Origin of the sequence: Enhygromyxa salina (genome assembly GCF_000737335.2) — a bacterium.
GTDB lineage: Bacteria > Myxococcota_A > Polyangia > Nannocystales > Nannocystaceae > Plesiocystis > Plesiocystis salina_C.
This window is the reverse complement of record NZ_JMCC02000052.1, coordinates 1-57671: the sequence shown is the minus strand read 5'-3', so window position 1 is coordinate 57671 and position 57671 is coordinate 1. Positions and strand designations below refer to the sequence as shown.

At 68.8% G+C, this 57671-nt stretch carries 46 protein-coding genes (1 of these 46 running past the window's edge); 29 read left to right on the top strand and 17 right to left on the bottom strand.

What is annotated here, in order from left to right; translation table 11 throughout:
- A protein-coding gene (locus DB30_RS20495; protein ID WP_052551559.1) for a hypothetical protein crosses the window boundary here: on the bottom strand, positions 1 to 188 show its beginning. It extends 670 nt beyond the left edge of the window; the window shows 188 of its 858 coding nt (coding positions 1–188); it begins with the start codon at positions 186 to 188; its stop codon lies off the left edge, out of view.
- Between the two features lie 105 nt (positions 189 to 293).
- On the opposite strand from DB30_RS20495, the gene DB30_RS20490 reads away from it, so the two are divergent.
- Positions 294 to 1196, top strand: coding sequence for a sulfite exporter TauE/SafE family protein (locus DB30_RS20490; RefSeq protein ID WP_052551556.1), 903 nt, complete (start codon positions 294 to 296; stop codon positions 1194 to 1196).
- Between the two features lie 42 nt (positions 1197 to 1238).
- On the opposite strand, the gene DB30_RS20485 is transcribed toward DB30_RS20490, so the two are convergent.
- Genes DB30_RS20485 through DB30_RS20465 form a run of 5 tightly spaced genes read right to left on the bottom strand, consistent with a single transcriptional unit; the run spans position 1239 to position 7069 of the window.
- The gene (locus DB30_RS20485) at positions 1239 to 2015 is read right to left on the bottom strand and encodes a phytanoyl-CoA dioxygenase family protein (RefSeq protein ID WP_052551554.1); all 777 of its coding nucleotides are present in this window, start codon (positions 2013 to 2015) and stop codon (positions 1239 to 1241) included.
- A gap of 29 nt (positions 2016 to 2044) precedes the next feature.
- The gene (locus tag DB30_RS20480; RefSeq protein ID WP_052551552.1) at positions 2045 to 3805 is read right to left on the bottom strand and encodes a B12-binding domain-containing radical SAM protein; all 1761 of its coding nucleotides are present in this window, start codon (positions 3803 to 3805) and stop codon (positions 2045 to 2047) included.
- Positions 3802 to 4578 carry a phytanoyl-CoA dioxygenase family protein gene (locus DB30_RS20475; protein WP_052551551.1) on the bottom strand — a complete coding sequence of 259 codons (777 nt, stop codon included), beginning with the start codon at positions 4576 to 4578 and terminating at the stop codon, positions 3802 to 3804. The genes DB30_RS20480 and DB30_RS20475 overlap by 4 nt, the downstream gene beginning before the upstream one ends.
- Positions 4578 to 5384 (bottom strand): phytanoyl-CoA dioxygenase family protein, encoded by an 807-nt coding sequence (locus DB30_RS20470; RefSeq protein ID WP_052551549.1) that lies wholly within the window; start codon positions 5382 to 5384, stop codon positions 4578 to 4580. The genes DB30_RS20475 and DB30_RS20470 overlap by 1 nt, the downstream gene beginning before the upstream one ends.
- Before the next feature lie 8 nt (positions 5385 to 5392).
- Positions 5393 to 7069: a B12-binding domain-containing radical SAM protein gene (locus DB30_RS20465; RefSeq protein WP_146659827.1), complete on the bottom strand. Its 1677-nt coding sequence runs from the start codon at positions 7067 to 7069 to the stop codon at positions 5393 to 5395.
- 82 nt (positions 7070 to 7151) lie between these two features.
- Between DB30_RS20465 and DB30_RS20460 the strand changes: the two genes are divergently transcribed.
- Positions 7152 to 7859 (top strand): ferritin-like domain-containing protein, encoded by a 708-nt coding sequence (locus tag DB30_RS20460; RefSeq protein WP_052551545.1) that lies wholly within the window; start codon positions 7152 to 7154, stop codon positions 7857 to 7859.
- Positions 7860 to 7867: 8 nt separating this feature from the next.
- On the opposite strand, the gene DB30_RS20455 is transcribed toward DB30_RS20460, so the two are convergent.
- From DB30_RS20455 to DB30_RS20440, 4 genes are all read right to left on the bottom strand, one after another.
- Positions 7868 to 8998: an alpha/beta hydrolase gene (locus DB30_RS20455; RefSeq protein ID WP_052551543.1), complete on the bottom strand. Its 1131-nt coding sequence runs from the start codon at positions 8996 to 8998 to the stop codon at positions 7868 to 7870.
- Complete coding sequence (locus DB30_RS20450; RefSeq protein WP_165703858.1) at positions 8995 to 16389, bottom strand: thioester reductase domain-containing protein; 7395 nt, start codon at positions 16387 to 16389, stop codon at positions 8995 to 8997. The genes DB30_RS20455 and DB30_RS20450 overlap by 4 nt, the downstream gene beginning before the upstream one ends.
- Before the next feature lie 223 nt (positions 16390 to 16612).
- Entirely contained in the window at positions 16613 to 17452 is an 840-nt protein-coding gene (locus tag DB30_RS20445) for a hypothetical protein (protein ID WP_146659825.1), read from the bottom strand.
- A complete protein-coding gene (locus DB30_RS20440; protein ID WP_205633031.1) occupies positions 17449 to 19071 on the bottom strand; it encodes an NAD(P)/FAD-dependent oxidoreductase in 1623 nt (540 codons plus the stop codon). Before DB30_RS20440 ends, DB30_RS20445 begins: the two co-directional genes overlap by 4 nt.
- 374 nt (positions 19072 to 19445) lie before the next feature.
- Here DB30_RS20440 and DB30_RS20435 point away from each other — a divergent pair, with 374 nt between their 5' ends.
- Positions 19446 to 20492 carry a hypothetical protein gene (locus DB30_RS20435; RefSeq protein WP_052551535.1) on the top strand — a complete coding sequence of 349 codons (1047 nt, stop codon included), beginning with the start codon at positions 19446 to 19448 and terminating at the stop codon, positions 20490 to 20492.
- Between the two features lie 72 nt (positions 20493 to 20564).
- Here the strand turns inward: DB30_RS20435 and DB30_RS20430 are convergent, their stop codons facing one another.
- Complete coding sequence (locus tag DB30_RS20430) at positions 20565 to 21266, bottom strand: hypothetical protein (RefSeq protein WP_165703857.1); 702 nt, start codon at positions 21264 to 21266, stop codon at positions 20565 to 20567.
- Between the two features lie 119 nt (positions 21267 to 21385).
- Here DB30_RS20430 and DB30_RS20425 point away from each other — a divergent pair, with 119 nt between their 5' ends.
- Positions 21386 to 22078 (top strand): MotA/TolQ/ExbB proton channel family protein, encoded by a 693-nt coding sequence (locus tag DB30_RS20425; protein ID WP_052551531.1) that lies wholly within the window; start codon positions 21386 to 21388, stop codon positions 22076 to 22078.
- Positions 22075 to 22497: an ExbD/TolR family protein gene (locus tag DB30_RS20420; RefSeq protein WP_052551529.1), complete on the top strand. Its 423-nt coding sequence runs from the start codon at positions 22075 to 22077 to the stop codon at positions 22495 to 22497. Before DB30_RS20425 ends, DB30_RS20420 begins: the two co-directional genes overlap by 4 nt.
- Here the strand turns inward: DB30_RS20420 and DB30_RS20415 are convergent.
- Both DB30_RS20415 and DB30_RS20410 read right to left on the bottom strand, forming a co-directional pair.
- Positions 22494 to 22766, bottom strand: coding sequence for a hypothetical protein (locus DB30_RS20415; protein WP_052551527.1), 273 nt, complete (start codon positions 22764 to 22766; stop codon positions 22494 to 22496). The genes DB30_RS20420 and DB30_RS20415 overlap by 4 nt on opposite strands.
- A gap of 26 nt (positions 22767 to 22792) precedes the next feature.
- Positions 22793 to 23179 carry a response regulator transcription factor gene (locus tag DB30_RS20410; RefSeq protein ID WP_165703856.1) on the bottom strand — a complete coding sequence of 129 codons (387 nt, stop codon included), beginning with the start codon at positions 23177 to 23179 and terminating at the stop codon, positions 22793 to 22795.
- Between the two features lie 438 nt (positions 23180 to 23617).
- Here DB30_RS20410 and DB30_RS20405 point away from each other — a divergent pair, with 438 nt between their 5' ends.
- The 9 genes from DB30_RS20405 to DB30_RS20365 all read left to right on the top strand — a co-directional run bounded on the left by DB30_RS20405 (position 23618) and on the right by DB30_RS20365 (position 35946).
- Complete coding sequence (locus tag DB30_RS20405) at positions 23618 to 24262, top strand: RNA polymerase sigma factor (protein ID WP_052551523.1); 645 nt, start codon at positions 23618 to 23620, stop codon at positions 24260 to 24262.
- A gap of 1 nt (position 24263) precedes the next feature.
- Positions 24264 to 25604 (top strand): FecR domain-containing protein, encoded by a 1341-nt coding sequence (locus tag DB30_RS20400; protein WP_052551521.1) that lies wholly within the window; start codon positions 24264 to 24266, stop codon positions 25602 to 25604.
- 51 nt (positions 25605 to 25655) lie between these two features.
- Positions 25656 to 26747: a hypothetical protein gene (locus tag DB30_RS20395; RefSeq protein ID WP_052551519.1), complete on the top strand. Its 1092-nt coding sequence runs from the start codon at positions 25656 to 25658 to the stop codon at positions 26745 to 26747.
- A 185-nt stretch (positions 26748 to 26932) separates the two neighbouring features.
- Complete coding sequence (locus tag DB30_RS20390) at positions 26933 to 28660, top strand: FG-GAP repeat domain-containing protein (protein WP_052551517.1); 1728 nt, start codon at positions 26933 to 26935, stop codon at positions 28658 to 28660.
- 74 nt (positions 28661 to 28734) lie between these two features.
- Entirely contained in the window at positions 28735 to 30486 is a 1752-nt protein-coding gene (locus tag DB30_RS20385; RefSeq protein WP_052551515.1) for an FG-GAP repeat domain-containing protein, read from the top strand.
- Between the two features lie 168 nt (positions 30487 to 30654).
- The gene (locus DB30_RS20380) at positions 30655 to 31689 is read left to right on the top strand and encodes a 3-oxoacyl-ACP synthase III family protein (protein WP_052551513.1); all 1035 of its coding nucleotides are present in this window, start codon (positions 30655 to 30657) and stop codon (positions 31687 to 31689) included.
- A gap of 94 nt (positions 31690 to 31783) precedes the next feature.
- Positions 31784 to 32575, top strand: coding sequence for a hypothetical protein (locus DB30_RS20375; RefSeq protein WP_052551511.1), 792 nt, complete (start codon positions 31784 to 31786; stop codon positions 32573 to 32575).
- A 122-nt stretch (positions 32576 to 32697) separates the two neighbouring features.
- A complete protein-coding gene (locus DB30_RS20370) occupies positions 32698 to 34143 on the top strand; it encodes a S8 family peptidase (protein ID WP_052551508.1) in 1446 nt (481 codons plus the stop codon).
- A 333-nt stretch (positions 34144 to 34476) separates the two neighbouring features.
- Positions 34477 to 35946 (top strand): HNH endonuclease signature motif containing protein, encoded by a 1470-nt coding sequence (locus tag DB30_RS20365; protein ID WP_146659812.1) that lies wholly within the window; start codon positions 34477 to 34479, stop codon positions 35944 to 35946.
- Positions 35947 to 36053: 107 nt separating this feature from the next.
- Here DB30_RS20365 and DB30_RS20360 read toward each other — a convergent pair whose 3' ends face one another.
- The 4 genes from DB30_RS20360 to DB30_RS20345 all read right to left on the bottom strand — a co-directional run bounded on the left by DB30_RS20360 (position 36054) and on the right by DB30_RS20345 (position 42183).
- Positions 36054 to 36437 (bottom strand): hypothetical protein, encoded by a 384-nt coding sequence (locus DB30_RS20360; protein ID WP_052551504.1) that lies wholly within the window; start codon positions 36435 to 36437, stop codon positions 36054 to 36056.
- Between the two features lie 551 nt (positions 36438 to 36988).
- Positions 36989 to 37756, bottom strand: coding sequence for a hypothetical protein (locus tag DB30_RS20355; RefSeq protein WP_052551502.1), 768 nt, complete (start codon positions 37754 to 37756; stop codon positions 36989 to 36991).
- Between the two features lie 25 nt (positions 37757 to 37781).
- A complete protein-coding gene (locus DB30_RS20350; protein WP_052551500.1) occupies positions 37782 to 38678 on the bottom strand; it encodes a DNA-3-methyladenine glycosylase family protein in 897 nt (298 codons plus the stop codon).
- Between the two features lies 1 nt (position 38679).
- Positions 38680 to 42183 carry a carbamoyltransferase C-terminal domain-containing protein gene (locus tag DB30_RS20345; RefSeq protein WP_052551497.1) on the bottom strand — a complete coding sequence of 1168 codons (3504 nt, stop codon included), beginning with the start codon at positions 42181 to 42183 and terminating at the stop codon, positions 38680 to 38682.
- Positions 42184 to 42281: 98 nt separating this feature from the next.
- Here DB30_RS20345 and DB30_RS20340 point away from each other — a divergent pair, with 98 nt between their 5' ends.
- The 15 genes from DB30_RS20340 to DB30_RS20270 all read left to right on the top strand — a co-directional run bounded on the left by DB30_RS20340 (position 42282) and on the right by DB30_RS20270 (position 57097).
- The gene (locus tag DB30_RS20340) at positions 42282 to 43178 is read left to right on the top strand and encodes a radical SAM protein (RefSeq protein ID WP_052551495.1); all 897 of its coding nucleotides are present in this window, start codon (positions 42282 to 42284) and stop codon (positions 43176 to 43178) included.
- Between the two features lie 36 nt (positions 43179 to 43214).
- Positions 43215 to 44951: a radical SAM protein gene (locus DB30_RS20335; RefSeq protein ID WP_146659810.1), complete on the top strand. Its 1737-nt coding sequence runs from the start codon at positions 43215 to 43217 to the stop codon at positions 44949 to 44951.
- Positions 44952 to 44957: 6 nt separating this feature from the next.
- A complete protein-coding gene (locus DB30_RS20330) occupies positions 44958 to 45563 on the top strand; it encodes a hypothetical protein (protein ID WP_052551490.1) in 606 nt (201 codons plus the stop codon).
- Positions 45560 to 46435 carry an HTTM domain-containing protein gene (locus tag DB30_RS20325; RefSeq protein WP_052551488.1) on the top strand — a complete coding sequence of 292 codons (876 nt, stop codon included), beginning with the start codon at positions 45560 to 45562 and terminating at the stop codon, positions 46433 to 46435. Before DB30_RS20330 ends, DB30_RS20325 begins: the two co-directional genes overlap by 4 nt.
- Positions 46436 to 46526: 91 nt before the next feature.
- Positions 46527 to 46922 (top strand): hypothetical protein, encoded by a 396-nt coding sequence (locus tag DB30_RS20320; RefSeq protein ID WP_146659808.1) that lies wholly within the window; start codon positions 46527 to 46529, stop codon positions 46920 to 46922.
- Between the two features lie 52 nt (positions 46923 to 46974).
- Positions 46975 to 47739 (top strand): DUF4178 domain-containing protein, encoded by a 765-nt coding sequence (locus DB30_RS20315; RefSeq protein WP_052551484.1) that lies wholly within the window; start codon positions 46975 to 46977, stop codon positions 47737 to 47739.
- 1 nt (position 47740) lies between these two features.
- Entirely contained in the window at positions 47741 to 49078 is a 1338-nt protein-coding gene (locus DB30_RS20310; protein WP_052551482.1) for a DUF4178 domain-containing protein, read from the top strand.
- A gap of 19 nt (positions 49079 to 49097) precedes the next feature.
- A complete protein-coding gene (locus DB30_RS20305) occupies positions 49098 to 49292 on the top strand; it encodes a hypothetical protein (protein WP_052551480.1) in 195 nt (64 codons plus the stop codon).
- Between the two features lie 2 nt (positions 49293 to 49294).
- Entirely contained in the window at positions 49295 to 49528 is a 234-nt protein-coding gene (locus DB30_RS20300; RefSeq protein WP_240480285.1) for a DUF350 domain-containing protein, read from the top strand.
- Positions 49525 to 51147 (top strand): polyamine aminopropyltransferase, encoded by a 1623-nt coding sequence (locus DB30_RS20295; RefSeq protein WP_052551477.1) that lies wholly within the window; start codon positions 49525 to 49527, stop codon positions 51145 to 51147. Before DB30_RS20300 ends, DB30_RS20295 begins: the two co-directional genes overlap by 4 nt.
- A 4-nt stretch (positions 51148 to 51151) precedes the next feature.
- A complete protein-coding gene (locus DB30_RS20290) occupies positions 51152 to 52777 on the top strand; it encodes an NAD(P)-binding protein (protein ID WP_052551474.1) in 1626 nt (541 codons plus the stop codon).
- A gap of 3 nt (positions 52778 to 52780) precedes the next feature.
- Positions 52781 to 53857: a hypothetical protein gene (locus DB30_RS20285; RefSeq protein ID WP_052551471.1), complete on the top strand. Its 1077-nt coding sequence runs from the start codon at positions 52781 to 52783 to the stop codon at positions 53855 to 53857.
- A 112-nt stretch (positions 53858 to 53969) separates the two neighbouring features.
- Positions 53970 to 54461, top strand: a complete 492-nt coding sequence (locus DB30_RS20280) for a hypothetical protein (protein ID WP_052551467.1) — start codon at positions 53970 to 53972, stop codon at positions 54459 to 54461.
- Between the two features lie 71 nt (positions 54462 to 54532).
- A complete protein-coding gene (locus tag DB30_RS20275) occupies positions 54533 to 55651 on the top strand; it encodes a hypothetical protein (protein WP_052551464.1) in 1119 nt (372 codons plus the stop codon).
- Positions 55652 to 57097: a hypothetical protein gene (locus DB30_RS20270; protein ID WP_052551460.1), complete on the top strand. Its 1446-nt coding sequence runs from the start codon at positions 55652 to 55654 to the stop codon at positions 57095 to 57097.
- Positions 57098 to 57671: the final 574 nt, after the last annotated feature.

Below are 57671 nucleotides of genomic sequence, written 5' to 3'. Positions count from 1 at the left end.
CCCTGGACCTGCCGGACCGCGAGTGGGGCGGTCCCGTCGCGCACGCAAGTGATGCGATTCACGCCAACGCTGGCGATCGTGCGGGCGAGCTCATCGACGAGACCCGCGCTCGCCGGTGACCAGTGCAGCACGACAACGCCGGGGCCTCGCGTTGATCCAGCGTCATTGGTTGGGTCTGGATCGCTCACTGCGGCAGCGACGATGCCGATCGCTGGAGCGAGGTGTCAAGCGCGTGTATGATCGGCGCTACCACGCTCTGGCTCCCTACACTCGCTGCTGAGTTCGGCCCTCGAGTGGCGGCGATCCAACTCGACGCCGCGCTGCTGTGGCTGGTCGCCGCTGCCCTGGTATCGGGCGTCATGGCCTATCTAGGGGCGATGGTCGGGCTCGTGCTCGGTCAGTTTCGGCTGCCCTTGTTGGTGATCGCGCTGAGCTCCGCTCCGGCCGCGGCGGCGTCGAACCTGGCGATCTCGTCGCTGGGCGCGGGCACTGGCGCGTTCGCCCACGCGCGTGAAGGGCGGGTCGAGCTGCGCTTGTTGCTGAGCATTGGCCTGCCCTCGGCGATCGCGGCCTACATTTCGTCGCGCAGCGTCGTCAAGGTCGAGGGCTGGTGGATCGAGGCGGTGATCGGCGCGACCTTGCTGATCTCCGCGGTGCCGCTGGGTCGCAAGGCGATCGCTATCCGCAAGTCGAGCGCCGCGGCCAAGCCGGAGCCGGCCGCCAGCGACTCACCGCCCACCGCAACTGGGCCCGCCACCTCTGGGCCCGCCGCCACCGGGTCAAACAGCGCTGGGCCCGAGAGCTCCGGCAGCCGCCCGCAACTGCGCGGCAAGCTGCTCGCGCTCGAGGTCGTGATCGGGGTCGTCCTCGGTGCCCTCTCGGGCGTGGTCGGCCTGCTGCTCGGGACCTTGCGACTGCCCGCGATGCTGCGCTTGGGCGTGAGCGCCCCCAAGGCCGCTGGCACCAACATGGCGATCGGCTTCTTCACCGGCGTCGCCGGAGCGCTCGGGGCGATCGGCAGCGGCCGCGTGTCACTGCTGGCCTTCGCTACCGTCGGCGGCGCGACATTCTTGGGCGCGTACTTGGGCGCGAAGCAGACCAAGTCGCTGCCAACGGCCCGGCACTTCGCGCTGATCGCCAGCGTGCTGGTGGCGGTTGGGATCTGGCTGATCTCGAAAGCGGTCCTGAACCAGTAGCGCGACTCGAGCTTGGACCCGCCCCCCCCGGGCGAGGTGTTTTCAGCCGCGCAGCAACGACTGCAGCAGCGGCCCACCGCCGCTGAACCCAGACAGCGAGTCGTCGCTTGCCTCGGTCTTGGGCGCCCGCGCGGAGGTCATGTAGACGCCAACGAACATGCGGAGACCTGGCGTGAGTCGGGGCATCGCGGCGTGCCAGGTGCACTGCTCGAGGATGACCGTCGAGCCAGCCGCGAAGTGTAATTTTTCGTGGCCAGGCCAGTCCGGGGACATCTCGTCGTGCGGCGCCTCGGTGGGATCGGTGATCCGTCGCGGGTAGGCCCGCAGCTCGCCACCGCTGGCGTCGATGTCGTCGAGGTAGAGCACGGCGATGACCCGCTCCGACTCCCCAAACCGCGGCCACGTGTCGCGGGCCCGATAGTCTTCCACGTCGATCCCACCAATATGGTTGTGCCACGAAAAGAACGGGCGCGCGGCGTCACACAGGACCGCGCCGGTCAGCTCGAGGTGCATGTCGCGACCGAGCAAGCGGCGAACCACCTCGACGACAACGGGCGACAACAGCTCGCTGGCGAGCTCGGGAAACAGCGCGAGCAGACGCGTGACGACAAAGCCGGTCGGCGCGAGCTGGACGTCGGCGCCCAGCTGCTCGCCCTTGGCAGAGTAAGGGGTGGGCGCGCCGCAGCGCTGGTACAGCCCCGTCAGAGCCGCGCGCAGCGACGCCACCGTGGCCGGGCTGTGGCTGGCGGGGACGATCGTGAACCCGCGCTCGCGCAGCGCGTGCACGTGGGCGTCGAGCTCGGCGACGTGCGTGCTCACTCGCGCAGGTTATCAGACGCTCCGCGGCGTCAGTCCAGCGCGCCGCGCAGCTGCTCGATACCCACGTCCCCAAGCGCCGCCGCCATGCTCCGCAAGGTCTCGAGCAGCTCGGTCGGCGCCTCGCGGCCGCGATACGACAGCCCGACCTTCGCGGCCTCGATGAAGTGCCGCGAGCCATCGAGCGGGGCGATCCGCACTTCCCACGGATCTGCGCCAGCCACCAGCGGGTGATCGATCTCGACCCGCAGCACGCCCTGCTCGAACGACACCAGGCCCGCCCGCGCGCCCGTGAGCTCCGCGTTGGGTGCGGCGAGGCCGAGCAGCGCCGCGAGACCCGCTGGCGCGGGGCGCTTGGGCATGGGGATCTCGACCGGCCGCGCGCGACGGCGTGGTGTCCCCTCGCCGACCAGCTCGGCGTGGGTCGCGTCGACGCGCTTGGCCGCGATCTGAACCAGCTGCGTCTGCAGTTGCCCAAGCTCGAAGAAGGTCTCGGACCGCTCGTTCGCGTCGACCAGCGGCGGCGTCAGGGTCTGGACCTCGTCGTAGTCGTCGAAGGTCTCACGCGCCGGGCTGGGCCAGCGCGCGACCGCGGCGTCACCAAGCACGGTGCCGGGCAAGGGGTGGTAGGTGGACCACATGAACGAGCCGGGGCGCAGGCGATGCAGCAGATCCGTGGTCGAGCGGGTGTGCGTGCGGGTCTCGCCGGGCAGCATGGTCATGAGCGAGGCGCTGGTCTCGAGCCCGAGCTCGCGGCAGTCGTCGAACACCTGCTGCAGCTTGGCGTCGGGCGTGCGCCGGTTGAGCACGTCGCGGCGGAAGCTCTCGTCGCCGGCCTCGATCCCGCAGTGAAACAGCACGCAGCCGGCCTTGGCCAGCAGCGCAAGCCGCTCACGGCTGGCCGCGCTGGGGTGCATCTCTACCTTGAACGGGAGGCCGACGCGGCGCGGGTACTCCTCGGCGAGCTCGCGCAGCCAGGCGAGGTCGAGCGGAAAGTGCTCGTCCCAGAACTCGAAGCCCTCGGGGGCGTAGCGATCTCGCAGGTCCGCGAGCTCCTCGCACAGATGCGCGACCGGCCGGGCGTTGCGCTTGTCCCGACTCGCAAAGTCCTGCAGCTTGCCCCACCGCGGCGCCGAACAGTACGCGCAGGTGAACGGGCAGCCCCGGCCCGCGCGGGTCGGCAAGAAGCCGTCGGCCAGCGGGCCAAAGGTGTTGATGCCGTCATCGATGATCTGGCTGACCTCGCCAAACACGTCGTAGTCCCAGCGCGGCAAGCTGGCGATGTCGGGCACGGGATCGGCGGGCGGCACCGGATCCGTCCAGCCGCCCGGACGCCGCACCCACAGCCCGGGCCCGGTCGGCAGCGCGCGATCACCCGCCGCCAAGCGCCCGAGCAGGGTCCGCAGCGGTCGCTCGCCCTCGCCAATGCACACGGCGTCGACGGCCGCACAGCCAGCGACGTCCTGCGGCGCGAGGCTGGCGTGATAGCCCCCCACGACCACGAATGGACGCGGCGCGGACTCGCCATCGCCATCGCCATCGCCACTGCGATTGCGATCCAGGGCCAACAGCAGCGCGCTCGCGCCGGGCCAGTCGCGGGTCATGCTCGACACCCCGATCACGTCCGGCTTCAGCGCTTCGATGTGGGCAGCGACGTGGTCAATGCGAAACTTGCGATAGATCTCGAGCGCGATGGCTTCGTGCCCGGCTTCGCGCACGACGGCTGCCAGCGCCGCGACCGACGAGCTGAACGCCCGGCGGGGATCGGTGAAGAACAACAAGAGCACCTTCATGGCGCCCCCCCGTGTGCTCGAAGCCCCCCATAGGCGGCCCGGAGCGTGGCGTTGTTGGCGAGCGCGGCCTCGGTCCCGGGGTCGCGGCGCTTGGTCGGTGGCAGACCGGCGCGGCGGACGAAGAAGCCAAAGAAGCAGCGCTGCCCAGCATGGGTCATGGGCGTGACGGCGTGCCAGGTGCCTTGCTCGAACACGACAACCGAGCCGATCGGCGCGCGCACTTGGGCGGCGCCGGGCCACGGCTCGCGCCCGGGCGGGTGCGCGGGCGCGGTGCTGGTCTGGACCCCGCGCGGCCACACCTGCATCACCCCGTGGGCGTCGTCGAGCGGACTGGCGTAGAGCGTGAACCCAAGCCGCTCGATCCGCTCGAAGCTGGGGTAGCCCGCGCCCCGCAGGTCTTCGGCGTCGATGCCCCCGACGTGGTGATGCCAAAAGAAGAACCCGCGGGTCTCGTCGCTGACCACCCCGGCGCCAAACTCCAGCTCGAAGTCCGGCCCAAGCAGCTCGGTGAACAGCGCCAACAACTGCGGCTCGACCAGGACCTGCGCGAGCTCGGGGATTCGCTCGAGGATCCCCGCGCACGTCATGCCAACCGGGCTCACGTGGACGCCAGGCTCGAGCACCACGTCGGCCTGCGAGACCAAGGCCGGCTCGCCCAGCCGCCGCCACTGCGCGCGCAAGGCCGCGGCGTAGCGCTGGGTCGCGTCCGCGGGGATCAGGCTGTCGAGCAGCGTGTACCCGTTGGCCCGCAGCTGCGCCGCGTGGTCCAGCATCAGGCCGGGCCCCCAGGCGACGACGAGGGCGCCAACGAGGGCAACAGCGACCGCAAGAGTGGATCGCGGGTGTCGACGGCCAACAGCGATTCGTCGACCCGCTCGGCCTTGGGCGCGCTCGCGGACGCGAACCACAGCCCAAAGAAGAAGCGCAGCTCGCGATCGATCGTGCGCGGCAGCGCGGCGTGCCAGGTCGTTTGATCCAGCATCACCACGGTTCCCGGCGGCCCCACGACCTGCACGCGGCCATCCCAGTTGGGTTGCTCCACCGGGCCTGGCGGACCCGAGGCGCCGCTGACCCGATGCGGGTGGATCAGCAGCTGCCCAGTGCCGGGGCCCATCTCGTCGAGGTAGACGATCATCGCCACGCGCTCGGGCGCCTCGATCGGCGGGCGCAGACCGAGGCGACGAAATTTTTCGTCCTCGATCCCCCCAACGTGATTGTGCCACTTGAAGAACGGCCGGGTGTGGTTGGTGACCACCGCGCCCGCGAACTCGAGCTGCATGTCGCGGCCAAGCGCGCCGCGCAGGATCTCCACGACATCGTCCTCGAGCATGTCGCGGTGCAGCGCGGGGTACAGCTTGAGCAGCTTGTGGATGACCAAGCCCGTGCCCGAGACCTCGAGGTCGTCGCTGAGCCAGCGCGGCTGGTCCGACCACAGCGGCGGATCGTGGAGCTGGTGGTAGACCTGCGCGAGCGCCCCGCGGATCCGCGCGACCTTGTCCGCGCCGTAGCGACCGGGCAGCACCGCGAACCCGCGCTCGACCAGTTGCCGCGAGCTCGCCGTGACTTGCAGCTGATCCACGGGCTACCTCAGGACGCCGCCACCAGGCTGAGCGCCTCGGCGTGGACCAGATCAATGACCCGCCGCAAGCCCGGCGAGCTGGCCCGATCGACCGGGCCACGGTGCGAGTAGGCCAAGCCGTCGCGCTCGGCGAAGTAGCGGGCGCCCTGCTCGAGGCGCACGACCTCGAGCACGACCGCGCCCTGCGGCCCGTGCAGATCGAAGAACACGCCGCCCCGCTCGCCGCGAACGGCCTCGAGCCCCCAGCCGGCGGCCAGCTGGGCGATCGCGTCGCGCAGCTGGCTCAGCGCAGGATCTGGCAGCTTGGCGCTCGTGAGCTCGATGCTCCGGCCCGCTCCGTCAGCCCGGCGGGCATGATCGCCGCCATGTGCCTGGGCGTCGCCGGTCTGGGTGGTGATCGCGAAGCCCACCCAGTCGTCATTGAGGATCGGGCGATCGGCCTGGGACGCGAGATCGTAGAGCCACTCCCACTCCCGCGCGAGATCGTCGGCGGTCCAGCCCTCGCACGAGAGGATCTGAAAGGTCTCCGGGTCATACTCGATCGACAGATCCGCGGCGCGCTCGAGCAGCGCGTCGGGCAGGACCAGGCACTTGAACGCCTTGACCGTGTCGCCGAGCTCGAGCGAGCGCTCGACCGTGCGACGGAACGAGTCGGGCCGGTCGCCGGGCAGCCCAAAGATCAGCTCGATGTCGAAGTTCAGCCGGCCACGAATGCGCCCGAGCACCTTCTCGAAGCGCGCGACGTCGAACGGCCGACCCAGGCGCTCGAGCACATCTACGTCGAAGCTCTGGATCCCGATGCTGGCTTGGACCTGCTTGATCCGATCGAAGAATTCGAGGTGGTGATCCTCGAGGAAGGTTGGGTACAGGTGACCGTGAACGATCGAGTCCGCGAGGACCCCGACCTCGTCCTCGGCCGCGACCAGGGCCCGAAACGCGCGCGGGCTCAGGTTGAACGCGGCGTCGAGAAAGAACACGTTGGGCACGTTGGCCCGGCGCAGACCCTCGAGGTGAGCCTGCAGGTACTTAGCGTCATGGACCCGATCGGACTTTTGCTCGCCCCATTGGCAAAACGCGCAGTGAATCGGGCAGCCCCGAAAGGTCTCGACGTAGCCGGTCTTGCGCAGCGGCGCCAAGTCCAGCTGATACGGCGAGGGGTACTCGTTGATCGCCGGACGATCGCTGGCTTCGCTGCTGCGCCACAGCCCGCGCGTGGGGAACTGCAGCCCCCCAACCCGCTTGCGCCAGTCGGGCTCCTGGTGGTGACGGACCAGCTGACGAATGACCTCTTCACCCTCGCCGGGGATCACCGCGTCAACGCGATCGCGCAGCGGGTGGTACTGGGGCAGATCCAGCACGGATCGCCGCGCCGAAGGCCCACCCGCGACGATCACCAGATCTGGCTGGTGCTCGCGCAGCCGCCGGGTCAGCTCGGCGAAGATGTTCAGCGACCACACGTAGGTCGAGAGCCCGACCAGCGTGGGCTGGAACGCGCGCACGGCCTCGAAGAAGTGATCCGCGTCGCCGCTCAGCAGATCGAGCAGCAGGATCTCTGTGTCGGCCAGATCCGGGGCGCTGACGATCGCCGCGCGCAGCTTCTCGATGCCGTATGAGAACGAGAAGAAGGTCCCGTTGGGATCGCGCCACTGCGCATCCACCGCAACCAGTACGATTCGCCGCTGCACGCAGGCAAAACTCTAACAAGTTATGGCCCGCGTGTCGTCGGACCCCGCAGCAGGCCGGGCACCCGGTCGATAGACTCTCGCCATGATCGAGGAACGACGTCGGCGCCACGCCGCGCGCATGTGGTCACAGCGCGCCCACGCCGAGCTGGAGGCCGCCGCCCGTTTCGCCCGCTTCGCGCAGCTGCTCGCCGAGTTCGGCGCGCTCGCGCAGGTCATCGAGCTCGCCACCACCGCGGCCGACGACGAGCGCCGCCACCAGGTCCGCTGCGACGAGCTGGTCGCGTACTTCGGCGGTCCCCCCTCGGGCGCCAATGAGCTGCCGGCCAAGCCGCTGCGTACCGACCTGGCCGCGCCGCGCCAGCAGCTGCTCTACGAGATCGTGAGCATGTCGTGTGTGACCGAGTCACTGAGCACCGCCCTGCTCTTGCAGATCCAGGATCGCGCCGAGGATCCGCAGGTCCGCGCCGTCGTCCACGAGATCGTCCGCGACGAGGTCCAGCACGCGCGGCTGGGCTGGATCCACCTGGCGCACGAGGCCAAGCAGAGCAGCGTGGCGTGGCTGGGCCCGCGGCTGCCAGCGATCCTGCGCGGGACCTTGGACACCAACGAGCTGTTCGCGGATGGCCCCGGCGCGGGCGATCAGCTCGACGGGCTCGGCGGCCTCCCCCGCGCGATCCGACGACAGGTGTTCGTGGAGTGCATGACCGAGGTCGTGTTTCCAGGGCTGCGTCACAGCGGCGTCGACACCCGCGCTGCCCAAGCCTGGATGGACCAACCTGCGCCCCAGTAGATCCAGGGTCACGGCGGCAGGTGTTCGTCGAGCCACGAGATCATGCGCGGGTACACATCCAGCGCGGAGGCCCGGCCAATGAAGGTGTCTTGGTGGCCGTAGCCGGGGATCTCGATCAGCGTCGCGTCGATGTGCGGGTGACGATCCGCGAGGTAGCCGTGGCACAGCGCCAGCGAGCCCGTCCACACCCGGTTGAGCACGCCGTCGACCAACAGCAAGGGCGTGTTCCAGTCGTCTAGCGCATCGAGAGCGCTGCGGGGCAGGCGATCGTAGCGGGCGTCGGCGAGGTCGTGGCGGACCACGGCGCGCTCGCTGGCCATCTTGCGCAGGTGCGCATAGAAGCTCAGCGGCGCCGGCCCAAACAGCTCTCGCAGGCGCGCGTGCGTAGCAGGGTGCAGGTTGCGGTGCTCGAACAGCGCCGACTCCCCGGCCCGGCTGCCGGTCCCAAACCCAGGCCCGATCCCCAGGCTGGAGCCCCACGCGAACGAGATCATCTGGCAGGTCGGATCCTTGCAGGTCGAGCCAGCCGCCGCGACCGCAAACAGCGCGGCGCGGCGCGACAACAGCCCGACCTGGGCCAGATCCATGGGGATGTAGCCCTCGGGCAGCATCCGCTCGAGCACGCTTGGGAGCAGCGAGAGCTTGAGCCGCGACGGCTCGGGCAAGTTGGGGGTCAAGAAGGTCGAGTTGGCGACGACGCCCGCGAGCGGCCCGGCGAGCTTGGCCGCGATCGTCATGCTCAGCGCCAGCGCCCCGACGCAGTGCGCGATCACGGCGACCGGGCGACCGCCGTTGTGGCGGCGCACCGCCGCGAGCGCAGCCGGAAGATCGTAGAGCGCGACGTCGTCGACGTTGAACCCGCGCGCGTCGGTGTTGTAGGGCAGGCGAAAGCTGCCGCGCCAGTCGACCGACCACACGTCGCCCCAGCCCGCGTCGAGCAGCGACTCGACCAGGTTGTCGTGCTCGGGCATCACGAACATGTCGGTCGAGGTCGTGAGCCCGTGGATCAGCAGCACGCTGCGATCGCTTGGACCCCGGCGAAACCGGGTCAGGCCCAGCGTGAGCCCGTCGTCGGTCACCAACGGGAGCTCGCGCAGCTCCGCGTCGACGTCGGCGATCAAGGGACGAAGCGCGATCATTTGCCCGACACCACCGAGATCCCGAGCCGCAGCGCGAGATCGTAGAAGGTCCGCCCGATGTTGCCGCCGAGCCACGCGAGGTACAACAAGCGCGCGCGGCGACGCTCGGCCTCGGGCACGTCCGGGTGAAAGTCGACGCTGTAGACTTGGTCCTCGACCCAGGTCTTGCCCTCGACCTCGGCTTGGCCAGAGATCAGGCTGCCGCTCGCGTCGCCCAGCTCGAGCTCGAAGGTCCGGCTCTGCCGCCACAGATCAAACCGGGGCCGCGCGACCTTGTGCCCCTCGAGCCACAGCTCGCGGCCGTCTTCGTCGACCAACTCGACGCGGATCCGCATCAGCGTAGCCTCGCTCGAGCTCGCGCGGCCAAGCCCGGAGTTGGGCCGGACCCACCAGTGCCCCTCGCGGACGTGCAGCGGCGCGGGGTGCAGGGCCGGGCACAGGACCCGTCCCGAGACGTCGATGCGGCGATCATCGAGCAGCTGCCGCAAGCTGGTGACCGACGCGAGGAAGTCGAGCTCGAGGGTTGTGCGGGCGCCGTCGGGGCCGGTGCCGCCGCCGACCAAGTGCTCGCGAAACCACATGTACCTGGCCGGGACGCCGGCCTCGTCGAGCCGATCCTCGAGCAGCCCCGCCGCCCGCAGCTTGCGATCCCAGCGGATCATTTGGGCGGCGTCCAGCGGTGGACACGGCAGCTCGAGCTGCGTCGCTAGCTGCGTCGCGCGACGGGCATCCGTGCGCGGGGCGAGATTCACGAGCCGACAAAATTCTCGCCCGGTCTCGCTGCCAAGGATCGCGCGCAGGGCCGAGAGCGGGTGGTTGGGGTCGTCGCCAAGATCGGCCCGAACGGCGTCGAGCCAGCCCTCGAAGTCACGAATGCGCATGCCGCTGCCGCTGAGCTCGTACCACTCGTGCATCTGCGCGATCGAGACCGGCGCGGGGTTGACCAAGTGCAGGATCCGGCCGCGCGTGTCGCCCAAGCCCGAACCAGGCCCATACCCAGAACCAGAACCAGTTCCAGCAACCGAGACCCCGACGATCATCGAGACGATCCAGTCGACCGGGGCGATGTCGACGTCGCGGATGTCCGGCAGGCAGCGCAGGCGATCCGACGCGCGCAGCAGCAGCATGAACAGATCATCGGGGTTGTGGCAGCCAGTCGTGGAGTGCGGCCCGATCGTTCCCGGCCGATACACGACCACCGGCAGCCCCCGCGCGCCGGCCTCGAGCACCAAGCGCTCGGCCACCCACTTGCTCTGCTGGTAGCCGATCGGCAGCGCCGCCCCCGGGCCCGGCAGCGTGTCTTCGTCCAGCATGTCCCGCGCGAGACAGCCAGCGCCGACCAGCACCCCGATCGTCGAGACATAGTGGAACGCGGTTGGCCGCTGGGCGCAGGCCAGCTCGATCAGCGAGCGCGTGCCTTCGATGTTGGGCCCGCGCTGCAGCTCGTAGGGCTGGGCGAAATTGACGGCCGCTCCGCAGTGGTAGATCGCGTCGAGCTCTTCGGCCTCGCGCCGCCAGCTGTCGCCACCCAGGCCAAGCCGCGCCGCCGTCAGATCGCCCGGTTGAACCTCCACGCGGCGGCGCAGCGCCATGCTCCACGGGAGCTCGACCCGCTCGATCGCGGCGCGCAGGCGCTCCCACGCATGCTCGGCGTCGCGGGCTCGGATCAGACACACGACCGTCGCGTCGGTCTGGCGCAGCAGCTCGAACAACAGGTGCGCGCCGACGAAGCCGGTCACGCCCGTGAGCAACACCCGGCGCAGCGCGGTCGTCGAGCCCGACCTCGCGGCGTACCCGGCTGCAAACCCGGCTCCGATCCCGGCCCGGTCCGCGGTCCCTGTCCAGGTCGCCCCCGCGGTGCCAGCCCCGGCCGGGAAGATCGTGGGATCGAGCTGGGCGTCGGTGGCCATGCGCTCGGGCAGCGGGACCTCGCGGGCTGGCTGCCCGGCGTCGAGGGTGCCCGCGGCGACCGAGGCGAGCGCCCGGGCGCTGGGCGCGATCACCAGGTCATCGAGGGTCAGCCCCAGCCCCAGCTCGCGGCGCAGATCCGCGAGCAGCTCGACCGCGGTCAGCGAGCTCGCCCCCGCGGCCAGAAAGTCAGCGTCGACGTCGAACTGGCCAAGGTGCAGCAGCGCGGCCATGCGCGCCGCGATCTCGCGGGCCAGCGCGCTCCCGGCCTCCGATTGCGACGACGCGCTCCCCACCCCAGGCTGCAGCCAGCGGATCCCGAACGCCCGCAGCACGTCCTCGCCGCTGACCAGCTCGCTGGCGATCCACCCGAGCCGCTTGGCCTCCAACCGACGATCGATGTCGAGTCGACGCGAGGTCGAGTCCCCGGCCGCGTGCTCGACCCGCTCGAGCAGCGCCGACAGGCCGATCGTGCGCAGCCCCGCGGTTGCGATGCGCAGCTCGAGCCCCCCGCCGATGCCCTCGACGAGCTCGCCAGCGCCCGCGTCGCCGACCCGCCGCACGAACCGACGCGCGGGGGTGTTGCGCGGCGAAGGCTCGGCCAGGAACCGCACCGTCGCGGCCCCGAGCTCGTCGGCCTGCTCGGCCAGCCACTTCAGCAGCTCGAGCTCGACCCCGCGCCCGAGCACCCGACAGCTGAGCAGCAAGGTCTCGACGACGAGCTCGACGTGGCGCAGGCGCGCGACCACCAGGCCCACGATGCCGTAGTCACCAAAGCGATCGTGGACCTCGATCACGGTCGCGCGGACGTCCGGCTGCCCGATCTCGCTAGCCAGCTCGTCCGCGGTTCGGGGCCGCTTGCGCAGGTTGAACTGATTCGTGCGCGCGCTCAGCTGGGCGGCGCGCTCGAGGTGACGCTCGACCGGCCGCGCGACCACGGACAGCTCGAGGCTGCGCACGAATTCGAGGTGACCTTGACCCGCCCGCCGCGAGGACCGACGCGCGCGCTCTTCGGCGTAGCGACGGGGTCGCTCGAGATCCGCTTGGGTGCGCGCGTCGACATCGAGCGCCCACAGCCGCTCGACGAAGCCCGCCCCGGACCCAGCTGCGTCTTTACTGGCGACCGCGAGCTGGCGCTTGGGCAGCACGAACGCCAGCGCTTCGGGGCAGGCGTCGCGCATCGCCGCGACCTCGACCTCGTTGTCGTCGAGGAAGCAGAAGCTGTCGACGCCCAGTGACAAGCGCTCGGCCAGGTTGATCAGGCGCGCGGCCTTGCTGTCCCAGCCGCCCTCGATCGCAATGAAGTCTTCGGCGTTGGGCAGCTCCGGCCGCTCGAGCGCGGCGCGGACCAGATCGGGATCGTTGTTGCTGACGATCGCCAACAACACGCCAGCGGCCCGACACTCGCGCAGGCGCTGATGCAGCGACGCGAACGGTGCGGGGTCGAGGCCCGCCGGTCCGTCCTCGCCAACGACCCCAGACCACAAGGTGTTGTCGGCGTCGACCGCCACCAGCTTGAGCAGCTGACGATCGTGGCGCCACAGCTCGCGGACGATGGCGGTTGCGAACGCGGCGTAGGCCGGGCTCGTGAACGGCACATGGGCCAGGGCGTCGGCCTGGGTGTCGAACAGCGCGTCGACCCGCAGCGCCGCGAGCATGGCCTGGGGCCCGAGCACCCGCACGCCCGAGATCGCGGCGAGGCCCTCGCCGAGCTCGCGCTCGAGCTCGAGCAGATCTTCGGACGCGTCGGACGGCGGCAGCCCGATGATCATCAAGCCCGCGCTGGCGGCCTCGCGGACCGCGTCGAGCAGGTCCGCGCACCAGTCGCGATAGTCATCGAGCCCGGGCGGGACGTCGCGGGCTCGGAACACGTCGACGAGCCGGACCAACAGCACCCGCGCGACGACGTCCTCGGACCGCAGCGCGCTGGCCGGATCGAGCAGCGGCTGGATGACCTGGGCGTAGGGCTCGGGCTCGACCTCGAAGGGGATCTCGAACAGCCGGCCCCAGCCCACGATGATCGGGATCATTGGCTCGGCGGTGAAGGTGGCCGCCAGCGCGATCCGACGGCGGGTTGGCGCGGCCGGACAGCAGGTTGGCCACGCGTGGTGCGACAGTGGAGTGTCGACGTCGCGCGCGAGCGTCGAGAGCAGCTCGACGTAGGCTTCTACGAACTGCCGTGACCCCTCGCGATCGAGCACGTCGGCGCGATGGTGCAGCTCGATCGCGCCGCCTTGCGGCCCGCGGACCAGCGACAGCGACAGATCGATGTCCATCGAGACCGGGCCGATCGGCAGCCGCCGCAAGCTGGCCCCGCGCGCGTGCTCGTTGGCTGGCAGCACGTTGAACAGCACCTGCAACAGCGGCACGCCCGGGACACAGCCAAGCGCGCGCTCGAGCGAGGCCGAGAGCGAGACCGGCAAGCCCGGCGAGTCCATCGCGCGACGCAGCTGGCCTTGGGAGCGACGCGCCAACACCCGCGGGGTGTCGCTGGCGTTGACCCGACACGCGATCGGGACCGGGACCCCGAAGTAGCCGACCGCGTCGGGGCTCCCAAGCGCGATGCGTTGGTCGACCGGGACCCCGACCACGAAGCGCTCGACCCCGCAGACCCGATGCAAGAGCAGCTGCAAGACCGCGAACCCCAGCGCGGCGGGCAGCACCCCCAGCGAGCGCGCCAGCGCGTCGACGCCCGCGTGGATCGCCGGGTCGAGCTCGACGAACACCGACTTGGCGGCGTAGCCCGCGTCGGGCGAGCGGCCCGTGAAATTCACGAACGACAGCGGCTCGATGCCCGCGAACGACTCGGCCTCGAGGGCGTCGCCTGGGTCCCCGAGCTCGAGGGTTGCGAGCCGCGTGAGCGCGCCGTCGTCGGGGGGCCCAGGCACGCGCGCGTCACCGTGAAGGTCAGCCTCGAGCTCGTTGACGAGCACGCGAAACGACGCGTGATCCGAGACCAAGTGATGGGCGACCACGCACAGCACCGGCTCGGCGCCAGGGTGCTCGAGCAGCACGAAGCGCCACAGCGGCGCCTGGTCGAGCGGGATCGGCCGACGCACTTGCTCGGCGTAGACGGCCTCGAATTCGTCGAGCCCCGCCAGCGGCTCGCGCTCGAGGGTGATCTCCACGTTGGCCGCGATCCGCTGACACATCACGTTGGGCTGGTCGAGCGAGTCGAGCACGAACGAGGTCCGCAGCGCGGCGTGGCGAGCCGCGAACGCCTGCAGCCCGACCTCGAGCGCCGCGACGACGTCGGCCTCCGACTTCGATCGGCCGGCGCCCCAGGTCTCTGCCCAGCTGTCCATGCCGTCGGTCCCGCCCACCCGCAGCGAGAACGCGGCCGCGAGATACAGCGTGTCGGCTGGGAGCCCGCCAGCTCCGCTTGCGACCCGCAGCAACCGGTGCATGTCCGGCGTCAGCGGCAGCTCGCGCGCGCGCAGCTGCGTGGTGTCGTAGCCCTCTTCGCGCAGCCACACCGCGAGCCCAGCGACCGAGGGTGCGTCGAACACCGCGCCAAGCGTGACCTCGCGACCGAGCATGACCTCGAGCTTCGCGGTCATCGACGCGATCGCTACCGAGTCGGCGCCGAGCTTGAAGAAGTCGTCGGTGCGGGTGAGCCCGGGGTGCCCCAGCACCTCGGCGCAGATGTCGAGCACCCGGGCCTCGACGATGTCGCGCGGCGGATCGCTCTGGTCAGCCTTGCCGGGCCCGCTGGTCTGGGACGCCTGCGCCGCCAGATCCTGGCCATCGCTGTGCGCGAGCGGCTCGAGCCGGCCAGCGAGCCACGCCTCGCGGGCGGCGCTGCGCCGAAGCTTGCCCGAGGAGGTCTTCGGCAGGGTGTGGGGGGTGACCAGCAGGACGTCGAGCGGCCGCACGCCAAACCCATCCGCCAGCACCTCGCGCGCGGTCGAGAGGATCGCTTGGTAGCGATCGCTCGGGGTCCCGTCGCGCACCTCTACGATAATCACGACCTCCTCGAGGCCGTCGTGCTCGGTCGCGAACGCGACCACGCAGCCGGGCCGCACCTGCGCGTGGGCGTCGCCGATCGCCCGCTCGAGGTCGTGGGGATGCAGGTTGCGCCCGCGCACGATCAACAGATCCTTGCGACGCCCACACACGAACAGCTCGCCGTCGCGCATGAAGCCAAGGTCACCCGTCCGCAACCATGGCCCCGATGGATCCCCGACCAGCTCGAGCCCAAAGATCGCGCGCGAGAGCACCGGGCGGCCCCAGTAGCCGCCAGCGACATGCGAGCCACGCACACAGATCTCGCCGACCACGGCGTCGTCGAGCACACACAGCAGCTCGGGGTCGACGATCGCAACCTCGGAACCAGGCAGCGGTCGGCCCGAGCTGACCAGCTCGACCCAGTCCGCCGGGTTTGGGCCCCCAGCTGGGCCTGGGGTTGGGCCTGGGGTTGGACCCGGATCGGCGTTGGAAGTCTCCGCGCGCCCTCGCTCGAGCGCGGCCCGGTTGGCGTGCAAGACGTTGGGCCCGGTGCCCACGCTGACCGCCGTCACCGCGAGCGTCGACTCGGCCAGGCCGTAACAAGGAAACAGCGCCCGCGCGTCGAGGCCCGCTGGCGCGAACGCCTTGGCGAAGCGCCGCATGGTCGCCGCCCGAACCGGCTCGGCGCCGTTGAACGCGACCTCCCAGCACGACAGATCGAGGTTTTCTAGCTCGGCGGTCTCGACCCGATCGACGGCCAGGCGATCCACGCACAGGTCATACGCAAAATTGGGCCCGCCGCTGGTCCGGCCGCGAAAGCTGCTGATCGCCTCGAGCCACAGCATGGGTCGCTTGAGGAACGAGATCGGCGACAACAGCAGCGCGCTGCCGCCGACCCACATCGGGTTGATCACGTTCCCGATCAAGCCCATGTCGTGATACAGCGGCAGCCACCCGACCACCCGCTGCCGCGATCGCTGCGCAAACCCGGCTTGGATCATGGCCTCGTTGTGGAGCAGGTTGGCGTGGCTGAGCATCACGCCCTTGGGCTCGCCGGTGCTGCCCGAGGTGTACTGCAAGAACGCCAGCTGCGAGGGCTCGAGCGTGGACGCGGTCCAGTCCGAGGCACCGCCTGCGTCGGAGGTCGACAGCCACTCGAGCTTGGCGAGCCCCTCCGACAGCTGCGCGACCGCGCGGGTCATCTCCATGAGATCCGCGCTGGTCAGTCCAAACCGGGCCTGCGCGTCGGTCGCGATGGCCTCGAGCAAGGGCAGCGTCTTGTAGAGCCGCGAGGGGTTGGGCGGATACACCGGGACCGCGACCGCGCCGGACAGCAGACACGCGAACAACCCGACGATGAACTCGAGCCCCGGCCCAAACACGAGCATGACTCGCTCACCGCGGGCTCCAGCCGCGTCGAGCATCGCGGCGACCGTCCGCGCCCGCGCGTACAGCTGCGCGTAGCTCAGCTGGGCCCGCGGCCCGTCAGCGTCGGCGCCAAGCAAGAACGAGTAGCCCTCGCTCGGGTGGCTCACGGCTCGCATCTCCAGCAAGTCAGCCAGAGTCTGTGGCGTGCGGCTCACCGCCGACCCTCGCGCGCTAGACCACACGGATACGGGACTCTATCCCAAGACCGGTTCGAACAGGAGCCCATCGCGAGCATTGGTTGGTGCTCGAGCACCACACCGGGGTCGGGTCGTACGGGCGGGTCCACCAGACACGCGAGTGCGCATGATCGCGCATCCGTGGGCAGCGAAATCACTGCGGCACCGCCAGCAACCATTGCGGAGTGTCGAGCTTCGCCACGAACTCGCGCCATTGCGCGCGCCGGCTCCGAGCGTCGAACAGCCGCGACGGGGCCATCGCGCGCGGCAGCAGCTGCGTGCACACCAGCTCGAAGGTCGCGGCGTTGAGGGCATCGAGCACCAGGATCGTCTCGCGCCACAGCTCGAGGGTGCAGCGCGGCGCCCAATGTCCGAAGTAATTACACGCCAATTCGCGCTCGCGGGCCGCGTGACGGCGCAGCTCGGGCAACCGAAATAGCTGCGCCGCAAACTCGGAGTAGCTGCACTGCTGGACTTCGTTGAGGCCAACGGCGAGCTGCCAGCGCGCGCGGCTGTCGTCGAGCGACCCGTGCTCGACATAGCTCGCGAACACCTCCGGGAATTCGAAGGCGCGCGCTTCAGACAGGTCGTGGCCCCGCGGGATGTGTTCGTGGCGACGCTCGAGGTAGGGAAACTCGGATCGCAGCACAGCTTGAACCTCGCCGCGCAGTCGCCCACGAAACCGCTCGCCCGCCTCGAGCACCGCGCGCAGCGAGTCCAGGAACACGGAAGCGTTGAGCAGCCGTGGACCGAGGCCGGCGCGCGCATACGCAAAGCGCATCGCGGGCGGCAGCGCGGCTCGGGTCGGATCTGCGACCTCCGCCCAGACCCGGCACAGCTGCTCGGGGTCGCCTTGCTCATAGGCGGCGAACGAGCGCTCGACCTCCGCGGGGGTCGCCTCGCGAAAGTACGCCATCGCGCGCAGCTGCGGGACCAGGCGCGTGTCGAGATCCGGGATCGCCTCGAACACCCGGTCCGGCCGCGGAGCGCTCAAGCGCTGGGCTCCCCGTCTGCGACGGTGGGATCGGACGCGTCGAGCTGCGGCGCTCGAGCGCGGCGCGGCCCCGCCATCAACCCAAGAAAGTCTGGCCACACGCGCAGGCGCTGGCTCAGGCGCTCCATGTGGCCCCAGGCCCGGGTGATCACGAAAAAGTAGGGTCGCGCCCGCGGCAGGTGCCACAGCGGCCACGTCACCGCATAGACCAAGCGCCCCGGCAGCAGGGCCTTGGCCAGCAGCGGCTGCCCCTCGCGCGCGCCCGCGCGCGCACCGACACGCTGGGCCGCGCTCATGAACCGCACCAACCGGCGGCGCCGGGCTTCGCTGCTCCACTGCAGCCGGTAGTGCCGGGCGAGCAGCCGGGGCGTCCAGTGCTCGATCGCCTTTAGATGATACAGCTCCGCGATCTCGCCGAGCTCGTAGAGCGCCGTCTGCATCAGCACGTGCGGTTGATGCCAAGCCTGCTCGTACTTGAACTTGTTGAGCAGCCGCACCGAGTCCTGCATCAGCTCGTGGTCGCGGTTGAGCCTGGCGATCGTGGCGGCGCAGGGCTGCTCGCCCGCGCACGCGGCCTCGATCAGCGGGGCCACGGCGACCAGCTGCCGGCACGCCATCTCGATGCCGATCGAGTACAGCGCGTCGACGAAGCCCGAGGCGTCGCCGATCAGCGCGTAGCCAGCTGGCGAGACCCAGTGCTCGGTGCGGTGGCCCAGCTTCGCGTAGTACGAGAACCGCTCGGTTGGCTCGGCGCCCGCGAGCGCCTCGACCAGCGCCGGGAACTTTCGGGCCATCTCCCAGAACCCGCGATCCTCGGACTTGACGTTGGGCTGGTGCTGCGTCTTGTCGAACGAGACCCCGACCGAGGTCGTGTCGTCATCGATGTGGATCCACCAAAACCAAAACCCTGGCCCGCCAAGGTGGATCGTGTGGCGGCGACGATCGATGCCGCGGAAGGTCTGCCAGAACGCGGCGTCGTGGCGAACCTTGGTGAAGCGGGTCCAGATCGCCGCGGTGTCGAGCCCGTCGAGATCGTGCGAGATGCCCAGCTGCTTGGCGAGCACGCGGCGGCGACCGCTGACGTCGAGCACCCACTTGCAGGTGACGGTCGCGCCCCCCTGCAGCACGACCTCGTGTCGACCCTCGCCCAGCGCCACGCGCTCGACCGAGCTGGCGTACATGTAGACCGCGCCAGCGGCCTCCGCTCGGCGGGCGACCTCGGCATCGAGCGGCGGGCGGTTGACGTGGTAGGTCGGGATCAAGCGCGGGAACGCGGCCTCGATCCGCTCGAGCGGCGTCAGCGAGAGCAGCAGCTCATGGCACTCGTCGAGCACCCGCGGCTTCGGCCGATCGTGGGGCTGGGTGACGAAGTCGAAGCCATACTTGCGAAACGCGTGGTCCCGCAACCACTCGCCCAGCCCGATCTCGTGATGCAAGAACACGCTGGTGCCCTCGGTCAGCGACTCTCCAACGATGGTCTTGAGCGCTTGGCCGCGCGCGCGCGACTCGAGCACGGCGACCCGCAGCCCTCGCTTGCGCAGCATGATCGCGGCCATGCTGCCGACCAATCCCCCCCCGATCACGGCGACGTCGTAGTTGGGCTGCTCCGGCTCGGTCACTGCGGCGTGCATAGTCGACTCTCGCCATGATCAAAAGGGCTCGAGCGGGTTCGAGACAGCTCGAGAGGCATCACGGGGCACCACGAGGGATCACGCGCACCCTGGCTCGCCCGTCGCCTCGTCGCCCGTCGCCTCCTCGATCCCCCCGCTCGGCGAGCGTCCTGCGCGCCAACTTCAGCGGGGTGGCGACGTTGCGTGGCGTCGACGACTTCCACGGCCAACATTTGTAGGTCCGCTTGAAGCGGTAGAGTTCAGCACTGGTGGAGTTGCCATGGTCGACCTACGAGATCGATTCGTGCGCGGTTGTGCACTACGCTCCGGTCATGACCACTTTACCTGCACTTCGAAGCTCGGCCCTACGACGCACCCTACCGATGCTCTTGGCCCTTGGCCTCCTCGCTTGCAAGACTTCTACACCCGCAGACGAGGCCGGCACCGAGACGGACACCGAGACCGGCGACGGTGACGGCGACCCAGCCGGCGATGGCGATGGCGATGGCGATGGCGATGGCGACGGCGACGGTGACGGCGACAGCGATGACGACCCGGGCCCCGTGTGTGGCGACGGGATCATCGACGCGGGCGAAGACTGTGACGGCGCCGACCTGGGCGACCAGACCTGCGAGGGTCTGGGCTGGTTCGGCGGTGACTTGAGCTGCACCGCCGACTGCTCGCTCGACGACTCGGCCTGCCAAATGGTCACGGTCTGCGGCGACGGCGTGGCCCAGGGCGAGGAGCTGTGCGACCTCGATGACTTCGCGGGCGCGACCTGTGCGGACCGCGACGAGTTCGTTGGCGGCAACTTGCTCTGCAGCGAGACCTGCGACGCAGTCAGCACGCTCATGTGCCTGTCACCGGGCGAGGGCACGGACTGCACGCAAGACGACGAGTGCCCGATGGAGGCCCCGATCTGCTTCGCCATGTCCTGCTGGAACGGCAGCGAGACCGATCCCTGCGAGTTCAATTCGGACTGCGGCCCGATGGCGCAGTCGTGCGTGCTCGGGGCCTGCTACGACGGCAGCGAGGACGACCCCTGCGAGTTCAACGCCCAGTGCTCGGAAGCCGCGCCGTTTTGCGCGATGGACACCTGCCACGACGGCAGCGCTGGCGATCCTTGTGACTTCAACGAGGAGTGCGCGGACGCTCCGTTTTGCGTCAACAACAGCTGCGCGGCCGGCGAGGAAGGTGACCCCTGCGTCGACAACGGTGACTGCTCCGTCAACGCCCCGAGCTGCGTGCTCGAGGCCTGCTACGACGGCAGCGTGGACGACCCCTGCGAGTTCAACGGCGACTGCGGCCAGGAGTCACCGTATTGCTCGGACGTCGGCGACACCTGTCAGACCGGCGAGCCCGGCTCGCCGTGCGCCAACAATCAAGATTGCATCGCCAACTGCGACGTGCCCAACGAAGTCTGCCTGTAGCGCGGCGCACGAGTGAGTCGCCGGACCCGCGAGCGCACGCGACCGCGTGCCTCGCGGGTCCGGTTCTAACTTTTACTCGCAGACGTTGTCGCCCCAGCCACCTGTGCAGTTGTCGGTGACGCAGTTGGAGTCACCGAAGCAGGGGTCGCCAACGCTCCCGTCCCAGCACGTGTCCATGAAGCAGTACAGCCCGTCGTCGGGGCACGATCCCCAGTCGCCGCAGGGCTCACCGTCGCCATCGATCCCACAGTCGTCGAGGTTGACCGTGCAGTCCCCGGAGCACGCGATCTGACCGGGGCCCTCGCCGAAGTCGGCGCAGGCCTGCCCGCCAAGATCGCTGCCATCGCAGGCCTCGCCGGCTTCCATGATCCCGTTGCCACAGCTGGGCTCGAGGCAGCCCGAGGTGTCCAGCGTGCAGTCCCCGGCGCAGCTCAGCTCACCACCAGGAAAGCCGACGCTCTCGCAGGTCCTCCCGCCGAGATCCTCGCCGTCGCACTCTTCGGGCGCCTCCGTGACGCCGTTACCACACATGGCCCCGGCGTCGCCGTCTCCCGACTCGCCGTCCCCATCGCCCGTGTCACCGTCTCCGTCGCCCGGATCGCCGTCGCCATCTCCCCCCTCGGCCTCGCTGCCCTGCGCGTCGTCCGATCCGTCTTCGGACTCGGTGTCGTCGGCGGCCGACGCCCCACCGTCGCCGATCCCAAAGGTCGCAGGTGAGCAGCCCAGCGCGAGCGCAGCGAGCACAGTCGAACCAGTCGTCCTCCATAAAGTCATGGGGCTATCGAAGCGCAAGCCGGGCGTCACGTCCATCGCGAGATCAAGCGCAATATGCGCGGCCCAAATTTGCCCTCGAACGGGCGGGGTCGCATGCTTGCCCGCCCAGACCCTCAGCCATGGATCTCGCGTACTTCTTCGAACAAGGCGGCCCGCTCATGTGGGCCATTCTCGCGGGCGCCGTGATCGGTCTGTTCGTGTTCTTCGAGCGGCTGTACTCGCTGCAGCGCGGCCGCGTGGTCCCGCGCGGGTTCGTGGATCGGATCCGGGCGATGGTCGCCAAGGGTCGGACCAGCGAGGCGCAGCTGCTGTGTGAAGAGAACCAGTCCAGCATCGCGCGCATGATGGTCGCGAGCTTGCAGGCGTTCGCCGACGGCAAATCTCGCGCGGAGATCAAAGAGGCCGTCGAAGAGGTCGGCGGTCGCGAAGTCGCGCACCTCGACAAGAACGTCGAGATCATCGGGACCGTGGCCTCGGTCTCCCCGCTGCTTGGTCTGCTCGGCACCGTGGTCGGCATGATCCAGGTGTTCCAGCGCTTCGTCGACGCCTACGCCCAAGGCCAGGCAACCCCCGACGTGTTCGCCGAGGGCATCTGGACCGCGTTGATCACCACCGCGTACGGCCTGATGGTCGCGATCCCGATGCTGATCCTCTACAAGTTCCTGCAGACCCGCAACGATCGCCTGATCGTCGAGATGGAAGAGGACGCGCTGGGCATCGTCGGGCTGCTCGACGAGAGCTTGCTCGAGCAGGCGCGCAAGCGGGCCAGCGAGCGGGCCGGCGATGGGGGCAGCGACGGAGCGCCCAAGTGAGCCTGACCAACCGCGACTCCGGGCACCTCCGCCACCGCCGCCGGCAGCAGGCCACCCTCGTCGATCTCACCCCGTTGATCGACATCGTGTTTCAGCTGCTGATCTTCTTCTTGTTGACCGCGACCTTTCAAGAGAGCTCCTCGCTCGACGTCGATCTCGCCCGCGCCAAGAACCAGCAAAAGACGCAGAAGACGGAGGCCGTGATCGTCTCAATTAGCGCGCTCGGGGCGTTCGAGGTCGATCAGATCCTCGTCGATCCCGGCGCGCTCGAGAGCTATCTGTGCGCGGAGTCGAACACGGGCAAGCGCACGCTCCATATCCGCGCGGACAAGAACAGCAAGCACGAAGATCTAGTGATGGCGATGGATCTGGCCAAGACCTGCGGGTTCGAGAGCCTGGGAATTCTTCACCAAAACTAGACCTGTCCGATCACCCAGCCTTGGGCGGCGGCGCTGATGATCTCGCGTAGGCGGGGATCCAATGGACGGGTCAGCTCTGACGCCTCTAGGTCGTCGGGCTCGACATCGAGCGGGCGGGTGTCCAGCGAGCCCACGTGGGTGTCGAAGAACTCGATCTCGTACAGGTAACGACGGCGATGGGCGCGTCGCCGCGTCCCCGCCACGAGTCGCCGCGCCTCGTCCAACTCGCGCGACATCGCCGCATGATGTGGGTGGTTGACGGTCTTCATGCTCACTCCTCGCCAGCCTCACTGCCCTATCCAATTGTACGCCCCGAGGCCATGGCGTCGATCACCGCGTTGAGCGGGCGCAACTGCAGTGGTTTCGTCATATACGCATCAGCCCCAAGCGCAATCGCTCGGTCGTGGTCGGCGCTGGAGTGCTCCGCACTGAGCATGAGCACAGGCACGCAGGCATGGACCGGGTCGCGGCGCAGCTGGCGAAGTAGACCAAAGCCGTTGATCATCGGCATGTCGACATCGAGCACGAACAGGTCGAAGTCGTGGCGCCGCAGCAGCTCGAGCCCCTGGTAGCCGTCCGCCGCGATCGTGCAGTCAAACCCCTTGGCCTCGAGCGCCCGGGCGACCCGCTCGGCGATGAAGCGGCAGTCGTCCACGACCAGCGCCTTCGGGCGCGGCTCCAAGCAGATGGCCTCACTGCCACCCAACGACCGCGCAACCGGGACACCAGCAGAACGAGGGCGACGCGGGGTGAGAACGGGAATTGAGCCTTGCATGTCCACTGTGAGTCGAGTGTTCGCCCCACTGTCCTTTGGACCAGGTAATTTATGTAAGCTTAGACAAGGCTTTTTTCTGGACTCCAGGGGGGCGTGCTGGACACTCATGGTGGACCTCTGGACCCCCCCACGCGCCAGGCCCTCACCTTCATGCAGTGCCACACCCTCGACGAAGCCCTGACTTCGCAGCCAATCGTCCCGCAAGGGGCAATGCGCTGCGATGATCGGCTGATCGCAGATCGACTCGCAAGCGGGTGGGCGCGGCAGCTTGCGGGCGTACTTGGTCTAAAGGACACTCATGACAGGTCGCGGGCGGTGTGGGACACTAGCCGACCCGGCGTCGACATGAGCTCACGCCCCTTTCCGGTCGAAACTGCAGCGGAGCCGGAAGACCACCCGGCCTCCGTCGACATGGACTCGACACTGAGTGACAGCAAGCTCGCGGAGGCGCTGCGAGCCGGAGACGGATCCGCCGTTGCTCAGTTGTTCGATCTCTACGGTCGCCACGTCGAGCGCGTCCTGATCCGCACGATCGGACGCGACGCCGAGATGGAAGACATGGTCCAGGACGTGTTCCTGGGCGCCTATCGAAGCGGGCCCAATTACCAGGGCGACGACGCGCAGCTCAAGGCTTGGATCAGCCGCATCGCGGTGTTCACCGCTCGCGGGTACTTGCGCAAGCGCAAGCGTCGGTGGTGGCTCCGCTCCGCCGACCCGGCGCAGATGCCCGAGCTGAGCTCCAAAGAGCCAAGCCCACACACGGCAGAAGTCCTGCGGCGCACCCACGCGGCGCTCGACCTCATGGACGCTGACCTGCGCATCCCCTTCGCCCTGCGCGAGCTCGAAGCCATGGAGCTCGCCGAGATCGCGGAGGCTTGCGATTGCTCGGTGTCAACGATCAAGCGCCGGCTGGCCCGGGCACGAAAGACCTTTGATCGGCTCGCCAAAAAAGATCCGATCTTGCGCGACTGGTTGGGAGACGACAGTTAAAATGGGCAACACGAATCAACACTCGACCTCGCGGTTGCTGACCGCTGTTCGTGAAGCTCAGGACCAAGCGCTGCGACTCGACGATCCCAACGAGCACGCCCGCGCCCGCGCCCGCCTGCTGCAGGCCGTCGACGCCAACGGTCGCGTCGAAGTGGCGCCCACAACCGGCTCTCGCGGCCTGGGCTGGCGCTTGGGGGTTGGCACCTTGGCTGCGGCCGCGTGCACGTTCGCGTTGATCGTTGCGTGGCCTGGTGGCTCGTTCAACCACGGTCCCGATCAACTATCGGCGGCCACCCTCGCGTTCGAGCTCGACGGCCACGAGGTCGCCACCGCAGAGCTCGGCGACGAGATCACGGCCGGTCAGACCCGCCGCTTGCTCGCGTTCTCGGACTCCACGGCGGTCGAGCTGGCGCCGGGCGGGCGCATGCACATCGCCGACATCCGCAGCAACGGCGCGAGCGTGGTGCTCGACGCTGGCGAGGTCGCGCTGTCGGTCCACCACGAGCGCGACACCAGCTGGCAGGTCGTCGCCGGTCCATGGCAGGTCCACGTGACCGGCACCCAGTTCAGCGTCGCGTGGGAACCCGCGGTCCAGAGCTTCCGGGTCGCCGTCATCGAGGGCTCGGTTCGCGTCGAGGGTCCCGACGGTGACATCACCAACTTGCGCGGCGGCGACACGCTGATCCGCGAGCGGGGCAAGGCAACCATCGAGCCCGAGACCCAGCTGGCCGGCGTCACGGGTGATCCGAGCGACGACCCCCCTGGCCCGGGCGCAGAGCTCGACGGCGAGCCCGTCGCCAGCCTCGACCCCACGGCGTCCGGCGTGGACCTCGAGCCCAGCAAGCCGAGCGCGCCCAAGCCTGCGCAAACCAAGCAGCTGAGCTGGGACCAGCACTTCGACAACAGCGAGTACGCCGCGGCTTGGCAGGCGCTGGCGCGGCTGCCGGGTGGCATCCACGGCGAGGCCAAGCAGGCCAACGCCAACACCTTGCTCGACCTCGCTGACGTCGCCCAGTACACCAAGCACGGCGACGACGCTCGCAAGCTGCTCGAGCAGCTGCGCCAGCGGTTCCCCGCCAGCGACGAAGCCGGCAAGGCTGCGTTCGCGCTGGGTCGGCTCGCCGCCACCGGCGGCTCGCAAGCCCAAGCAGCGAGCTGGTTCGAGCTGTACCTCGACGAAGCACCCAACGGCTCGCTCGCTGGCGACGCGCTCGCTCGCTTGATCGACAGCTACGACGCGCTTGGGCGCAAAGCTGACGCGAGCGCAGCGGCCAAGCGCTACCTCGCTCGGTTTCCCAAGGGCTCGCACGCCGACAAGGCTGCTAAGATCCTGGCTCGGTAACGAGTCGTGACACCTACAGCACGCCCTCTTCGCGTCCGGTCGCGATGGTATGTGCGGGCGCGGCAGGCCGCGGTCGCGGGGCTGTGCGCGCTGGTCATGCGCGCCAGCTTGGCAGCGGCAGCGCCACCGCCAGCAACGCCGCCAGCAGCTGACGACGCGGCCCCGGCTGCGGCCGAGCTGGTGCTGATCCGCGTGGTGCCCGACGACAAGCACGTCACCGCCCGGCTGCGCGCCGAGCTTGGCGTCATGGCCCTCGACAGCGCGCTCCTCGACGTCCCCGCTGACGCGCCCGCGCTGGAGACCGAGCTGCTCGATCGCCTCGATCAGGCGGGCGCCAGCGCGGCGATCGAAATTACGATCGACGAGCAGCGCATCGAGGTCTGGGTCGCTGACGGAGCCACGGGCAAGACGCTCACGCGCCGCTTCGATCTCGCCCTCGACCCCGAGCAAGCCGAGCCTCGCACCCTGGCGATCGCGGCGGTCGAGCTGCTGCGCGCGTCTCGACTCGAGTTCGCACGCGAAACCGTGCACAGCGGCGAAGCACCTGCCCCCGACTCGAGCGACCCGCAAGCAACCGAGTCCGAGCGCCCGCCAGACGCGGATCGCCCCGAGCAAGCGCCCCCGCTGACCCGCGGCGCCCTCAGCCTCGCGCCCATGATCGGCGGCGGCCCTGGGGGCTTGGGCGTCACGACCCACATCGAGCTCGCCGGCCGCTGGACGCCGGGCGATCGGTTCGCGCTGCGCGTGGCGTTGTGGCTGCCAAGCCTTGGCAACAGCGTGGCCAACGAGCAGGGCCGCGCGCGGGTGTTCGTGGGCATGGCCTTCATCGAGCCGCAGCTGCGGCTGCCCGGGGGCGCCCCGTGGTTTCATCCAGAGCTCGGGCTTGGACTCGGCGCGGCGATCACCGGGATCGATGGCGCCGCCAACCCGCCGTTTCGCAGCAACACCAGCGTGCTCGCAGGCTTCGCCTCGCACGTGCACCTCGGCCTTGGGTTTGCGCTCACGCCACGGCTGTGGGCGCGACTCGACGGCTACGTCGGCGCGGTGTTGCCACAGCCCACCGTGGTGTTCGTCGACGAGGTCGTCGCGGGCTACGGGCTACCGTTTGCGACCGGGTCGTTGGGCTTGGAGATCTGGATCTGAGCATCGTGTCGCGCCGGTAATGGCGAACACATGGTTGGCAGTCCGCTGTCACCCAGGGATCAGTTCGTAGTCTCCAACGCGCTCATGATCCAAGTGGAACACGGTTCCAGACCTGGCACCCAGTGGTGCACCTTGTGAAAAACTGTATATTAGCTTGCATCGGTTGGTCATCTAGAACTCACGGCATGAGCGCCAACTCCACCTTCTGCTCGCTCTTGATCATGCCGCTGCTGGCGGCTGGCGTTGGGTGTAGCGTCCCAGGCCACGCAATTTTGGCGGCCGAGACCGGCACCGGTGAGACCGGCGGGGACACGTCAACCGAGCCTGGGACGCTGACCGACTCCGGCGGCGAAACTAACGGTGACGGCGATGGCGACGACCCGGGTGAAGGCGACACTGCAGACCTCGATCTGCCCGACGACCCCGCGCTCGTCCCCTCCCCCGCCTGCACGATCGACCCCGCGCAGCTCGACGGCGCGCTCCCGTGTGGGCTCGAGCCGCCCAGCGATGTCATCGCGCCAGTGACCGCGTGGACGTGGACCGGCCACGACGGCGAAGACAGCGTGTTGGTGACCCCGCTCGTCGCGAACCTCGACGACGACAACGGTGATGGCTTCGTCGATCTGTGCGACGACCCCGACATCGTCGTCGCCGCCGTGCACCTGCCTCCGGGCAAGACCGACCCCTGGCCGGTCGGACACCTGCACCTGATCAACGGAGCCAGCGGCGCGACCACTCGCGTGATCCCAACGGCGATCGACGCGTCGATCAACCCCGCGCTGGCCGACCTCGACGGAGACGGCATCCCCGAGATCGTCGCGCTGCAGGCCCAAGGACCCAACAGCCCCTACCAGCTGACGCAGCGGCGCCTGATGGGGTTTCGAGCCGACGGCGAGCTCGCGTTTGCCGGCGAACACTGGCAGCTCTCGCGCGGCGGCGGAGCCATCTCGATCGCGGACCTCGACAACGACGGAAGCCCCGAGATCCTCGCCCCCGAGTATGTGACCAACGCAACCGGGCAGCTGCTGTGGGCGCCCAGCAACCCCGCGACAGCGTACTCGATGCCGGTCGCCGTCGATCTCGATCTCGACGGTGATCTCGAGGTGTTGTTTGGCGGCACCGCGTACGACCACGACGGCAGCTGGCGGTTCGACACGCCCACCGTCCCGCAAGATCGCGGCAGCGTGGCCGTCGCCAACTTCGACGACGACGAGTTCCCCGAGCTCTACGTGCAGCACGACGGCGAGCACGCCGTGCTCGAGCACGACGGCACCGTCAAGGCGGTGTGTCCAACCGGCAACGTCGACATCTCTGGCGCGGGCGGCTACCCCGTCGCGATCCGCGACCTCGACGGCGACGGCCGTGCCGAGCTGGTGTTTGGGTTTCAGGACAAATTTTACGTGCTGTCGATCGAAGCCAACGCTTGCGTGCTCGCGTGGTCGAAGAAGACCGACGCACCCGAAGGGCTGTCGAGCGGGACCTTGTTCGACTTCCTCGACGATGGCCACGCCGAGGCCATCTATGCCGACCGCTCGCGCGTCAAGCTGTACTCGTCAACCGGCGAGCTGTTGTTTCAGATCAACCACAGCGCACGCGAGAGCATCGCCAACCCGGTGGTCGCAGACGTCGACGGCGACGGCGCCGCCGAGATCCTGATTGTGTCGAGCGCGCCGCTGGGTGCCGAGTCCATTAGCCCCAGCCTGATCGTGCTCGAAAACGCTGACGATCGATTCGCCGCTACCCGGCGGGTCTGGAATCAACACACCTATCACCACAGCAACATCAACGAAATCGGACAAGTCCCCAGCTTCGAGCCGCCCCATTGGCACGCGGCGAATAGTTTTCGTGCCAATAGCCACGCCTACGAGGGCGATCTTTGCATCCCTCCGGCACTGCCTGCCGAGGGCCCTTGAGCCATGAGCGCGCGTCGTTTGATCCAAAGACGCTCGCAGTGACGCTCGATTTGCGATATCATCCAGTGTCACCAATGGTTGCTCGCTACACCGCCTCGCTGTTGATGGCGCATCTCGCATGCGCAGTCGCTGTCGGCGTCGCGGGCTGCACGGTCGAGGGCATCGCGATCTTGCCCGGCCTCGACGAGGGTGCTGATGGGTTCGGCGATGATCAGGACGAAGGGCTAGGCGAGGGTCAGGGCACTGGCACCGACGGCGCCAACACGGATCACGACGGCGGCAGCAACGAGTCCGACGACGCTGGCTCGGCGATGCTCGACCTGCCTGCCCCTGGCGATCACGAACCGCTCGAGCAAGCGTGCGTGGTCGCTGACAACATCCTCGACGCCCCACTTCCGTGCGACGTGGGCCCAACCAGCGTCACCATCAATCCGGTCGTCGCGTGGACGTGGACCGGGCCGGCGGGTGAAGACAGCGTGATCGTCACCCCGCTCGTCGGCAACCTCGACGACGACAACGAAGACGGCATCGTCGATCTGTGTGATCGGCCCGACCTCGTCGTCCTCGCCGTCGACCTGTCGGCGAACGCGAACAAGAAAGACACCTTCGTTCCCGCTGGCCACATCTACGTGCTCGACACCAAGACCGGTCAGACAAAGTGGACCTTCGCCACCCCTGTCGACGCCACCGCGACCCCAGCCCTCGCCGATCTCGACGGTGACGGCACCGCAGAGATCCTCGCGTTCGAGCGCAGCGAAGAGTCCCTTGGTCAAGTCGGCGAGCGGCGGGTGATCGCGTTCGAGGCCGACGGCAGCGTGCGCTGGATCAGCGACACCTGGGTCTGGTCCGACGGCGGCGGCGGCTTGGCGGTCGCCGATCTCGACGCCGACGGAAGCCCCGAGATCCTCGCCCCCGAGCACGTGCTCTCGGCCGACGGCCAATTGCTGTGGGCACCCGCCAACCCACCGCCAGCAGACTCGGTCCCGATCGCAGCCGACCTCGACCTCGACGGCGAGCTCGAGGTCCTGTTTGGCCGCAGTGTGTTCGCCGCCGACGGCACCGAGCTGTTCGAGCTTCCGCTGCCCGGCAACAAGAACCTGGGCGTCGCCGCGATCGCCAACTTCGACGACGACGCGTTCCCCGAGATCTACATCCAGGCCGCGCAACACCACATCTTCGAGCACGACGGCCAGCCCAAGGCGCACTGCGGCGCGGCCGGGGGCGCGGGCAAGGGCAGGCCCGTCTCGATCCTCGATGTCGACTCGGACGGCCAGGCCGAGCTGCTCGCCCACCACGGCACCTGGTTTCGCGCGACCACGATCGTGAATGGCCAGTGCGCGCCGCTGTGGTCGGTCAAGGTCAACCACGACTCAACCAGCGCCGCGATCGGCTTCGACTTCCTGGCTGACGGCAGCGCCGAGACCGTGTTGGCGGACCTCGACTGGGTCCGTCTGTACGGCGCGCAAGGTGACGCGGTCGCGCAGATTCAGCGCAGGGCTCGGCCCTCGTCGGCCAACCCCGTGATCGCGGACGCCGACAACGACGGCGCCGCCGAGCTGATCATCGTTGGCAGCGAGCCGATCGGCGGGTACGGGGAGCTCGAAGATCGCGCAAGCGTCATCTACGTGCAAAACGCCGACGACCAGTTCGCCCCGACCCGGCGGATCTGGAATCAGCACGCCTACCACGTGACAAACATCCGCGAAGACGCGACGGTCCCGGTCGAGCAGGAGCCCCACTGGCAGACGGCGGGGAGCAACAGCTTCCGCAACAACGTCGCGCCCGGCTACCAGGGTCCGCTGTGCCAGTCGGGCCCTGCTGACTGAGTCAGGGGCTGACCATCTGAATCAGGGCTGACCACGGTTTGGTCAGGGTTTGGCGGCAGGCTTTGAACAGTGGTTCGAAACGCCGTCATGCGAGCAGAGCGTGCGAAGCTCGGTGCGCATCGGCGCGCGCGCGCTTCGGTGTTACATTTCCGCGACCACGGACGCCTCGTGACCAACGCATACATCTCGGGAACTGGGTTCTATGTGCCGCCGCGGGTGGTGACCAACGACGATCTCGTCCGCGAGTACGCGATCGAGACCACCGACGAGTGGATCGAGCAGCGCACCGGCATCCGCGAGCGCCGCTTCGCCGCCGACGGCGTGGGCTCGGCCGACCTCGGACTCGAAGCCAGCAAGATGGCGCTAGAGGCCGCCGGGATCGCGCCGCACGACCTCGACATGATCGTGTTCGCCACGCTCTCGCCAGAGCACTGCTTCCCCGGGTCGGGGGTGTACCTGCAGGACAAGCTGGGGCTGTGCGCGGGCCAGAACATCAAGTACGTCCCCTGCCTCGACATTCGCAACCAGTGCTCGGGCTTCTTGTACGGCACCCAGGTAGCGACCGCGATGGTCGAGTCGGGCCAGTGCAAGCGGGTGCTCGTCGTTGGCGCCGAGACCCACTCGCACGCGCTCGACCTGTCGACCCGGGGTCGCACGGTCGCCTCGCTGTTTGGCGACGGAGCCGGCGCCGCCGTGTTCGAGGGGACCGAAGAAGACAAGGGCATCCGCGGGATCTGGCTGGGCGCCGACGGCTCTTGCGCCGATGTGCTCGCCCAAAAGATCTGGAACATCCGCGACTTCCCCTTCGTCGAGCTCGACGACGAGGGCTTCGGTCGGATCCCACCGCAGACCTTGTTCGCGCAGATGGACGGCAAGACCGTGTTCAAGCACGCCGTCACCAAGCTCGCGGGCGCGTTGATGCAAGCGCTCGGTGAGACCAACACCAAGATCGAAGACGTCGATCTGTTCGTCCTGCATCAGGCCAACAAGCGCATCAACGAGTACGTCGCCAACAAGCTGCTGAAGGTGCCGGAGCACAAGATCGTGCACAACATCGAGCGCTACGGCAACACGACCGCCGCGACGATCCCGATCTTGCTGGCCGAGTCGGTCCGCGATGGAACCTTGAAGCCCGGCATGAAGATCGCGCTCGCGGCGTTCGGCTCTGGGTTCACCTGGGGTTCGGCGATTATTGACTGGTGAGGGACTGGTGAGGGATTGGTGAGGGACTGGTGAGGGATGGGTGAGGGATGGGTAGTCGCTTGATCGGGCCTGCTCACAACCGGGGGTGCGGCTAGTGCCCTCCTCCGCGCTCGAGCAAGCCGAGCTGCAGCTGCTGTGGTCGCTCGACGAGGGCACCGACCATGCGCGCCGCGGTCACGCGTATGTGTTTGCTGAACCACAGCGCGCGCGCTGGGTCAGCCTCGAGCACAGTCCAAGCGCGACGCCACACATGCTCGAGCTCCTGGCTCGCTGGCAGGCGGCTCACCCACCCAGCGAAGATGCCAAGCTGCGACGGATGACACACTGGGCCGACCCGGCGGGGCGCTGGCGGTTCCACGGAGATCTTGGCGGCGTGCGCGAGCTGCTTGGAACCCTCCCGCTGGTTCACGAGCTTGGTGACGCGTCGGCCTCGTCGCTGCCCGAGCTGCCGGAGGCGTTCGTGCGTGAGCCGATCGGGTGCCTGGTCCGCGCGCAGCTCGGGCCGCTGGACTGGCCGGCCGCCCTCGAGGCGCCGCAGGTGTGTGTTGGCCCGCTCGGGCTCGTCAGCGCCCGCGAGCACACACAGGTGGTGGTTTGCGCCGCGCGACCTGGCTCGATCCACGCGGGATCTGGGCAGACGCGGACGGCTGCGGTCTGGCGCTCGGAGGATGAAGGACGCAGCTGGGCGGAGCTTGGCTGGGAGCTCGACCCCGACCACGAGCAACCACGCGCCTGGCCACCGGAGCAGGTCGAAGGTGTTCGGCTCGACGCCGCCGACGTGGTGATCGAGTGGGATGATCCGTGGATCGACTGGGAGTCCGGCGATCAGTGGCGCGGCGTCTTCGTCCACGCTGATCAACGCTGGCGCGTCAGCACCCGCGACTGAACCCAAGGCCCCCGGAGGGCCTGAACAAAAAACATCTCCATCGACATCGTCAGTTCGGACTCGTGTCGCACTCCCTGTTTGGTAGCCGAGCCGCATCGGCGCTCAACCCAAGGAGCTGACACATGTACGACCGCGATTCCCTCGACCAAGACTTCCGCCGCGTCCACGGCGATCCAACCACCACCGACACCGTGCTCGCCGCCAAGCGCGAGCGCGGCCTTCGTTTCATCATCGAGGCCAACCCTGGCCAGAGCCTCGACGAGGTCGAGGCGGTGTTCGCCGCCATCCATCCGCAGTTCGAGGTCGAGCCGCTGTTCCCCGCGACGACCTTCGATCCGGTCGCCGCGGGGGCGCAGCCGCCGTTTAGCCTGTACCTCTCGGGTCACGTCGCGACGCTGCCGGGTCTGGCCATGGAGGACCTCGGCCAGGACATGCTCGACATCGCCGCCGAGGCCCGCACGCAGGGTGACTTCGTGAACGTCGCAGCCGACATCGCGATCGAGAACCTGTGCCCCGACACCGTCGAGGAGATCGATGATGTCGAGGCCAGCGGCATCGGCTCGGCCTGGGCCCTGATGCAGATGAAGGTTCCACAGGCATGGGAGGCTGCCGGCGGCAATCGGGGTCGGGGCGTCTCGATCGGCCACCCGGACACGGGGTGGAGCGACCACGCCGAGTGGGATCACGGCGGCCTCGACATCTCGCGCCAGCGCAACTTCATCCCCAACGAGGAGCCGAACGACGCCCGCGACCGCTTCACGCAAGGCGGCACCCTGCAGCCCGGTCACGGCACGCACACCGCCGGGGTCATGGTCTGCCGCGGTAGCGTCTCCAACGGTCGCACGGCGGCGCCGGGCCTGGTCACGGGCGTGGCGCCCGACGCCGTCAACCTGCCGCTGCGCGCGATCACCTCGGTGATCTTGTTCCCCGGCCAGGTCGAGGTCGCGCGCGCGATCGTCTACGCGGTCCAGCAGCGCTGTCGGGTGATCTCGCTGAGCCTCGGCGGCGTGCTCGGTGGGCACCTCGGCGCGCCTGCTCTGGCCGGCGCGATCGAGTACGCGGTCCGCCAGAACTGCATCGTCGTGGCGGCATCGGGCAACTACCCCGACTTCATCCCGCCCGGCTTGCGCTTCACCGTCGAGCCCGCGTCGTGGGCCAACGTCGTCGGCGTCGCCGGCTCCACGCGCGAAGACAAGCCCTGGGAGTCGTGCGGTCGTGTGCCGTATGGCTCGGTGACGATCGCCGCGCCCAGCCACGAGGTGCCGATGACCATCGCCGTGCCGCCGGGCACCAACCGCCATCGCTACGGGCTCGGCAGCGGGACGTCCTACGCGACCGCGCTGATCGCCGGCGTGGCGGCGCTGTGGCTCTCGCACCACTTCAACGGTGAGTACCGCGGCCCCGGCACGGCCCAGGAGATGTTCATCGCCCACCTGCGTCGGACCGCCCGCAAGCCGGCGGACTGGAACACATGGTTCGGCCCGGGCATCGTCGATGCCCACCGCATGATCGCCGAGCGGCCGCTGCTGCTGGATGTGCCCGTCGAGCCGGCTCGCGCTGTGTCTTGAAGCCCGCTCACCCGAGCTGCGCCCGCACCTGTCTAGCGTGCTGCGGCTCAGCTCGGGTGAGTCCGCCAGCTCGCTGAACGCCCGCTCGAGGCGAAGCGGAGGCGCTGCGCTCCCTCGAGATTGACACGCGAAAATGTTGGTTGGAGATCGGGCTCTGACTCGCATGTGTCATTTGAAAGGAGGCCACAGATGCCATCCCACGAGGAACCGACAGCTGGGACGCGGTCACGGAGCGAGTTCCCAGCTCGCTCGCGACGCGCTCGGAATTCTCTGTGAGGCTCGTGTTCACTCATTGGCACTTGATCTGAATGCCGGACTATGTACAATGTATAAATGTCCGATGTCGCGACATTACATGATCCGTTGAGCCAAGAACAGCTTCGGGCGATAGGCGATGAGATCGCTACATTTGCCGCACGGATCGACGTCGCGGAGCATGCCCTCATCACGCGGCTTCGGGTCTTCGATGCCCACGAAGCCTGGGGCGGCACGGGGTTCCTCTCATGTGCGCACTGGCTCAGTTGGCGGACTAGCATTGGGCTAAAGGCGGCACGCGAAAAGGTCCGGGTTGCGCGTGCGCTCGGCACATTGAAGGCGGTTGATGCGTTGTTTAGCCGGGGTGAGCTCAGCTATTCAAAGGTCCGGGCGATAACCCGCGTCGCCACGCCCGAGAACGAGCAAGAGTTCATTGACGCTGCGGTCCACGCGACCGCGTCGCAGATCGAACTTCTGACGCGGGCCTACAAGCGCTGCCGCGTAGAACCAGAGATCCCTGGCGAGCTGCCGCGAGACCAGCGCCGCTTCGTCCGACGAGCCGAGACCCGTGGGGGCATGGTGCGCATCGAGATGCAGTTGACCCCGGAAGAGGCTGCTGTGGTCTGGGAAGCCATGCAATCCGCCATGTCTACCGGCGAGGAGGAGGCTTCCGCGGAAGCCTGCGTGGCGCCGGCGCCGACCGATCAGGCGCCCCAAGCACAGGCTTCCGCGGAAGCCTCCGCTGATCCGCCGCAAGCAGAGGCTTCCGCGGAAGCCTCTGCGACGGCGAGCATGCCTGCAGATCCTCTGTCCGCCACGTACGGCGAGCAGCTGCAGCAACAGCAGGCCGACGCGATCGTCAACATCACGCGGGCGTATCTACAGCACCGCCCCCGCACGCTCAGTTCCGGCTATGAGCTGGTCGTCATCACCTCAAAGGACCAACTCGAGCACGGCCCCGGTGGGGTCGGTGGGTTCTTGCGTGATGGCACACCAGTCCCGCTGCACGTGGCGCGCATGCTGGCGTGCGACAGCGCCCGGGTCGACGTCGTGACCGGTGCGGACGGGCAGCTACTCGACGTCGGACGCAGCACGCGTTCGATCCCCTCCGCGATCACGCGCGCGCTGTGGCTGCGTGACGGCGGGTGCCGGGTGCCGGGCTGCGGTCGAAAGCGGCACCTTCATGGTCACCACATTCAGGCGTGGGCTGAAGGTGGGCCCACCCGCTTGGCAAATCTAGTGCTCGTCTGCCCCGGCCACCATCGCATGATTCACGAGGGCGGGCTCTTGGTGGACGTTCGAGCTGACAAGATCATGTTCATCGATCAGCGCGGTCACACAATACTGGCCGCGCCGCCGCGCGTCGGGGGGAACCAAGAGTTAGAGGCGCTCGAGCGGTTCTTGCAAGAGGCGGATCTGCACATCGATGCCAGCACGACAACGCCCAAGTGGGATGGTCGGCCGATGAACCTGTCGGACACGTTGGACTGGATGTTCATCGCCGACAAGAGCCGGGCGGTGGGTACGCGCGTGGTGACGACCCATTGAGCGATTATCCTGGCTGCGGGCACTGCGATGGGCTGGCTGCGCTGCGGGGTGCGTTGGGGTCGGCGGCGCTGGCCGTGCGCGGTGGCCTACCACAGAAAAGACGGAGATCACGATCGCCATGAAAGTACCCAGGAATCCTCGCTAGCCGAGAACTCCAAGACAGGCGGACGGACCTCAGGAAACGCCGCAAAGACTGCCATGAACGTTGCCCAACTCGCGTCAGCATGGCTCGTGTCGGTTGGAGTGCCGACGAAGTTGGTGATGTCGACGAACCGCGGGTCTTTGATGTGCCCACGCTCTCGCAACTCATGGATGGCTGCTTTCGCGCCAGCGAGCGCCGAAGCCTCCCAACCCCTAATCGAGTCGGCGGGGGGCGAGGCCGTGAACTTGTCCAGCGTGGATGGTTCAACCCTGACAGTGACCTGTGCAAAATGGGCCGTCGTTCCTGTTTGCTTTGCCAGCTTGTGTTTCCCGTGCCTCGCGTTGGTCATGGTCCTGATCCTACTGGGAGTCCGGCGACCAGCGGCTCGCGTCTTCGTCCACGCCGTTCAACACTGGCGAGTCAGTGCCCGCGACTGAACCCGAGGCCCCCTGGAAGGGGTTCGGCGAACGGAAACCCGCCAATTCACAAACCACGACACGTAAATGGAGAGGTCCCCACTCGCTGCTGGTGCCCAGACGAGAGCCCCTTCGAGCCCTTCGAGGGGGCCACACATACCCCTGCGAACAAACGGCCCCTTGGGAGCGAGCGAAGCGAGTGACCGCGTGGTGCGAAGGCGGCTGTGGGGGTCACAATGGAACACGTAAATGGAGAGGCACCCACCCAACTCCAGGTGCCCAGACGAGAGCCCCCTTCGAGGGGGCCAATCATGCCCCTGCGAACAAACGGCCCGTTGGGAGCGAGCGAAGCGAGTGACCGCGAGGTGCGAAACCGGCTGTGGGGGTCATAGAAGGCCTGCGAGGTGCGAAGGCGGCTGTGGGGGTCATAGAAGGCCTGCGAAGTGCGAAACCGCCTGTGGGGGTCATAGAAGGCCTGTGGGGGTCAAGAGGAGTGACCCCGCCAGTCGTTGGGCAGCGGCAGCCCGGTGCCGGTCGTACGCGTGGGTCGTTCTTCCAGCCGCAGCTCATCGAGCAACGGCCGAACCACCGACGACCAGATGTCCGCGCCCGGATCTCCACCCCGCTGGTTCGAGTGCTGCCGATGCGCCTCGACGTAGCGCAGCTCCACGCCGACCTCTCGCATCGCGGTCACAAAGTGCCGCAGCGCCGAGCGAGCGCCGTGCAGATCCAGCACATCGCCCGGCAGCTTTCCGTCGTACGCCCACCCCACGCTGTAGTCGTTGCCCCCGTTGCCATGAAAGGTATGGACCCACGCGGGCCACTGCACGACGCTCCCGCGATCCATCGGCGAGTACATGCCGTGGTAGGGCGTGTCGCGGTAGCGTTCCTGCCGAGCGGAAAACACCTGACCTGTGTGGCGGCCAAGCAGTCGCTCGCTGAGCCCGAAGCCGCCGGCCACCGCGGTCTGATGAATCAAGACCGTGTTGACGAGCGAGAGCGGGCGCGGTCGCTTGCGACCACGCGTGAACCCACGCGGGACACTGGTCACGTTGCGGAAGCTCTCGACGAACAGCATTCCGTCGTCGTCCTTTTCGATCTCGCCCGCTCCACCAGCGCCCGGGTTGTTGTGGCCCTCGACCTCGTCATCGTCGGTGAGCACGCCCGAACCCAGACCCGACGCGACCCCGCGTTCGTGGGCGTCCACGAGCAATCGCCGAATCCGCTCGAGCTCTTCGTCAACCGTGGGCATGCGCCCAACTTTATCAGAGTGGCACTCAGGGACGAACGCCGCGGATCCTGGGCCCGCGGCGAGGACGGCGAACCCCGGCCGCCCACATCAAGTGGATCGCGCGAAACCGTTGGCCCTCGTAGGGCTCGAGCAGCTCGACCATGCGGGCGTCGTCGGCCTGCCGCTCACTGGCCAGAAACCACGCGACCATGGAAGGCAGGTCGTAGTCGCCAAGCGGGACCGCGTCTTGTTCGCCAAGACCAAGGCCCTGAACCATCGACCGGGTCCACGGGCCAATCCCAGGGAAGGCTTCGATCCGGACGGCGAACTCCGGGTGCGGGAGCCGGCTCCACCCCCGGATCCGCTGGGCCCGGGCCGCCAACCCCAGCGCCGTCTTGGCCCGCTTGCGATCGAGCCCAAACCCCGCCAGATCCGCGGTCGTCAGGCTGCACCACTGCTCGGCCGAGAGCGGCAAGCGCAGCCCCACAGGTCCGGGCGCCGGCTGGGCGTAGGCCCGGAGCATCGCGAGCTGGGTGGAGACCGCGTCGCGCCAGGCCACGCGCTGGCCAATCACCTGGCTGACCAGCAGCTCGAACACATCGAGGGTCCGACCCAGGCGCACGCCCGGCAGCCGCCGCTGCACCCGACCGAGCTTGTCGGCCAACGGCGGCGGGCGATCGTCGAGGCCAAGGTGGCCACCGAGCTCGTCGAGCACCCACGCGTGTCCCGGCCCCCACGCCTGGGCCTCGACCGACCCAGGCAAGACCCGGACGTGAAAGCTAGCAGGACCTTCGGGGGTCCACTGCGCCCGCATCAGCTCGGTCTCGCTTGGCCGCCGCACGGTTGGGTTGGCGCGGCCAAGCTCACCGAGCTGCAGCGTGCGCTCGAGATCGTAGGGACGATCCAGCTCGAACACACGCGCGCTGCTGGGCTCGCCGTCCACGTCAGCGCCGCCGCATCTGCTCGCGTTGGACCAAGCAGTCGCCCAGCACGATCGCGTCGGCACCAAGCCCGACGAAGCTGCGCATGGCCTCGACCGGGTTGCAGGCGATCGCCTCGCCGCCGCGGTTGAAGCTGGTGTTGACGACCATGGGGATGCCGGTGCGCTGCTCGAACGCGGCGATCATCGCGTGGTAGCGCGGGTGCTGCTCGGCGTGGACGACCTGCGGCCGGCTGCTGCCGTCGTGATGGACGACCACGGGGATCTGCTCGCGCTTCTCGGGCCGGACATCGACCGCGAACAGCATGAAGCGGCTGTCCCAGTCCTGGACGAACCAGTCGCCCTGGCGGCCGGCGAGGACCGAGGGTCCAAACGGCCGCCACGGCTCGCGCGACTTCATGAGGTTGAGCCGGGCCTTGAGATCCTCGCGGCGTGGATCCGCGTTGATGCTGCGCCCGCCGAGCGCGCGCGGACCAAACTCCATCGGGCCTTGAAACCAGCAGACGATCTTGCCGGCCGCGATCAGCTCGGCCGCCTGGGCGCCAACGTCTTGCATGCGGGAGAACGGCACACGCATGCGCCCGAGCGCGGCGGCGATCGCCTCGTCGGACCACGAAGGCCCGAGGTGGGTGTGGCCAAGCCCAAGCCGCGGGAGCTCGCCGGTCAGCTCGCGGTGACCAATGATCGCCGCGCCGATCGCCGTGCCCGCGTCGTTGGCCCCGGGCGGCACGTACATGTCTGCAGGCTCAAACCGGTCGCGCAGCACCCCGTTCATCTTGCAGTTCAGCGCGACGCCACCACACAGCGCCAAGTTCTGCTTGGTGCCCGCGAGCGAGGGGCCGATGTGGTGGGCCAAGTAGTCGCCAACCGTGGTCTGGAGCGCCAGCTGGATCGACGCGGCGAGGTCCCGGTGATCATCGGTGATCGGCTCGTCGCGCCCGCGCGCGAACCGGTCGAACAGCTTCTCGGCCGCCCACTCCGAGAGCAGCGGCTTGCCGTTGGCGCCCATGCTCATGCACGCGCTCAGATCGATCCGCGGCTGGCCAAGGGCCGCGAGCGCCATCGTCGAGCCCTGCCCGAGGCTGCCAAACCCAAGCACCCGCGTGACGGTCTCGTAGACGCCGCCAAACGAGCAGTCCGGCTGCCACGGGACCGCGTCGACGACCTGCAGCTCGTGGCCTTGGGCCCGCCAGATCGTCGCGGTCTCGTAGTCGCCGCGGCCGTCGATCGACAGCACCCAGGCGTCGTCGTAGTCCGACAGCCCGTACACGCAGGCGGCGTGCGACATGTGATGCGGCACGAACACCATCGAGTTGGCGCGCAGCACGGGCGGCGGACGCCAGCCGCCACCACCCGCGAAGCTCTGGCGAAACCGCGCTGGGATCCCGTTGATCGCGACCAGATCGACGTCGTCCATGGTCAGCCCGGCCGTGCGCAGGACCGCGTCGATCGCCCGCGGCGGCCAAGCGTCCTCGAGCCGCAGCGCGATGTCGGACGACAGCGAGGTCCCCGGCCGCTCGGGGTGCTGCCAGGTGTAGTGGCGGACCCGCGCCAGCCGCTCTTCTTCGATCGCGCTGACCAGCTCGCCGTCGACCAAGATCGCGGCGGCGTGCTCCATCAAGGTGACCGTTGCGAGCCCGAGCACGACGCTTGGCTTGCGACGGATCTTTGCTGGGGCCTGGGCGGGAGCCTGGCGCCGGTCCAACGCGGGCGGCGGCTCGGTCAGCTTGCCCGTCAACGCCCGCGGCCGCGCCCGGGTTCGGACCCCGCGCAGCAGCTGCGCCTCGCGGACCAGCTCGTGCCCGCGGATCGCGGCGTCGTCGGACACCAGCGGTCGCAGGGCTGACGACTCGCAGCGCTCCGCGCAAAGCTGACAACGGATACACGCGGCCGGATCGATCACAGGTCGCGCCGGCTCACCGGCCAAGCTGATCGCGTTCGTGGGACAGATCCGCACGCAGTCGCCCGCACCCACGCAGCGGGTCTCGTCGACCCACAGCGGCCGGCGGTCGTCCGCGGCCGCGCGCCCACGCCCGAGCATGGGCCGCGAATAGGGCTGGAGATCAATGCCCTCGAGGGTGATCTCGCCCAGCCGATCATCGACCGTGCCGCGCTCGAACAGCTGCTGCAGCGCGCCGACGTAGGCGCGATCGACCCCCGCGATGAGCATCGGCTCGAGGGCGTCATCGCCTTCGAGCAGCGTGATGTAGCCGTGGCCCTTGCGGTCCGACTCGCCGGTCGCGTCGCCAACGTAGACCGACCACTCCGCGTCGCCGGTGCCAAAGATGTCGGGGGTCTGCTCGCGCTCGCGTCGGAGCTGGGCCGCGACCTCGCCAGCGACGCCTTCGTGGGCCTCGCCAGAGTCGGCGTCGAGCAGCTGCACCCGTCGGCCGCCGCCCCCCGCGGCGCTGATCACCTCGCGCCAGGCCGCGCGCCGGGCCTCGCTGCCGGGTGCGCCCGCCCAGACCACGACGGCGCGATCGCGGCCGATCCCGCGGGCGTCGTAGACCCGCATGCCGATGAACTCCGCGCCGGGCTCCACGAACACGACCTCGAGCTGCTCGATCCCGATCGCAATCGAGGCGAGGATCTGCGCCTTGGCCTGATCCAGATCGACGCCAGGCACGATCGAGATGTCGAGGTGGTGCGCGTCGTTGGGCTCGAACCGAACCAGGTACGCGAACACGGGCAGCGTGCCCAGCATGTCGTGGAGGTCCGTGGTGTCGAGCTCGGGTCGCACGCTCGAGCCCAGCGGCGTCGCGGGCACCCCAAGCTCGATCCCCACCGCGCCCTCACGGCTGTCTCGCAGCCGCGCCCAGACCGAGAGCACCAGCTGGGCGCCGTCGCGCATGCTCCCGAGCAGGCCCCACTGCCCCTGCGCGAGCTGATCGCCGCTCTGACCCGTGGCGTAGAGTTGCTCGCGCGGACGAACCGGCTCGAGCAGCTCGCCCTGGGTCCGGGCGATCGCCAGCCAGCCGCCGTCGGGCGCCCGCAGGCCCTCGCCGACCGGCGCCGCGAAGCGCTCGTGGAGCAGCCGCGCCGCGGCCGGCAAGACCGGGGCGTTCTCGACGACCACCGCCCGAGTCCGCAGCGAGATCGCCTGCGCCTCGAGCAGCTGCGCCAACCCCCACAGCCGATCCGCGGGGCCCGCGAGCACCACCGAGCGCTCGGCCAACAGCGCCAACAGCTCGGGATCCGCGAGCGTGGCCACGTCGGTGAACAACGCGAGCGGCAGCCCGGCGGGATCGACCATCACCATGCCCGGCTCGGCCTCGAGGCAGATCACCGTGATCTGAGACGTGCGCGGGCGCAGGCCAAGAAACGCGAGCAGCTCGCCGTGCAGCAGCGCCCCGAGCCAGTGCAGCCGCTCGGTCTCGGTCTGGGCCCCCGGCGCGATCGGTGCAGCTGCGCTGCGATCCGCGACCGCGTCCAGCTGCGCGTCGAGCTGCGCCCGCGCGTCGAGCTTGGCCAGGTCAACAGCCAGCGGGAACCGATCCCGCCAGCTCATGAGCGACGCCCCCGCCTCGAATTCGGTGCCAAGCGCATTGGCCCGCGAACATATCACCAGCGTTTGACCTGCGCGCGGGCGGACTTCAGGATCCGAGCGTGGCTCGCCTGATGTTGCGCTTGACGACCCGCTGCAACAGCGCGTGTGCGCACTGCACGGTCGCCGACGTCCCAGCGGGTGAGGTCCGAACCGCCCAGCAAGCCCTGGCCGAGATCGTCGAGGCGCGGCGGCGCGGCTGCGACGAGCTGGTGATCATGCGCGGTGAGCCAACCTTGCGTCCGGAGCTGGCCAAGCTCGCCAGCGCCGCCCGGCGGATCGGCTACCGGCTCGTCCAGATCCAGACCAACGGCCGGCTGCTGTGCTACCCGGACTACCTCGAGCGCCTCGTTCGCGCGGGCGTCGACTTCTATGAGGTCTCGCTGTTCGGGGCCACGGCGGCGACTCACGACGCGATCTCGGCCGACGAGGGCGCGTTCGAGCAGACCCTCGCGGGCCTGCGCCTGCTCGCCGCGCGACCGCAGCTGGGCCACTTGGTGACCGTCGCCGTGCTCGCGGCCAACCTTCACGAGCTCACGGCGATGGTCGAGCTGGTCGCCGCGCTTGGCCTCGCGCGAGTCCAGCTCAACTTCACGCGGCCCGTCCGCGTCGACGGCGAGTGGCGAACGGACCTGCTCGCCAAGCTCGATGACGCGGGCCCAGCGATCCGCGCCGCGCTGCGCCGGGCCCGGGCGCTGGGCCTGGCCAGCTCGACCGAGGCCGTGCCGCTGTGCCAGCTCGACCCTGAAGATCGCCCAGCCGCCGAGACAGCCCGCGACTTCGTCGACGTGCGGGTGGTCGATCTGCATCGCCGTCACGCCAGCTTCGCCACCCACCACCGGCAGGTCCGGCCGCACGCGCCGCAGTGCGGCGACTGTCGCCTCGCCCAGCTCTGCCCGACCACCTGGGCCGCCTACCAAGAGCTGTTTGGCACCAGCGAGCTCAGGCCGGTTCGATGACCCCCACGCCCGCGTGATAACATCCGCCCTGGGCCCATGGCCCGCCTTGCCATGGAACCCAACGAGCGCTTCGAGATCCAGCTCAGCCACGTCTGCAACAACCGCTGCGTGTTTTGTGTGAGCGGGCAGATGACCGAGCTGCGCATGGCCAAGCCCACGCCGCTCGATGACGTCAAGGCCAAGTTCGACGAGGCGCGCAAGCGCGGGATCACCAAGGCCACGATCATGGGCGGCGAGCCCACGATCCACCCGACCTTCTTCCCGACCGTCGAGTACGCGATCGAGCTTGGGTTCTCGACGATCGTGATCTTCACCAACGGCGTGCGCTTGGACAAGCAGGCCTTCGTCGATCGGATCATGGAGATCGGCAAGGACAAGCTGCAGTGGCGGATCAGCATCCAGGGCTGGGACCGCGAGACCCACGACTTCACGACCAAGAAGCCGGGCGCGTTCGATCGCATCATCGCGGGGCTCGAGACCCTGACCGAGCTCGGTCAGTACATCTCGTGCAACATGTGCGTGGTCGAGCAAAATTACCGCTCGCTGGTCAAGCTGCCCGACATGGTCAGCAAGTACCCAATTCAGCAGGTCCACCTCGACATGGTCCGGCCGCGCGACTCGGGCGTGCGCACAGAGGACTACCTCGACGGGATCATGCCCGACTACGCCGATCTCGGCCGGGTGATGCGGCAGATGTTCGAGGGCCTGGACGCGAAGGCGCCGGGGTTCAACATCAATGTCGGCAACCTGCCGTTTTGCCAGCTGCCCGACTGGGCCCACCGCATTCACCACGGCGGCAACAAGACCTACACGGTCTCGGCCGAGGGTCCGGGCAAGCTCTCGGTCGTCGCGTGGGACAAGTACGAAGACAAGCGCAGCGACAAGCTCAAGCTGGATTCGTGCGGGTCGTGTGTGTTCGAGCGCCGCTGCGACGGTTTCTTTGGGCTCTACGCCAAGCGCCGCGGGACCGAGCAATTCTTGCCCGTCAGCCGCGAGAAGCTGCGCCGCAGCGATCCCGAGCAGCGCACCTTCATCCATCAGATCGACGCGGCGCTGGTCGCCATGGTCCGCGAGCGCTTCGCCGGCTGGCATCTGCACAGCGCCAACGACAGCGAGTTTGATCGGTGGGCGCGACAGACCTGGGCGCATGAAGATGGCGGCCGCGCGCAGCTCACGTTCTTGCCCCGCGATGCGCCCGGGGGCGGCGACGCCGAGCACCGCGACTTCGTGGCCCGCGTCGACACGTGGACCGGCGTCGACGAGTCGCAGGTGATCGAGCTGCTCGGCGGCGTGGTCGAGCGCATGGCCGCCGTGCTCACCACAGGATTGGCCACCGGGTTGGTCACAGGATTGGCCACAGGATTGGACGGCGAGTCGCCCAACCACGGGATCCGCGTCGCTCCCACCACCGCGCGCCTCGCCCAACGCCGCGGGCTGCCCGACCACACCGCCAACATCGCCCCCGCGATCATGGCCGGCCTGCGTCGGATCGCCGGCCACCGCAGCGAGCACGGATCGATCGTTGGCTGGCAGCTTCACAGCAGCGAGCCAAGGGGCCGCGGGGCCGCGGTCCGGTTCACGGGCCCGAACAACGCCAGCTCGACCTTGCAGTTGCTGGTCTCGGACGCCGGCAAGGTCTCGGGCAAGTGGGCGTTTGGACCCGGCGACGAGCAGGCCAAGCGCAAGCTCGCCCTGGCGATCACCCAGCTGCTGCGCCCGCCCACGCGCGCGCCAGGTTCGGCCGTGGGTGCGCGCCGCGGCGCCCTGAGCTGAGCCCGCATGTCCGCGCCGGTCAGCGAGACCAAACATGACGACGGGGCACCGCCACCTGCGCCACGCTGGGGTGATCGGCTCGCGGTCGCGGGCTTCTTGCTGGCGTTCTTGCTGCCGATGCTGCTGCGCTCGACCGTGCATCCGGCCCCGCTGCCCGGATCGCCCGGGCTGCTCAGCCAGCTGCATGGAATCGCGTGTCTGTTCACCCACAAGCCCGACGGCTGGAGCAGCTACTACGTGCAGCTCCGCCGCGCCGACACCCAGCAGTGGGTGACCCTGGATCAGTCCGAGCTGTTCGAGCTGCAGCCCTTTGGTCGACGCACGCGCATGCACCGATTGCTCGGGGCGTGGAAGGCCAAGCCCAGCCGCAAGACCCGGCACATGGCCCGCTGGATCCTCGAGCGGCACGCCAGCTTGCACCCCGAGCACGCGCGACCCGACGCGATCCGCTTCACCCGGGCGTGGATGATCCCCAGCGCCGACGCGCCCCCGCAGCGCGGCTGGGCGCACCCCGATTGGTTCGCCGTCCCGCCCCAGCGCCGTCGCGTGATCGTGACCTATCGGGTCGACGAGCTGCTCGCCGACCTGCCCGCCAAGGGTGACGCGCCATGAAGGCCATGAAGGCCATGAAGGCCATGAAGCGGCTGCTCGACAACGCCCGCGGTCGTTGGCTCGGGTTTTGGTACGCGACGATCGAGGCGTCCCCGCTCGCCGCGTTTCGCCAGGCGTTCGCGTGGACTCTGCTGATCTACTTCGTCGCCTGGTCCCGCAGCGCCGATGAATGGCTGACCGACGCCGGCTACCACCCGCCGGCCTCGCTCGATCCAACCAACGCCCCCCACTTGCCGCTGCTGCCTGCGTCTGCGCTGCCAATCGTCGCCGTGATCGTGTTTGGCTGCCTGCTGGCCTACATCTTTGGCTACGCCCGCCGCGTGGTCGTGTGGGTGTTGCTGGGCGCGGCCATCTATGCGCTGTTGGTCGACCCGATCGCCGCGTTCACGATCAACCGATTGTTCGTGATCGGGCTGTTCGTGCTGGCGATCGCCCCGCAGGCCGACGCCCCCCAAGACGAGCCGCAACGCCAGATCGCCTGGCCGACGCGCATGCTGCAAGTGTTGGTCGTCGCCCAGTACTTCGCGTCGGGCCTGTGCAAGACCCTCAACGGCGACTGGTGGGGCGGCGAGGATGTCCTGTGGATGCAGGTCCAAGGCATCTACATGACGGACGCCGCGGCATGGTTGGTGCGGACCCTGCCGCACTGGGCGTGGACCGTTCAGCAGCAGCTCGCGCTGTGGTTCGAGCTGCTGGCGCCGATCCTGTTCGGCATCAAGCGGCTGCGTCCGATCGCGTTCGTGCTTGGGTTGGGCCTGCACTTCGTGGTCGCGGTGACCATGGACCAGCTGGTGTACTTCAGCCTGCAGATGGCCTGTTTCTATCTATTGTTCATTCCACCGGAGTGGGCGCGGCGGCTGTCGCCGGGCTAGTGCCAGCCAAGCGTCGCGAGCATGACGGCAAAATTGTGCATCGACAGCGCTGCGCATCGATCGTCTCCAGGACCCGCGCTAGAGTTGTGAGGTGGACACACGAGCAAGAGACCCCTTCGTCCTGAGTCGGATGCTGGCGAGGCTGCTCGCGTCCCACTCGCGGCTGCGAGACCTCGAGGCCGCCGACCCACCGCGGATCTTCTTGGCCAACGAGAGAGCCCGACGCGAGCGCGTTCTCGATGAGATCATGGCCCTGATCCCCCGCGAGCGAGTCGACGGCGACGGCGTCCGGATCACGATGGACTGCGTGCTTCGGGCGTTCCGCGACGAGATCCTCATGGACCTGTGCCGCGCGCCAACTGGCAAGGAGCTGATCGGCGGCGCGGTCTCGGTCGCCGTCCGCAGTCGCTGGTCCGAGGCGGGCGCGTACGGGCTCCCGCCCGAGTGTCTGCGCGGGGCCCCGGCTGCCCACGACGACGACTATTAGCGTGACGGCCGGTTGGGGCGGCCGCTCGCGTGTGGCATAGTCGGCCCCGCGAATGTCCCCGCCGCCCGACCACCACGATTACCACGCACAGGTCCACCATGGCCAGCAGGGACACCCAGGTCACGCGCACGGCAACCAGCTCTCGACCGAGCAGCCGATGTTCTGCCCAGAGTGTGGGGCGCCCGTGCAGCTGCGCGGCACCGCGGTCTCGGCCGTGTGCGAGTACTGCGACAGCACGATCGTCCGGGCGGGCATCGATCTTCAGTTGATCGGCAAGGTCAGCGCGCTGATCGACAACGGCAGCCCGATCCTGCTGCACTCGAAGGGCAAGCTCGACAACGTCCCGTTCGTGGTCGATGGGCGGCTGCAAGTCCAGTACGAGCGCGGGACCTGGAACGAGTGGTTCCTCAATTTCGCCGACGGCACCATCGGCTGGCTCGCCGACGCGCAGAATCAATTTTCAATCCTCAAGCCGATCGACCCCAACCAGGTCGCCGGTCGGGTGCCCAGCTTTGACGATCTCGCCCCGGGCCAGCCCATTCGCGTGGCCGGGCGCATGCTCGTCGTCGTGGATCGCCGCGGCGCCGCCTACAAGGGCGCCGAGGGGCTGCTGCCGTTTCGCGCGGAGCCGGGCATGCAGTTTTACGGCGTGGATCTGCGCGGCTACAACGAAGAGTTCGCAACCCTCGACTGGGGCAACGATCCGCACCACGACCAGCCGATCCCCTACTTCGGGCGCGCCGTCACCCTGCAGAGCATTGGCCTGTTCCCGCTGCGCCAGTTTCAGGGTTGGGAGCCCGCCCGGCCGCCGGCTTAGCATGAACCAACCAGCGCCAACCAAGCTGTTCCGCGAGGAAGCCAAGACCGGCGCGATCGAGTGCCCGGCCTGTGGTGCGCCGATCACCCTGCGCGGCTTTGGTGGCGTCGAGCAGGTCGCCTGCGCGTACTGTGGGACGATCTGCAAGCCCGAGGAAGACGGCAACCTAAACATCCTGCAGCAGGCCCAACGCCAGCGGCGCCCTTCCATCCTGCCGCTGCACAAGCGCGGCCAGCTGCCGGACGTGCTGGGCACCGACGCGGTGGTCCACACCTGGGAGATCCTTGGGATCATGTGGCGCGAGGTCGTGTCCGACGGCGTCACCTACCCCTGGCAAGAGTTCCTGCTGTTCAACCCCTACCAGGGCTACCGCTGGCTGATCTACCAGATGAGCGACGGCGTGTGGGGCCTGGGCGGGCCGCTGCTCGGCGCCCCCGAGCTGCAACCGGGCGGCACCCCCACCGCCAGCTGGCGCGGCGAGACCTACAAGCACTTCACCAGCGGCAACGCCCGGGTGACCTACGTCGAGGGCGAGTTTCCGTGGCAGGTGCTGGTCAACGACGTTGCCCAGGCCAACGACTATGTGTGTCCGCCCAACATGCTCTCGATCGAGGTGCAGCACGGCGAGACGGGGGCCGACGTCAACTTCACGATCATGCAGCCGATCGAGCCCGCCCAGGTCTGGGCCGCGTTCGACATGCCCGGCGCCGCGCCAGCCAAGCACGGCGTGCATCCGGCCGAGGTCAACCCGCACAAGACCAAGTTCTACGCGGTCGCCGGGATCCTGTTGTTCGTGGTCTGGATCGTCGCCCTGGTCGCCTACGCGAGCGCGCGCAAGAACGGAGTCGTCTACGCGGGCAGCGTGGTGCCCGGCGAGGTCCTCACCGAAGAGATCGAGATCGGCACCGCCGATCAAACCACCACCCTGGAGTTGGGGCTGCAGGCGCACGGCATGAACAACTCGTGGGCCTACGCAGAAGTCATGCTCGTCGACCTGAGCTCCGAAGAAGCGATCAGCGTTGGCCTCGAGACCGACGCGTGGAGCGGCGTCGAGCAGGGCGAGAGTTGGAGCGAAGGCACCAACCCACGCAGGGTGACCGTTGGCGGGGTCAAGGGCGGCAAGTACCTGATGCAGGTCCAGACCCAGCTCGACAGCTCGGGCGATCCCGCCGACAGCCTCACGATCGAGATCAAGCAAGACGTGCCGCTTGGCCGCTACATGTTCTTGCCCTTTGTCATCATCGCGCTGTTCCCCTTGCTCAACCTCGGACGCAAGCTCGCGTTCGAGACCAAGCGCTGGGCCAACAGCGATCACGCCACGTCCTCGTGGGAGAGTTAGGAGCCCGACCCCCATGCTAATGAAAGCCAGCTACGTCCTGCTGTCGGTTGCGAGCCTTGGCCTGCTGACCTTCGAGGCCCCGCGCGGCGCCCTGCTCACGTCCTCGCCCGCGCGCGGCAAGGTCGAGCGTGACACCAAAGAGACCGGCAGCGGCAACGCCACGATCCGCCGGCCCCACTACATCTTTCTTGGCGGCTACCACGGAGGCAAATGACCATGATGTTCCTACTTGGCAAGCAGATCATCGACGTCTCTGCGATCGCGTCGGCCGCGATCTACTCGGTCCTGGGCCTGCTGATCTTCGGCCTGTTCTGGCTGCTGATCGTGTGGCTCACGCCCTTCTCGATCCGCAAGGAGATCGAGGATGACCAGAACACCTCGCTCGGCATCATCCTGGGCGCGGTGATCATTGGTATCTCGCTGATCATCAGCGCCGCGGTCGCCGGTTGACCCCCGCCACCGAAGCTGCCAACGCGCCCTCGCCGTCCACGCGGCTGCTGCTGTTTTGGGTGCTCGTGGTCGCAACCTGCGGCCTGGTCTACGAGCTGATCACCGCGACCATGGCCAGCTACCTGCTGGGCGACTCGGTCACGCAGTTCTCGCTGGTGATCGGCGTGTACCTCAGCGCGATGGGGCTGGGCTCGTGGCTCAGCCGCTTCGTCGAGCACCGGCTGGCCAATCGCTTCGTCCACGTGCAGCTGATCATCGCGGTCGTGGGCGGGTTCTCGGCCCCCGCGCTGTTCTTGGGCTTCTCGGTGCTCGACGACATTCGGCCGGTGCTGTTTGCGATCTTGATCATCATTGGGACCCTGGTCGGGCTCGAGATCCCGCTGTTGATGCGCTTGATGCCGGGCAAGCAGGAGCTCAAGGATCTGGTCGCGCGGGTGCTGGCGTTCGACTATATCGGCGCGCTGCTGGCCAGCATCGTGTTCCCGCTCGTGCTGCTGCCGTGGCTGGGGCTGGTCCGAACCAGCCTGCTGTTTGGCTGCCTCAACGCTGGGGTCGCGCTGTGGTCGGCGCGGGCGTTCGTGCGTCAGCTGGTCCGGCCGCGCTGGGTCACCCTGCAGGCGCTGATCGTGCTGCTCGCAACCGGCTCCTGCCTGCTGATCGGCGGGCAGATCGAGACCTTTGGCGAGCGGCAGCTCTACGAGTCGCCGGTGATCTTCTCGCAAAAGACCCGCTACCAGCGGCTCACGATCACCCGCTGGAGCGACGACATCCGGCTCTACATCGACGGCAACCTGCAGTTCTCCAGCGCCGACGAGCACCGCTACCACGAGAGCCTGGTCCACCCGGCGTTCGCCGCCCGCGAGCAGCTGGCGAGCTCGCCCGCGCGCAACGTGCTGGTGCTTGGCGGCGGCGATGGTCTGGCCGTGCGCGAGCTGCTGCGCTACCCGGGCGTTCAGCGCATCGACTTGGTCGATCTCGATCCCGAGATGACCCGCCTGTTCAGCGAGACCCCGGCCCTGGCGCAGCTCAACGCCGGCTCGCTCGCGGATCCGCGCGTGGTCGTGCACAACGCCGACGCGATGCGCTGGCTCGAGCAGCAGCGCAGCGGCGGCGGGCCTGCGAGCGAGGCCAAGCTCGCGCCCTGGGACATCATCGTCATCGACCTGCCCGACCCCAACAACCTCTCGCTTGGCAAGCTCTACAGTCGCGCGTTCTACCGGCTGGTCCGCGCGGTCCTGGCCCCCGATGGCGTCGCGGTCGTGCAGTCGACCTCGCCCTATCTGTCGCCTCGCGCGTTTTGGTGCATCGTCGCGACCTTGGACGCCGCCGACATGCACCCGCTGCCCTACCACGCGCACGTGCCCAGCTTTGGGGACTGGGGCTTCGCGCTGGCCGCTCGCAGCCCCTTGCAGCCCCCGGCTAAGCTGGCCTTCGAGCTGCCACAGCCACAGGAGCTGCGGTTCTTGTCGCCCGAGCTGGTGCCCACGCTGTTCGCGTTTCCGGCGGATCAGCAGCCGCACGAGGTCGAGCCCAACCGCCTCGATACCCAGATGCTGGTCCGCTACTACGATCAGGACCTGCACAGCTTTGGACCGCTGACGCGGCGGGCCGGGAGCTGAGCGCGTGAGCCTGAGCCGGCGAAAGCTGCTGGGCGCGAGCGGGCTGAGTGCGCTGGCGCTCGGCTGCAACCGCGACCGCGCAGCGCCAGCCGCCGCGCCCGAGTTCACCGGTCAGAGCCCCGAGCGCGGGCACCTGCTGCGCTCGGCTGCGCTGCTCGACGCCCCGATCGACGCCCGCCTGCGAACCGGCGTCGTGATCGTAGGTGGCGGCGCGGCTGGTTTCTCGGCGGCGTGGCGCCTGCAAAAGCTTGGCTTCAACGACTTCACGATGCTCGAGCTCGAGGCCGAGATCGGCGGCACCGCCCGCAGCGGCGCGCTGCCGCGATCGGCCCACCCGATGGGCGCCCACTACCTGCCAGCGCCGCCGCGCGAGTGCAGCGAGCTGCTCGAGCTGCTCACCGACCTTGGCTTGCTCGTTGGCTACGAGCACGACGGCACCCCCGAATATCGAAGCACGGCGATCTGTGCGGCCCCGGAGGAGCGTCACTTCCACGCCGGCACCTGGCATCCCGGTCTGTATCCCGGCGACGGCGAGACCCCCGAGCAGGCCCAGCAGTGGGAGCGGTTCTGGGAGCGCTTGCGCGAGCTCGACCGGGCCCGCGATGCCAACGGCGAGCTGTTGTTTCGGCTGCCCGTGCGCCGCAGCGCCGCTGGGTTGCGCGGCCTCGATCGGATCTCGATCGCCCAGTGGCTCGACGCGCAGGGCTTCGACAGCTGGCGCCTGCGCTGGTACGTCGACTACGCCTGCCGCGACGACTACGGCTGCACGCTGGACCAGACCTCGGCGTTCGCGGCCCTGCATCACTTCTTGGCCCGCGGACTCGAGGACACCCGTGAAGAGCCGCTGCTGACCTGGCCCGGCGGCAACGGCGAGCTCCTTGCCAGCATGCGGGCCCGGCTCGAGCTTGGTGAGCGCCTGAAGACCGATCACATCGTCTACGCGATCGACCCCGAGCGCGGCCAGCTACGGGTCCGCGATCTCGCGGCCGAGCGCACGATCATGATCGAGGCCCAGGCGATCTTGTGGGCCGCCCCGCGCTTCGTGCTGCGCCACGTGCTGCCGCGCGACCGCGATCCGCTGGCAACGAACGCGATGACCTACGCTCCGTGGCTGGTCGCCAACCTCGAGCTGCGCGAGGCCCCCGGCGGCGTCGGGGCTGAGCTCGCGTGGGACAACGTGCCCGTCATCCAAGATCCCGCCGCCCGCAACCTTGGCTATGTGCTCGCCACCCACCAAGAGGGCCGGGACCGCGCGATCGAAGCTGGCGCCGTGATCACCTACTACCAGCCGCTGGTCGCCCATGATCCGGCCGGGCTCGCCAAGCACCGCGCGCATCTGCTGGCCAGCGACGCTGGGGTTCTGTCCGAGCAGGTGCTTGGCGCCCTCGAGCACATGCACCCGGGGATCCGCCGCCACCTCGGCGCCATCCACATTCATCGGTGGGGCCACGCGATGATCCGCCCAACCCCCGGCCACTTGTTTGGCGGCAGCCTGGATGTTGCCCGGGCCCCGATCGGCTGTGTCCGCGCGTGCGCGTCCGATGTTGGCGGCCTGCCGCTGTTCGAAGAGGCGTTCTATGCCGCGATCGAGGGCGCAGACTGGGCCCTCGATCGGATCGGGCGGGCGTGATCCATGCAGCAGAAGTCCCACCGCTGGCTGGTCTCCCCGCGCTTCGACCTTGGCGCCTTCGTGGTCCCCGGTGCGCTGGCGCTGGTGCTCGCCCTCATGATCGGCCTGCAGCTCGAACCCGCCGAGGATGACAGCCTCGCGCTGTGGATCATTGGCGTGGTCCTGGTCGATGTCGCCCACGTGTGGGCGTCTCTGTACCGAACCTACCTCGACGCGGACGCCCGCGCGCATCACCGCCAGCTCCTGCAATGGACGCCCGTGCTGGTGTTCTTGCTCGCGTTCATGGCCCACGCCGTCTCGCCCAGGCTGTTTTGGGGGGCGCTCGCCTATGTCGCGGTGTTTCACTTCATCAAGCAGCAAGACGGCTTCGTGGCCCTGTACCTGCGCGCGGGCGACGAGACCGGGCCGGCGGCGGCCCGCGATCGCGCGCTCGCCAAGCTGGCGATCTGGGCTGGCACTGCAGGTCCAGTGATCTGGTGGCACACCCAGCTCCCGCGGCGGTTCACATGGTTCATCGCCGACGACTTCATCCCGGGGCTCCCCGCGATCATCGGCACCGTCGCCGTGTGGGCCCAAGCCCCGATCTTGCTGGTGTTCTTGGTTCGCCGCGCGCAGCTGGCCAAGCGCAAGATCGGCCACCCCATGGTCCCGCTGCTGGTCGCGCTCACGGCCGCGAGCTGGAACCTGGGCATCGTGTGGTTCAACGACGGCCGGGTGTTCACGATCACCAACGTGTTCATCCACGGCCTCCCCTATCTGGCCTTGGTGTGGATCGCAGGCGGCCGCGACCTGGTCGCCAAGCGGCTGCCGAGCTCGGCCAAGCTCGGGCTCACGGTCGCCGCGTTCTATGGCTTGCTCGTCGTGCTGGCGCTCGCCGAAGAGGCGCTGTGGGATCGCCTGGTCTGGCACGATCACCCCAGCTTGTTTGGCCACGGAGGGCTCGAGCTTGGGGAATTCGGACTGGCGCTGAGCGTCGCGCTGTTGAGCGTTCCGCAGGCAACCCACTACGTGCTCGATCGCTATATTTGGCGGGTGGGGCCCCACAACCCTCGCCTGGCCGAGCAGCTCGGTCTCACGTGAGGCACTCTGCAACGCGGCCCGTTGCAACGCCCTCGTGGCCACCAGGCCGCTCTCACGCGCGCATCTGTCCTACACATCCAGCCGGTGGTTCAATGGACCCGGAGCCATCGCCGTGACCCAACTATCGAGTCGTCTCACAATCGTCGCGCTTGCCGCTTGTACCTCCCTGTCCGCGCTCGTCAGCGCCTGCGCCATCGATGAACCCGCGACCTTCATCCCGCGCTCGGGCACCTGGACCTACGCCGAGCAGAGCGTCGTCAGCAACACCTGCAACAACGTGAAGATCCCCGACCCGCTGTCGACCTTCGTGCTCGACTACGACGAGGGCGACGAGTTTCAGATCGAGCTGGGGGCCGAAGACGCTCTGTGCGAGATCGACGGCGAAGAGTTCTATTGCGCCGAGTATGAGCTCGGTGAGTCGGGCTTCCCCGGCACCGACGCCGTGTTTCGCATGACCGTCCGCTGGGAGGGCGAGTTCTCGTCCGAGACCGTCGCCACCGGACACGAGATCACGACCGTGACGTGCACTGGCGAAGACTGTGCGATGGTCCAGGGCTTCCCGTGCTCGCAGGACACCACGTTCTCGGCTGAATTCTTCAACTGAGATCCAGTCCCCCCACGTCCCCCGCGGCTGCGCGCCCCCACGCGGAGGCCGCCCATGATAGGAATACGCCCGTGACCGCTCTTCACCGCCTCCGACTGCACATCTTCGCGTTCGTCGTCGCGCTTGCGACGGGCCTCGCCTGCGACGTCAGCTTGCCAACCAGCATCCCGACCTCGATCGACGGCGCGGCCAAGTCCGCGGCGTGCCCGGAGTGGGGCAGCGGCAACGTCATCGGCGCGAGCTTCACGGGTGACGCCGCGCTCAACGCCCAGATCGCCGCGTTCGTCCAGGCCAGCATGGACATCGAGCGGGTCGCCAACCAGGCCTACGCCAACGTCACCGCCGCGTGCGTGAAGATGGGCAAGGACCTCGGCGTCCCCGCGGCTCAACTGCAGGGCACCGCAGCCGACTCGGCCAGCGCGCCGTGCAACGCCGTCGCCGCCAAGATCGACGCGATCATCAAGGCCAACGCCGCGGTCAAGGTCAGCTACCAGCCCCCGCGGTGCCAGATGGACGCCAACTTCAAGGCCAGCTGCGACGCGGAGTGTGGGCTCGAGGTCGACCCCGGCAAGGTCGTCGCCGAGTGCGAGCCCGCCAAGCTCTCTGGTTACTGCCAAGGCAAGTGCGCCGGCCAGTGCGAGGGCACCTGCACGGGCGAGTGCCAGGGTGAGTGCTCGGCCAAGGACGCCCAAGGTCGCTGCGTTGGCGAGTGCAAGGGCACCTGCTCCGGCTCGTGCGACGCCACCTGCCACGCCAAGTGCGAAGGCACCTGGAAGGCCCCCCGCTGCGAGGTCGAGGTCGAGCAGTCCAAGGTCAAGGCCGACTGCGCCGCCAACTGCGAAGCTTCCGCCAAGTTCCGCGCCAGCTGCCAGCCGCCCAAGCTCGACGTCACCACCTCCGCCCAAACCCAGGCCATGACCACGCTCGTGGCCACGCTGAAGGCCAACCTGCCCGCGCTGCTCCAAGCCCAGCTGCGCCTGTCCAAGCAGCTCGCCGGCGACATCAAGGTCGTCGTCGACAGCGGCGCGAAGCTCAAGGGTCAGCTCGGCGCCGCGGGTGGCAAGGCGGTCGCGTGCGTGAGCGCGGCCGTTGCCGCGATGGCCCAGGCCAGCGTCAAGATCAACGTGAGCGTCAAGGCCAGCGCCAGCGTCAGCGGCAAAGCCGGCGCCAGCGCCTCTGGCGGGGCCTGAGTGGCCCCCGACGGCTCTAGTTCCACGAGCGACGGGGCCGGTGGCGCGCGGGCGCCGTGGCGGTGTCCAAGTCGAGCGTGTCCGTTTCGCCTGCGGCATGGGTTTGCCGCCGAGTTTGCCCAGCCAAAGGACAAGTGCCCAAGCTGCGGCGGTCCGGTCGAGCAGGGCCAAGATCACCAGCCGGCCGCGCCCCGACCCAGCGCCTGGCCAACCCTCGCTCGCCTGGGCGTCACCCTGGCGCTCGGTGCTGCGTTCGCCGGCTTCGCTGCGGTCAACGTCAGCATCCCCGGCATCGCGCAGCTCGAGGTCGACTTCGGCGACCTCAGCCTGCAACCCGCGCTCGACCTCCTCCTCGCCGCCGCCGTCTTCGTCGAGCTCGGCGCGCTCGCGCTCCCGGCTGGCCGCACGCTACGCCACACCCCAGATGGCCGACGACGCCTGCGCAGGCTCGCGCTGCTGCTGGCCCTGCTGTTGTTGGCCGTGGGCGCGCTGGTGTCCATGCGCGCCACGCCCGAGCTCGCGCCTGCGTCCCAGTTTGCCGTGATCCTGACCCGCTGCGTCGGGCTCCCGCTGGTGCTGGGGCTGGCCGCCGCCAACCGGCGCTGGGGCCTTGGCCACGGCATCTCGATCGCCTTCGGCGCGCTGCTGATCCAGCCGCTGGCCGAGCATGTGCTGGCCGCCGACGACCCCACGCGGGCGCTCGTCATCCTGCTCGTCCTGCTCGTCGGCGCTGGGGTCTGGCTCGCGCACCCTGCCCGGCCGAGCGCCCTCGGTCGCACCCCGCTGAGCCCGCGGAGCCCGCAGAGCAGTGGCGCCCCCCAACCGCGAGACCTCGGCCTCGGCCTCATGATCCCCAGCGGCGGCGTGATCGCCGTTGGGCTGGTCACCCTCACGCCGCTGCTGATCGGCGTGACTGTTCCAAGCAACTCCACGCTCGAGCTCGCCCTCGTCCTCGCCCTCACCGCCGCGCTCGCGTTCGTCTTCACGCGCCCCAAGCTGCTCGTACAGCGCTGGCGCTCAGCGTTCCCGCTGGCCGACCCCGCCGCGCTCGAGCGCGACGCCCGGGCCCTGTTTCGCCGCGCGCTGCTCCGCACCGAGCTACTCGTGGGCGCGATCGTGCTCCTTGGCCAGGCCCAGCTGCCCATGCTGAGCGTCGTGATCGCCGTGGCGATCGCGCTCGACGTCGGTCACGAGCTGCGCCTGCGCCTGCGCGAGCCCGATCTCGTCGCGATCCAAACCCACCTCGATGTCCCCGGCGCCCAGGCGCTCGCGCTCGCGCTCGAGCTACTAGGTAAGCCAGTGGGACTGCGAGGCCAGCACCATCGCTCGCTCTACCACCTGCTCGGCTGGTGGATCCCCACGCAGATCCTGGTTCGCCCTGCCGACGTCGACTCTGCCAAGCAGCTGCGCGCTCAGCTACTGGAGTCCTCGTCGCGCGCTGACTAGTGGATCGACTTCGGGTTCGTGTGCGGGGGTCGGTGTGCCGGACGGGCACCGCGCACGGGCTGCGGAGGGCCCCAACCCGCCTACGGTCTACTCCAGTCTCGGGACCCCGCTTCCTTTGGTCTCGTCTCCTTGGCCCGACCGCGCTTCTCTTCGCTCATCTCCACGTGCGTAGATACGGCGGGTTGGGGCCCTCTGCGGCCTTGTGTGCGCTCCACGTTGATCGAGCCGCGCTCCCCGATCCGAGCAAGCGGGGGCCTGTTGGCCGTCACACCCAACCTCCGACCCCCCAAGCACGAACCCACCCCCAGCGAGAGCGGTCACCCCCTCGAAGGGAAAGCTCAGCTCGACAGCCAGAGACCGCATCGCCCGATCGCGGCGGAGACAGCGGCTGCAACACGACGGCCCGGCAACCAGGGCTCCGAGGGTCCCTCGGAGCGAAAATTCACGGCGTATTAGCCCCAATCGAAGCGATGCCGGTCACTCGGACTACCCGAAGACCGACACACCACATGCCTGCGGTGAGTGGTTTCGCTCCGAGGGACCCTCGGAGCCCGCCGGGCTGCCCGCCGTCACA

Bases quoted from the DNA above. Each gene is read 5' to 3' on its own strand.
- DB30_RS20345 (WP_052551497.1), bottom strand. From the start codon at position 42,183: ATGAGCTGGCGGGATCGGTTCCCGCTGGCTGTTGACCTGGCCAAGCTC.
- DB30_RS20430 (WP_165703857.1), bottom strand. From the start codon at position 21,266: ATGACTTTATGGAGGACGACTGGTTCGACTGTGCTCGCTGCGCTCGCG.
- DB30_RS20400 (WP_052551521.1), top strand. From the start codon at position 24,264: ATGGGCAACACGAATCAACACTCGACCTCGCGGTTGCTGACCGCTGTT.
- DB30_RS20370 (WP_052551508.1), top strand. From the start codon at position 32,698: ATGTACGACCGCGATTCCCTCGACCAAGACTTCCGCCGCGTCCACGGC.
- DB30_RS20365 (WP_146659812.1), top strand. From the start codon at position 34,477: ATGTCCGATGTCGCGACATTACATGATCCGTTGAGCCAAGAACAGCTT.
- DB30_RS20460 (WP_052551545.1), top strand. From the start codon at position 7,152: ATGATCGAGGAACGACGTCGGCGCCACGCCGCGCGCATGTGGTCACAG.
- DB30_RS20315 (WP_052551484.1), top strand. From the start codon at position 46,975: ATGTCCCCGCCGCCCGACCACCACGATTACCACGCACAGGTCCACCAT.
- DB30_RS20360 (WP_052551504.1), bottom strand. From the start codon at position 36,437: ATGACCAACGCGAGGCACGGGAAACACAAGCTGGCAAAGCAAACAGGA.
- DB30_RS20425 (WP_052551531.1), top strand. From the start codon at position 21,386: ATGGATCTCGCGTACTTCTTCGAACAAGGCGGCCCGCTCATGTGGGCC.
- DB30_RS20415 (WP_052551527.1), bottom strand. From the start codon at position 22,766: ATGAAGACCGTCAACCACCCACATCATGCGGCGATGTCGCGCGAGTTG.
- DB30_RS20325 (WP_052551488.1), top strand. From the start codon at position 45,560: ATGAAGGCCATGAAGGCCATGAAGGCCATGAAGCGGCTGCTCGACAAC.
- DB30_RS20355 (WP_052551502.1), bottom strand. From the start codon at position 37,756: ATGCCCACGGTTGACGAAGAGCTCGAGCGGATTCGGCGATTGCTCGTG.
- DB30_RS20475 (WP_052551551.1), bottom strand. From the start codon at position 4,578: ATGCTGGACCACGCGGCGCAGCTGCGGGCCAACGGGTACACGCTGCTC.
- DB30_RS20305 (WP_052551480.1), top strand. From the start codon at position 49,098: ATGAAAGCCAGCTACGTCCTGCTGTCGGTTGCGAGCCTTGGCCTGCTG.
- DB30_RS20390 (WP_052551517.1), top strand. From the start codon at position 26,933: ATGAGCGCCAACTCCACCTTCTGCTCGCTCTTGATCATGCCGCTGCTG.
- DB30_RS20455 (WP_052551543.1), bottom strand. From the start codon at position 8,998: ATGATCGCGCTTCGTCCCTTGATCGCCGACGTCGACGCGGAGCTGCGC.
- DB30_RS20385 (WP_052551515.1), top strand. From the start codon at position 28,735: ATGGTTGCTCGCTACACCGCCTCGCTGTTGATGGCGCATCTCGCATGC.
- DB30_RS20480 (WP_052551552.1), bottom strand. From the start codon at position 3,805: ATGAAGGTGCTCTTGTTGTTCTTCACCGATCCCCGCCGGGCGTTCAGC.
- DB30_RS20300 (WP_240480285.1), top strand. From the start codon at position 49,295: ATGATGTTCCTACTTGGCAAGCAGATCATCGACGTCTCTGCGATCGCG.
- DB30_RS20330 (WP_052551490.1), top strand. From the start codon at position 44,958: ATGTCCGCGCCGGTCAGCGAGACCAAACATGACGACGGGGCACCGCCA.
- DB30_RS20435 (WP_052551535.1), top strand. From the start codon at position 19,446: ATGCTCTTGGCCCTTGGCCTCCTCGCTTGCAAGACTTCTACACCCGCA.
- DB30_RS20335 (WP_146659810.1), top strand. From the start codon at position 43,215: ATGGCCCGCCTTGCCATGGAACCCAACGAGCGCTTCGAGATCCAGCTC.
- DB30_RS20285 (WP_052551471.1), top strand. From the start codon at position 52,781: ATGCAGCAGAAGTCCCACCGCTGGCTGGTCTCCCCGCGCTTCGACCTT.
- DB30_RS20310 (WP_052551482.1), top strand. From the start codon at position 47,741: ATGAACCAACCAGCGCCAACCAAGCTGTTCCGCGAGGAAGCCAAGACC.
- DB30_RS20405 (WP_052551523.1), top strand. From the start codon at position 23,618: ATGAGCTCACGCCCCTTTCCGGTCGAAACTGCAGCGGAGCCGGAAGAC.